This is a genomic window from Neobacillus cucumis (genome assembly GCF_023715505.1).
The window spans coordinates 1-52,275 of sequence record NZ_JAMBOH010000034.1 but is presented as its reverse complement, the minus strand read 5'-3'; the positions used below and the strand labels follow the sequence as shown (position 1 = coordinate 52,275).

Genomic DNA, 52,275 nt, shown 5'->3' with positions numbered 1-52,275 from the left:
AGATCCCTGAAAGATGATCAGGTTGATAGGTCAGAGGTGGAAGCATGGTGACATGTGGAGCTGACTGATACTAATCGATCGAGGACTTAACCAAAACGAAAAGCGAAGGCGACTGTTCAACTTCGACAGATGTTGGAGAGCCGACGCTGCAAATCCTGCTTTTAGATTTGTAGTGACGGATCGAAACAGCCGAGAAGTTAGGAGCCGCAGCTGGACAAGTAAGAAACGATTACCTGGTTTTTACGCAATTTCTTCTACATTATCTAGTTTTGAGAGAACGATCTCTCTAATTTTATAGTCTGGTAATTAAGGCGAGAAGGTCACACCCGTTCCCATACCGAACACGGAAGTTAAGCTTCTCAGCGCCGATGGTAGTTGGGACGCGAGTCCCTGTGAGAGTAGGACGTTGCCAGGCAATGTAAGGACAATCCTTTCAGATTGTCCTTTTTGCGTTTATAGCGAAAAAGATGAGTAAAAGGCAAAAAGTACGAAGTGTTTTAAAGAAAACAGATATAGACATACACCCATTTAGAGGAATTAACATAAGATAATACAGGAGCCGGCTGAAAAGATTATTCAAAAAATTGTATACAAATTTAATGTATCGGACAGAATGGATGTATGGAGGTGGAGGGGATTGAGTTCATTATTAGCACATAATCATTTTGAGGAAACGTGCGTTATTTGTGAAAATCTAAAACCAAAAGGTATACATCTATACACTTCTTTTATTTGTACAGATTGCGAAAATGATTTAATTCATACAGATACAAATGATCCAAGATATAAATATTTCCTTAAACAGCTAAAAAAGATTACTACACCTGAAATATTTTCATAATAAGTCCTTAAAGGGCTTTATTTTTTTGGTGAAAAATAGGAAACTAAATAAAGTGATCTTAAAAAATGTCGTTTAATAGGCAAGGAAGATATAAGATGAAAAATCAATTGGAAACACCTTTGTATAATGCCCTAAAGGGGCATTTAAGTAATAACCCTGTATCCTTTCATGTTCCCGGCCATAAGTACGGTGAAATAGCTGCATATAAACAAGATGAATTTTTTAAAGGAATACTTAAAATAGATGCAACAGAATTGACTGGTTTAGACGATCTCCATTCACCAGAAGGCCCTATCATGGAAGCAGAGGAACTGTTAACTAAGTTTTACAAAACAAAAAAAAGCTACTTTCTTGTGAATGGTTCTACTGTAGGGAATCTTGCTATGATCATGGCAGCTTGTGCGGAGAATTCAATAGTGCTCGTGCAGAGAAACTGCCATAAATCGGTGTTAAATGCACTAAAATTAGCAAAAGTAAGGCCAGTATTTCTTGAGCCAGAGGTAAATCAGGAATGGAAGGTAGCAGCAGGTATCAGCACCCAAACCGTCCAACAGGCCATTAACCAGTATCCTGATGCCAAAGCTATCATCTTAACTTACCCGAATTATTATGGGATGGTCTATGACTTAAAGGGAATCATTGATATGGCTCATCACCTTCATATTCCGGTATTGGTAGATGAGGCACATGGGCCTCATTTTATCATAGGTGAGCCTTTTCCGGCATCTGCACTACAATTAGGTGCGGATATAGTTGTTCACTCTGCACATAAGACCCTTCCAGCGATGACAATGGGTTCCTTTTTGCATGTAAATAGTAACCTGGTAGACTTGAAAAGGGTTGAAGAATATCTAGGGATATTTCAATCAAGCAGCCCGTCCTATCCAATTATGGCATCACTTGATATCTCCAGACATTACTTAGCTGCTTATGGAGAAGAGGATGTACACTTTCTTCTTTCTGAAATCCAATCCTTTAAAGAAGCTCTAGCTAGAATTGAAAGCATAAAAGTGTTAACATATCGAAATAAAGTTAGTGATCCTCTTAAGATCACTATACAATCTAAATCTAATCTAACAGGATTTGAATTACAAAAAAGATTTGAAGCGAATGGAATATATACGGAACTAGCAGATCCGTATAATGTCCTATTTATTTTGCCTCTTTTAAAAAAAGGGCAAGTCTACCGATTATCCGAGACTGCGGAGAAAATAAAAAGTTCGCTTTATGGTTTGCCGTTTAACGACACAATTGAAGAAATACAGACAGGTGTTGAAATGATTTCGGAGTTAGCCATCAGTTATAGTGAAATGGAAAAACTAAATGTAATGGTAGTCGAGATAGAGAGGGCATCAGGATTGGTTTGTGCAGATACGATCATACCCTATCCACCTGGGATTCCTTTGTTAATGAAGGGAGAAAGAATAACAAGTGGAAAGATCGGACAGCTTAATCGTTTACTACAAACAGGTGCAAGATTTCAAGGAGATGCCTCTCTATTTAAAGCAGGTTATCTAAAGACATTTTCTATAACGTAGGATTATACATACTGGAGGTTTTATTTTGAAGGAAAACGGAACTTTTATTACATTTGAAGGTCCGGATGGGGCTGGAAAGACAACTATTATAAATCTAATAGCCAAAGAGTTAGAGCACGCTTTGTTGACCAGGGAGCCGGGAGGTATTGAAATAGCTGAGCAAATTAGAAAAGTTATTTTAGATAAGGAAAATACCGCTATGGACCCTCGAACAGAAGCACTGTTATATGCCGCTGCAAGAAGGCAGCATTTAATTGAAAAGGTAAAGCCGGCATTACAAGATGGGAAAGTAGTTCTATGTGACAGATTTGTTGATAGTTCATTAGCATATCAGGGATATGCCCGTGGATTAGGAATGGATGAGGTTTATGCGATTAATCAATTTGCCATCGAGGACTTGAGCCCAGAGCTGACTATTTATTTTGATATTGAACCTGAATTAGGAATGAAGCGAATTAATAGAAATAAAGGAAGAGAAGTAAACCGCCTCGATTTAGAAAATCTCGATTTCCATCATAAAGTCAGAGAAGGATATCACCTGCTATTGAAGCGTTTCCCAGCTAGAATGGTTCGGATTGATGCGTCAGGTACCATTGATGAGGTCTATCAAAAAACTCTAAATATAATCAAAGCAAGATTAGCGGAGAAAAGCCTTTAGTATAAGGCTTTTTTATTTAGGTATCCCAGCAGATAACCTGTTATAATAAAATAAAGGAAAAAAAGAGGAGAGGGTGTTCCATATGAAAATGATCATAGCCGTCGTTCAAGATCAAGATAGCAATCGTTTATCTAAAGCGTTAGTAGATAATAATTTTAGAGCAACCAAACTAGCTAGTACAGGTGGTTTTTTGAAGTCGGGGAACACAACCTTTATGATAGGTACTGAAGATATCCGGGTAGACCGGGCTCTTCAAATTATTAAGGATAACTGCAAATCCAGGGATCAGCTGGTTGCCCCCGTTTCACCTATGGGAGGAAACGCTGACTCTTACGTTCCCTATCCAGTAGAGGTAGAGGTAGGCGGAGCCACCGTATTTGTATTACCAATCGAACAATACATGCATTTTTAAAAAGGATAAGAAGGTATAACTTTTGAATTTGAGAATTTTCTAGCTCTAGCGCCTAGCCCCTCGATGGTCTATAGCTTATCCAGTGGGCTGACCAAGGCTCTTGCGCTTTTCTAAATAGCTTTTATAGATAGTGAGTGATTAATTTGGTTAAAACATGGGATCAACTACTAGAGCTGCAGCCGACCGTGTTGAAAATGCTAAAAAACAGCTTGTTGAAAAATCGAGTGGCCCATGCGTACCTTTTTGAAGGCATGAGAGGGACGGGGAAAAAGGAAATAGCTCTATTACTGACGAAATCTTTATTTTGTGAACAGCTAGTAGAAGGATATAAACCTTGCGAGTCATGTAATAACTGCCTTCGAATCAATAATGGAAACCATCCTGATGTTCATATTGTCGAGCCGGAAGGGTTATCGATTAAAGTGGAGCAAATACGAAATTTGCAGGCAGAATTTTCAAAAAAAGGTGTGGAATCTCAAAATAAAGTATATGTAATTTCTCATGCTGATAAAATGAGCGTGAGTGCTTCTAACAGCTTACTAAAATTCCTCGAGGAACCTAATCCGGGCACGGTAGCTTTTCTTTTAACTGAGCAAGTCCAACAGCTGCTTCCGACGATTCTATCTAGATGCCAGGTATTGGTTTTTCAACCGTTAGCACCACAGATGATGATCAAACAATTAATAGAAAATGGAGTTCATCCAGCTAAGGCTCCATTACTAGCACAGTTAACGAATAATTTGGAAGAAGCTCTCAAATTAAATGTTGACGAATGGTTTGCACAAGCCCAAAAAATAGTGGTAAAATTATATGAGGTGTTAAAAAAGAATTCACTGGAGGCGATGGTTACACTTCAGGGAGATTGGTTTTTACACTTTAAAGAAAAAGAACAGATACAACGTGGTTTAGATCTTTTACTTCTAATCTTTAAAGATTTACTATATATACAATTGGATAGGCAGGAGCAGCTTGTTTTTATAGAGGAGAATGAGCGGTTAAGACAATATGCCCTGCAAACATCTGGACGGCGCTTATCGGATCAAATGTCAGCTATTCTTGATGCAAAAAGGAAGCTGCAGGCAAATATGAATCCTCAGCTGATGATGGAACAGCTTGTGTTAAAATTGCAGGAGGGATCTTCATTTGTATGATGTTGTAGGAGTACGCTTTAAAAAAGCGGGGAAAATCTATTATTTTGATCCGGGAGACCTCTTAATTGAAAAGGATGACTTTGTCATTGTCGAAACTGTCCGCGGTGTAGAGTATGGAAGGGCTGTGATTGCCCGCAAACAGGTTGAGGAACATGATGTTGTCCTACCGTTAAAAAAGGTGGTCAGAATTGCCGACCAAAAGGATCGAATGATTGTTGATGAAAACAAGCAGGCAGCTCAAGAAGCTTATGAGGTTTGTAATGAGAAAGTGAATGAACATCAGCTGGATATGAAACTAGTGGATGTGGAATATACTTTTGATCGAAACAAAGTAATCTTCTACTTTACAGCAGATGGAAGAGTCGATTTTCGGGAGCTTGTTAAAGATTTAGCAGCCATTTTTAGGACACGCATTGAGCTGCGACAAATTGGTGTCCGCGATGAGGCAAAAATGCTTGGCGGGATTGGACCATGCGGAAGAATGCTATGCTGTTCTACTTTTTTAGGCGACTTTGATCCTGTCTCCATTAAAATGGCAAAGGATCAAAATCTTTCATTGAATCCAACAAAAATTTCCGGGTTATGCGGAAGACTTATGTGCTGCTTGAAATATGAAAATGATGAATATGAGTCTGCTAAAGAAGCTTTGCCTGATTTAGGGGAAATCATTGAAACGCCACAAGGTAAGGGAAAAGTGGTTGGATTAAATATATTAGAGCGGGTACTTCAGGTTGAACTAAAGGAACAAGAACGGGTTCTGGAGTATACTTTGGATGAAATCATTAAAGAAGGTGCCTTTTCTATACAATCCACAGATTAAGAGGTGGAAGCCGTGGATAAAAAGGAAATTTTTGAATCAGTAAGTAATATGGAAACACAAATTGGCCATCTTTACCAGCAACTAGGGGAATTAAAGCAGCATTTAGCCGAGATACTAGAAGAAAATCATTATTTAAAGCTCGAAAACGAGCATTTAAGGCGCCGTTTAGATGTAACCACTGAAGAAGGAAAGAAAGAAACAGAACCGAAACAGGGTGCTGCAGCAGCTGCGGAAACCCCAAGTGGGAAACATTTTGATGTTGGTGAAGGTTATGATAATCTCGCAAGGCTTTATCAAGAGGGGTTTCATATATGTAATCTTCACTTCGGCAGCTTGCGTAAAGAAGGCGATTGTTTGTTTTGTCTTTCTTTTCTTAATAAGAAATAACCTTAAGAGGCTGATTGATGCAGCCTCTATTTTCATAGAAAAAAGGTTAAAAATTGACTTTGAACATTGTCCAGCCCCAGCATCCAGCGGCTAGTGTCCTTCGCGCATCTCCCTACGATAAGTCAACACGAAAAAGCTATCGTTCTTGGTGTTTCCTTTATCTCGGTCGATGCACTCCAGGCCATACGCCACTAACGGATGCTTGCGCTTTTCTTATATCATTATTAGTAAGGATGGATGGTTAGTGGTGACTTTAAAAGAAGATGAACGGCTTGATTATTTACTGGCTGAGAAGCTTCGAATTATTCAAAGCCCAACTGTATTTGCTTTTTCTCTTGATGCCGTTTTGCTGGCTCGATTTGTTTATGTTCCGATTCAGAAGGGGAATTTAATCGATCTCTGCAGTGGCAACGGGGTGATTCCTTTATTTTTAAGTGCACGGACAAAAGGGAATATTACAGGTGTGGAAATACAAGATCGATTATATGATATGGCTGTCCGAAGTATTGAGTACAATAAACTAGAAGGCCGCCTAAAAATGATCCATGGTGATATTAAAGAAATGCCTCAGCAGTTAGGGTATGGAAAATTTGATGTGGTTACCTGTAATCCCCCGTACTTTATAACTCCTTCAAAAGAAGAAATAAATCCTAATGAGCATTTAGCCATTGCCCGTCATGAAATTCTTTGTACGCTCGAAGATGCTATAAAAGCTTCAAGTCAGTTAGTCCGACAAGGCGGCAAGGTTGCTTTTGTCCATCGTCCTGGTCGTCTCATTGATATTATTACGTTAATGCGTCAGTACAGGCTTGAACCAAAGCGAATTCAGTTTGTCTATCCAAAAAAGGGGAAGGAAGCTAATATTCTTCTAGTAGAAGCGATAAAAGACGGCAATCCAGATTTGAAAATACTGCCGCCGTTAATTGTCTATAATGAAGATGATGAATACACACCTGAAATCAGAGGGATTTTATATGGAGAGTAACGGCCATTATTTCTATGTCCTAACGTGCAGCGATGGAAGTCTTTATGGCGGTTATACAAATGATCTTGACCGTCGAATCGAGCAGCATAACGAGGGCAAAGGAGCAAAATATACACGGGGAAGAGGACCGGTCAAATTGGTCTATTATCAAGTCTTTGCAAGTAAAGGGGAGGCCTTAAGGGCCGAATATCAGTTTAAGCAGTTAACAAGAAAGAAAAAGCTGGAGTATTTAATGAAAGAAGGTGAGTCGGATGTGGCAGCAAAAAAGCTTTGAAAATGAAACGGATAAGGGAATCCTTTATCTTGTTCCTACTCCAATAGGAAACCTTGAGGATATGACCTTTCGGGCTATTAGAATCCTGAAAGAAGCAGATTTGATTGCTGCTGAGGATACAAGAAATACAAAAAAATTGTGTAATTACTTTGAAATTGATACCCAGATTGTCAGCTATCATGAACATAATAAGGAAACTAGCGGGGGAAAGTTAATTGAAAAGGTCCAGCAAGGCTTGAAGGTTGCCCTAGTGAGCGATGCGGGCATGCCCGCTATTTCTGACCCTGGATATGAGCTTGTTCAGGCTGCGATCAGTGAAAAAGTAGCGGTAGTTCCGTTACCCGGGGCGAATGCAGCACTCACTTCATTAATTGCCTCAGGAATAACTTGTCAGCCCTTTTACTTTTATGGGTTTTTACATCGGAACAAGAAAGAGAAACGGGCTGAATTAGAGGTTTTGAGAAAACAAAAGGCTACCTTGATTTTTTATGAATCACCGCATCGTTTAAAAGAAACCTTAGCCATTATGATTGAGGTTCTTGGAAATCGAGAGATCGTGATTTGCCGGGAATTAACAAAGAAATATGAAGAGTTTATTCGAGGAACGTTAGAAGAAATCAACAGTTGGGCACAATCCAATGAAATCCGTGGAGAATTTTGTTTGATTATAGAAGGTACCGAAATTCAAGAAGAGGAAGAAGAAATAAGCTGGTGGCAAAATTTATCAGTGGAGGAGCATGTCAATTACTACATAACGGAGAAAAATATCTCTTCAAAAGATGCTATTAAGCAAACGGCTAAAGACCGAAGTTTAAACAAACGCGAGGTTTATCAGGCTTATCATATTGAAGAAAATTAAAAACTCCAGCACGGTTTCGTGCTGGAGCATTATTTTTTATAAGATAAGAAAGTATAAAAGTTTTTGACTTTGAGAATTGTCTAGCTCCAGCGCCTAGCCCCTCGATGGTCTACAGCCAATCCGTCCAAAAGGTTAAAAAGCAACCTTTCGGCCAGCTTGTCTTATGCTTGTCGGGGCTGATCAAGGCGCTTGCGCTTTTCTATTTTACAAGTTCAAAGTTCTTTTGAATTTCTTCTATTAATTGTTCTGCACCTTCACGGCTAAGAATTAATTTTCCGCCGGCTAGGGCCATGTTATCATCAGAAACTTCACCAGTTACTTGGCAAGTCATATTTGGTTTGTATTTTTTTAAGATAATGCGCTCATCGTCAACATAGATTTCAAGGGCATCCTTTTCTGCGATACCAAGTGTGCGTCTTAATTCAATTGGAATAACTACGCGGCCTAACTCATCAACTTTACGAACAATACCTGTAGATTTCATTTAATAATCTCCTCTCATAAACACTTAATTTATTTATCTATCTTCTATTTTAATTCGCCACAATTCGACAAATTTCTTATATTTTCATAATACCAGTACTTCCCATATCCGTCAATTATTTTATTTTAAAAAGTAAGGATGCAAATATTTCCATATTGAATTCGTTGTAATAACAAGGTTTGTAATTAAATTTAATCAATTTAGTACTTTAATAATACTATTGTGTTGAAAAGTCCATATGTCGTAGAAGCTGATTTTATTCGACAAAGTTCTACATATTCCTTTTCTCTCATATATTACGCTGATTTAGCCGCCTTTATGGGTGTAATAGGAAATAATTTTAAAAATCTGGAAGTCTAGCAATACGCTTTCTTGCACAAAAGTTTGTTTTTCGGTATATTTTGATGATAGAAGCGTTAAAAAGAGGCAATAATGGTTTAATGGGAGTTGCATTGTTTAGGAGGGAATATGATGGAGGAAAAATCAAAGACTTTTTATTTAACCACACCAATTTATTATCCAAGTGGGAATTTACATATTGGACATGCGTATACCACAGTTGCGGGTGATGCGATGGCTCGTTATAAGCGGATGCGCGGCTTTGATGTAATGTATCTAACAGGTACGGATGAACACGGACAAAAAATTCAGCGCAAAGCTGAGGAGAAGGGTGTAACACCACAACAATATGTTGATGAGATTGTCGGAGGTATTAAAGATCTCTGGAATAAATTAGATATTTCGTATGATGACTTTATTCGCACAACTGAAGATAGACATAAACAAGTTGTAGAAAAAATATTTGCCAAGCTTCTTGAGCAAGGAGACATTTATCTTGATCAATATGAGGGCTGGTATTGTACACCTTGTGAATCTTTTTACACGGACCGCCAGCTGGTAGATGGCAACTGTCCTGATTGCGGCCGGTCTGTTGAAAAGGTCAAAGAAGAATCATACTTTTTTAGAATGAGTAAGTATGTTGACAGGCTTTTGCAATATTACGAGGAAAATCCAGAGTTTATACAGCCGGAATCCCGTAAAAATGAAATGATTAATAACTTCATAAAGCCTGGACTTGAGGATTTAGCAGTATCAAGAACAACTTTTGATTGGGGAATTAAAGTCCCCGGAAATCCTAAACATGTCATCTACGTATGGATTGATGCGCTTTCCAATTATATTACCGCGCTTGGTTACGGAACAGAGGATGATACCAAATATAAAAATTATTGGCCTGCGGATGTTCATCTAGTTGGTAAGGAAATTGTCCGTTTCCACACGATTTATTGGCCAATCATGTTAATGGCCTTGGATTTACCACTGCCAAAGAAGGTATTTGCGCACGGCTGGTTGTTGATGAAAGACGGAAAAATGTCGAAATCAAAAGGCAATGTAGTGGATCCAGTTACCTTAATTGACCGCTATGGCCTAGATGCCCTTCGCTACTATTTATTACGGGAAGTACCTTTTGGGGCTGATGGTGTGTTTACACCAGAAGGATTTGTTGAAAGAATTAATTTTGACCTGGCTAATGACCTAGGCAATTTACTAAACCGGACAGTGGCGATGATTGAAAAGTATTTTGCCGGGGTGATTCCTGATTATGCTGGTTCAGTTGGTGAATTTGATGAATCGCTGCTCCAGGTAAATCGTGAAACAGTTGCAAAATACGAAGAGGCAATGGAAAAAATGGAATTCTCCGTGGCATTAACTTCCATCTGGCAATTAGTCAGTCGGACAAATAAGTACATTGATGAAACAAAACCATGGACATTGGCTAAAAATGAAGACCAAAAAGGAGAGCTTGCTAGTGTAATGGTTCACTTGGCAGAATCCTTACGCCGTATTGCGGTCCTATTAAAGCCATTTTTAACTCGCACGCCTAATGGGATTTTCACACAATTAGGCATTAAAGATGAGGAATTAAAAACATGGGAGAGTCTTGGAGGCTTTGGCAAGATTCCAAGTGGAGTTAAGGTACAAAAGGATGCTCCGTTATTCCCAAGATTGGATATTGCTGAGGAAGTAGAATTCATCAAAACAAAAATGCAAGGAAGCACACCGGTTATCGAAGAAAAGAAAGAAGAAGAAAAACCAGACGAGCTTGAGGAAATTTCCATCGAGGATTTCATGAAGGTGGATTTACGTGTTGCTGAGGTTATTCAAGCAGAGCCGGTAAAAAAGGCAGATAAACTGCTAAAGCTTCAATTAGATTTAGGTTATGAAAAGCGGCAAGTTGTATCGGGTATTGCCCAATATTATAAGCCTGAAGAGCTTGTTGGCCGGAAGGTAATTTGTATTACCAACTTAAAGCCTGTTAAACTTCGCGGTGAATTATCACAAGGAATGATTTTAGCAGGGTCACAAGATGGTCAGCTTTCAATCGCTACCGTCGATCAAACCTTGCCAAATGGGTCGAAGGTAAAATAATTATAGACAAAAGCGCCCAAATCGGGCGCTTTTTACTTAGAAAAATGTCACGATTTGCTTTAAAATGTTTCACGTGGAACATTTATCCTGTTAATTAGTTGTCTTTAGACAATGGAATACTAGAAACACAAAATAATGAGAAATAACAAGAAAAGAGGAGTATTGATTCGTATGTTATTCGACACACATGCACATTTAAATGACACGCAATATAATGAAGACCTAGAAGAGGTTATTGAACGGGCCCAAACGGAGGGAGTTTCCGAGATGGTCATCGTAGGATTTGACCGTCCGACCATTCAAAGGGCAATGGAATTAGTCGAACGCTATGACTTTATGTTTGCCTGCGTTGGCTGGCACCCAGTAGACGCAATCGACATGACAGATGAGGACTTAACATGGATCGAGGAATTGACCTCACATCCTAAAGTAGTTGCTATAGGTGAGATGGGCCTGGATTATCACTGGGACAAATCACCAAAGGATGTCCAGAAAGAAGTGTTTCGCAGGCAAATCCGCTTAGCAAAAAAGGTTAAATTGCCGATTGTTATCCATAACCGTGAAGCCACAGCCGATATCGTGGAAATATTAAAAGAAGAGAAAGCGGAAGAAGTAGGAGGCATTATGCATTGTTTTAGCGGCAGCCCTGAGGTTGCAAAGGAATGTGTAAATATGAATTTTTATATTTCTTTGGGCGGCCCCGTTACCTTTAAAAATGCAAAAAAACCAAAAGAGGTAGCAGCGGAAATTCCTCTTGAAAAGCTGTTAATTGAAACAGATTGCCCTTATTTAGCTCCTCATCCCTATCGGGGAAAACGGAATGAACCAGGATATGTGAAGCTAGTTGCTGAACAAATTGCCGAAATTAAGGGCTTGACATTTGAAGAAGTAGCAGAGGCTACGACACAAAATGCTAAGAAATTATTCGGCATAAAATGATAAGGGAATTTGTCGAAACGATAAGAAGCTTGTCCTAATTTTTTATGATAACAAAAAGTTCTACATGTCTCCTTTTCAACATAGGATGAACGTGTCGATAAGTTTTTCTTTGCAAAGCTTTTAAGGTTGTGCATAATTAGAACTACCTTAACAGGATTAGCAAGGATTGACAGCCGGCGTATGGTTCTCTATAATCTCTCCAAAGAAAAGGAGGCGTTTTTCATCGTATTCCAAAACATGAAAAACCTGTTTCCAGAGTCTTTGAGCGGGAGGTCATGGACCATCATATTTGCTAGTTTTGTAGTTTTGCTTACAACTCTTTCGATTTTCTTTTTTGAAGGCTCAAAGAATACTGTGGCAATGACACTCAATGGCAAACAGATGGTTGTGAACACACATGCAGATACCATCAAGGAATTATTAGATGAACTGGATGTAACCCTCTCTTCAAAAGACTACCTGTATCCAAAAGCAACTGCAAAGGTTAAGGATGACCTGAAGGTTGTGTGGAAGCGGGCGAACATGGTTCACATTGTCAAAGACAGCGAGAAGAAAACGATCTGGACTACGGCCGATACTGTGGCTGAGCTCCTAAAAGAGCAGAAGATTTTTTTAAAGGAACATGATTACATTTCAGCAAATCCACAAGCGGCAATTAAAAATAAGATGAATTTGAAGATTAATATGGCGTTTCATCTTACATATGTGGACGGCGGTAAGACGCAAAAGGTTTGGACCACTTCGACTACGGTCGCTGACTTTTTAACACAACAGGGCATTAAACTAAATGAATTAGACCGAGTTGAACCACCATTATCTGCAAATATACCAGAGAATGGTGTAGTAAACGTTATTCGAGTAGAAAAAGTCACCGATGTAGTGGAAGAACCCGTTCAATTTGCCGTGGTAACGAAAAAGGATAGTAATTTGCAAAAAGGGCAAGAAAAGGTCATTGCTCCTGGTAAGCATGGACGTGTTTCAAGGCAGTACGAAGTCATGCTTGAAAATGGTAAAGAAGTGTCTAGAAAATTGATTAACGAGCAGAATATCTTACAAAAACAGGATAAAATTGTGGCTGTCGGTACGAAGGATTTGGCGTTACAAGTTTCCCGCGGTGAGTCTCCGAAAGGCAAGGAGTTTTATGTGACAGCAACGGCGTATACTGCCTATTGTAATGGCTGCTCTGGCCGTACTGCTACGGGTCTTAATCTTCGTGCTAATCCAAATATGAGAGTAATTGCTGTTGATCCAAGTATTATTCCGCTTGGTTCAAAAGTGTATGTAGAAGGCTACGGATACGCTGTAGCTGCTGATACAGGCGGAGCCATTAAAGGGTATATTATTGATTTATTAATGCCGTCACATGCGGATGCATACCGCTGGGGACGTAAGAAGGTAAAGATTACAGTCCTAAACTGATTTTCGGAGATGCAGAGGGTTTCATTCCTCTGCATTTTGCTTTTTCCCTAAAATTCTTTATACTAACAACGAATACTAGCTTTTATTTTCTATCAGGGTGGATACTTCATTGTATGAAATCACTCAAAAATATAGACGAGGGACATTACAAAAATGTTTCAAATTTTTCATTATTAATTTTATTATTACGGAGGCTTTTATTCTTAACATGAAAATCAAAGAAATCATCGTCGTTGAGGGAAAAGACGATACAAGAACAATAAGACGAGCTGTTGATGCCGATACGATCGAAACAAACGGTTCGGCTGTCAACCAAACTACAATTGAAAAAATCAAACGTGCCCAATCAACACGAGGGGTGATTATATTTACCGATCCAGATTTTCCAGGTGAAAAAATCAGAAAAATGATTGCAGCGGCCGTTCCTGGCTGTAAACATGCCTTTTTGCCAAAAGAAAAAGCGATTGCCAAAGGCGGCAAGGGTCTTGGGGTAGAACATGCCAGCTTGGAGGATATAAGAGAAGCGTTAAAGGATGCACAAATCATGCACGAGGTGATATCGGAGGAAATTACCCAGGAGGATTTAATTATGGCCGGCCTAATCGGCGGTGAGGGCTCGAAGGAGCGAAGAATTTCGTTAGGCAAGCTGTTGAAAATTGGTTATACAAACGGAAAACAACTGCATAAGCGATTGATGATGTTCCGCATTAGCAAACAAGAATTTGCAGAAGCATTAAGCGTTATACGTCAGGAGGAACAGAATGAATAAGGATATTGCTACACCAGTCAGAACGAGAGCAATACTTGAAAAATACGGTTTTTCTTTTAAGAAAAGCCTTGGGCAGAACTTCCTAATTGATACAAATATATTAAAAAAGATAGTCAACTTTGCTGATTTAACGGAGAACTCAGGTGCCATTGAAATTGGCCCTGGGATTGGTGCGCTCACGGAACAGCTGGCACGTTCAAGTAAAAAGGTGATTGCATTTGAAATTGATCAACGATTGCTGCCTATTTTGCAGGATACATTATCACCCTATGAAAATGTCAGGGTTATACATAAGGACGTATTAGAAGCAGATGTTCGAATTGTGATGGAAGAGGAGTTTCAAGGGATTCATGATATTATGGTAGTGGCCAATCTGCCTTATTATGTTACGACTCCGATCATTATGAAGCTCCTTGAGGACCGCCTGCCGATCCGTGGGATTGTTTGTATGCTGCAAAAAGAGGTAGCAGACCGAATTTCTGCCAAGCCTGGCACAAAGGAATATGGTTCGCTCTCAATTGCCGTTCAATATTACACCGAAGCAGAGACCGTCATGATTGTGCCAAAAACGGTTTTTGTCCCGCAGCCTAATGTGGACTCTGCTGTGATTAGATTAATTAAACGTGAGAAGCCTGCAGTTGTGGTAAAGGATGAGGCCTTCTTTTTCCAGGTGACAAAGGCGAGCTTTGCTCAGCGAAGAAAAACATTATTAAATAATTTAACTAGTCAGCTGCCTGATGGGAAACAGAAGAAGGAAGAGATTCTTGCAGCTTTAAGTACAAGCGGAATCGATCCTGTTCGCCGAGGAGAAACACTTTTCTTAGAAGAATTTGGCCGGTTAGCTGATGAACTTTATTCATACTTTCATTAACATTTTATCCTCATGATGGATTCATGAGGATATTTTTTTTATCCCAACGAATACCTCCTCCTTATGTATCATTTTTCTTAAATTTTTAACAAGGACAACATTCCCTGCATAGCCTATGAGAGAACCCATAATTTAAAGTCCTAAGAGGGTCTTATTGGAGTGACGGCAGTGGATATAAAGGTAATGGATATTGTCGGAAGAAAATCGTATAACTGTGATCTCTTGTTCCGCGTTATCGATATTCAAAATATAAACAACCAGAAGGTAGCCATCCTCTATGGGGAGGATTTCCGCCTAGTAGCAGATGCACCATACACTGATTTGGTCATCCCTAATCAAGATGAACGGGTAAAGCTGCAGCAAGAATACAGAACACTTGAAGAACAGTCACTTAAATTATTTAGACAGGATGTTGATTTGATTAAACATCGTCGGGAATATGAAGCGACTGGCGGTTATGCGAAACCGAGCAATTATTTTCAAATTCCTGGAAAGGTTCTTCACTTGGACGGTGATCCCACATATTTAAAAAAATGCATGGCCGTATACGAAAAAATCGGTATCCCCGTGTTAGGGATACACTGCAATGAAAAAGAAATGCCGGAACGAATTGGCGGCTTAATGGACCAATATCGTCCAGATATCTTGGTTATTACAGGCCACGATGCCTATTCCAAAGCAAAGGGGAAGATGACTGATATTAATGCCTATCGCCATTCAAGGCATTTTGTCCAGGCAGTCAGAGAGGCCCGAAGAAAGGTTCCACATTTAGATCAACTCGTTATCTTTGCTGGTGCCTGCCAATCTCATTTTGAATCACTGATCCACGCAGGAGCAAACTATGCCAGTTCCCCAGCAAGAATTAATATTCACGCACTCGACCCCGTCTATATTGTGGCCAAAATTAGTTTTACTCCGTTTATGGAACGAATCAATGTATGGGATGTATTAAGAAATACCCTAACAGGTGATAAAGGACTCGGAGGGATTGAAACAAGAGGAGTATTACGGACTGGAATGCCTTATCGACCCATCACCGAGGAGGATGAATAAGCCTATTAGAAAGGTGGAGCTGAAGATACTTATTAATTGGCTCCCCTTTAATCTAATAGCGATTCATTTTTAAAAATGAATACATATTAAATAACTATTAAGGCAACGATAACATTGTTGAAAATTAGAAGAAAAAGTAGAACAAAAAATATTGACAATCATTTTGTTGGACTGATATAATTTATATTTTTGTTTGACAGAACCTATGTCAGTGTGTTATACTTTACACAGTGAGGTGGACCGAATGCCAAAAACCTTAGCCGATATTAAAAAGGCTCTTGACACGAATTTGGGAAAAAGATTATTGCTGAAAGCCAATGGTGGACGCAGGAAAACAATTGAACGTTCTGGAGTTCTAGCAGAAACTTACCCATCTGTTTTTGTTATTGAGTTAGATCAAGATGAAAATTCGTTCGAACGTGTTTCATACAGCTATGCGGATGTTTTAACGGAAACAGTTCAAATTACTTTCTATGATGATGCAGCAGGACATGTAGCTTTAAGCTAGTATATAAGCAATGGGTGGCAGTAAACGAAAGTTTACTGCTTTTTGCTGTATATAAATTCAAAAACCTTCATGAAAATGGATACTCTTTTACATACTAAGAATGCTGTGGTATGAAAGGGGTTGTTTAGATGGGCCGAAGAAAAGGGATTATGTCTCATCGCTTTAAAGAGGAGCTAGCAAAGGAACTTGGTTTTTATGATGTGGTTCAGAAAGAAGGCTGGGGCGGTATCCGAGCAAAGGATGCAGGGAATATGGTGAAGCGTGCCATTGAACTCGCGCAACAGCAGCTAGTCGATCAAAATCGCCAATCTTAACTAACACCACAGCTTGGTCAGTGCAAGGAATTTGTGCACTGGCCCTTTTTTTGTCCAAAAAGTGGCTTTTTTCGACGTAAAACGACTGATATAATAATAAAATTGGATAGATATCTCATATCTGACGTCTTACATTTATCTTTTTGTGGTAAAATAGGACAAAATGTGGATTTTTGGAATCGTATGCAGAAGCACCCCTTGGGTACTTATTGGACAAAACAAAAGTAGGTGACGTAGTGAAGCTTTTAGTCAAAGCACCGGCTAAAATAAATTTAGCATTAGATGTTTTACATAAACGCCCTGATGGCTATCATGAGGTTGAAATGATCATGACGACGATTGATTTGGCCGACCGGGTAGAACTATCCTTACTAGAAAAAGATAAAATACATATTCTTTCTCATAATCGCTATGTGCCGGATGATCAGCGTAATTTAGCTTATCAGGCGGCACAGTTGTTAAAGGATCGTTTTGATGTAAAGAAGGGTGTATTGATTTCGATCGAAAAAACAATTCCTGTAGCGGCCGGTTTAGCAGGAGGCAGCAGTGATGCTGCAGCAACCTTAAGGGGTTTAAATAAGCTCTGGGGTCTTGGCTTAAGTTTGGATGAACTAGCCACGCTCGGCAGCGAAATCGGCTCAGATGTTTCCTTTTGTGTCTACGGAGGCACAGCCCTGGCAAAAGGCCGAGGTGAAATCATTAAAGAACTTCCGCCGCCGCCAACATGTTGGGTTATTTTAGCCAAACCTTTTATTGGGGTTTCAACCGCCGAAGTTTATCGCCGGCTTGAACTGAATGGAACAAAACACCCGGATATCTATGAGATGATCCAGGCCATAAAGGAACATAACTACCAACGTGTTTGTGATAACGTCGGAAACGTGCTTGAAGGTGTGACTCTGAATTTACACCCGGAAGTGGCCCAAATTAAAGAGCAAATGAAGCGCTTTGGTGCGGATGCAGTGCTAATGAGCGGAAGCGGCCCAACCGTATTTGGAATTGTTCAGCATGATTCAAGAATGCATCGAATCTATAATGGATTAAGAGGTTTTTGCGACCAAGTTTTTGCAGTTCGAATGCTGGGAGAACGACATTCGCTTGATTAAAGGCGTACAATAATGGTATCCTTTAATTAAAACATTCGGATTCTGGGAGGGTAGATATGAAATTTCGTCGCAGTGAACGTTTGATTGATATGACAAATTATTTACTAGATCATCCTCGCCAGCTTGTTCCGCTCACCTTTTTTGCGGATCGATATGATTCAGCAAAGTCTTCGATTAGTGAAGATTTAGCGATCGTGAAGGAGACCTTTGAGCAACGAGGAATTGGAACTTTGCAAACAGTACCGGGAGCTGCCGGTGGTGTGAAATTTTTTGTAAAGGTAAGCCGGGAAAAAGCGGAACCTTTTGTAAATGAACTTTGTCAGTTAATTGCCAATCCCGAACGGCTATTACCTGGCGGTTATTTGTATTTAACTGATATTTTGGGGGACCCACAAATTGTTCAAAAGGCCGGACGAATTATCGCGTCTGCTTATGCTGACACTAAAATTGATGTGGTCATGACAGTAGCGACGAAGGGGATTCCTTTAGCATATGCAGTTGCAAGCCAATTAAATGTTCCGGTTGTGATTGTTCGCAGAGACAGTAAAGTGACAGAGGGACCAACGGTTAGTATTAATTATGTTTCAGGTTCTGCAAAAAGGATTCAAACAATGGTACTTTCTAAAAAAAGCATGAGACAAGATTCCCGTGTCCTCATTGTGGATGATTTTATGAAAGCAGGCGGAACGGTAATGGGAATGATCAGTATGCTTGAGGAATTTAATTCCCAGCTTGCTGGAATTGCTGTATTAGTCGAAGATGAGAAAATACAGGAACGGTTAGTGGATGAATATTTATCGCTGGTACAATTAGCAGATGTAGATGTAAAAGAAAAAAAGATTAGTGTACAAGCGGGGAATTATTTTAATATATGGAGGGGTTAACATGAAAGTAGTTCAAACCAATCAAGCACCGGCAGCAATTGGGCCGTATTCCCAAGGAATTGTTGTCAATAATTTATTTTACAGCTCTGGGCAAATCCCATTGACGGCTGAAGGGATTATGGTAACAGGTGATGTGAAGGAACAGACCCATCAAGTATTTAAGAACCTACAGGCTGTATTAGCTGAAGCAGGAGCATCGCTTGAAACGGTAGTGAAGGCAACTGTTTTTATTAAAAATATGGATGAATTTGCTGCAGTGAATGAAGTCTATGGTGAGTATTTTTCCAAACATAAACCGGCCCGTTCTTGTGTAGAGGTGGCCCGTTTACCAAAAGATGCACTAGTTGAAATCGAAGTTGTAGCGCTCGTGAAGTAATCCGAGTGCTTTTTTTTATTTAATCGTCCAGCGCCAGCACCCAGCCCCTCGATGGTCTACAGCTTATCCAGTTGCCGCTCCTTGGGACGCAAGTCCAGCAATCCCATGAAGAAGGCAAAAAACGCCTTCTTACAGGGTGCGTCTTGGCCTAGAGTCCCTGAACAGTCGCCTCTACATTTAGATCAATCCGTCCCAAAGGTTAAAAAGCCACCTTTCGGCCAGCTCGTCTTATGCTTGTTGGGGCTGACCAAGGCGCTTGCGCTTTTCTTATAATGCGAAAGGCTTATTTCACCGACTATTTTCTATGATTTACGTGTTGAAAACGTTTATTCCTACAAATGTTCACGATTTTGCCCTAACTTTTCAAAAAAAAATAAAAATTAAAGAAGGATAATACAATTAATTGTTGAATTTATTTAACTAGCATTTTATATAACCAAAAAGGGTGTGAGCACATGGAAGTAACTGACGTAAGATTACGCCGGGTTAATACGGATGGAAGAATGAGAGCGATTGCATCAATCACATTGGATAATGAATTTGTCGTTCATGACATCCGTGTTATTGACGGAAACAACGGTTTATTTGTAGCTATGCCAAGTAAACGTACTCCAGATGGAGAATTTCGTGACATTGCGCATCCAATCAATTCAGGAACACGTGGTAAAATCCAAGAAGCCGTCTTGGCAGAGTATCACCGATTAGGTGAATTGGAAGTAGAATTTGAAGAAGCCGGAGCTTCCTAAGGATTTTAACAACTAGGGCCTTTCTTCTGTGAAGGCTCTTTTTATTGTATTATACCCCCAGAAACAAACCCCTCCAATCATTTTCTATTCTAGTTTTCATTCTACATAATATGACAAAATTAGACACTTTCCCATCATTCCTTGAAAAGCGAGCTCATTTACGTTAATATTTTTAATGGATAAAAAGGTAAATTGGAGGATTGAACATGCCTAATCGTTATGCTGTGATTTTGGCTGCAGGGCAAGGAACGCGGATGAAATCTAAGCTTTATAAAGTTTTACACCCAGTGTGCGGTAAACCTATGGTACAACATGTAGTTGATCAAATAACAAAGCTTAATATTAAAGAAATGGTCACAATCATCGGCCACGGAGCTGAATTGGTTCAAGCGCAATTAGGTGATAGAAGTTTCTATGCATTACAAAAAGAACAGCTGGGCACTGCCCATGCGGTTATGCAAGCTCAAGAAAGCTTAGAGGGAAAAGAAGGTATAACGATCGTTGTTTGTGGTGATACCCCGTTAATTAAAGCCGAAACAATGGAGTCTCTATTTAAACACCATGAACAATTATCGGCAAAAGCAACCATCCTCACTGCTAAAATTGATAACCCAACAGGATACGGACGCATTATCCGCAATCAAGAGGGGCTGGTCGAAAAGATTGTCGAGCATAAAGATGCTACCGAAGAAGAGCGGGAAATTAATGAAATTAACACAGGTACCTATTGTTTTGACAACCGGGCATTGTTTGAGGCTTTAAAAAATGTTTCAAACGATAATGTACAAGGGGAATACTACTTACCAGATGTGATTGAGATTTTGAAGAAACAAGGTGAAGTAGTTACTGCCTATCAAACTGATGAATTTGAAGAAACCTTAGGTGTAAATGACCGAGTTGCCTTAGCAGAAGCGGAAAAGATTATGCGTTCAAGAATTAATGAATCCCATATGCGTAATGGGGTAACGATTATTGACCCTGCAAATACTTACATAGAAGCAGATGTCGAAATTGGGCAAGATACGGTTATCTATCCAGGAACCATCATTAAAGGTCAATCAAAAATAGGTACAGAATGTATAATAGGGCCAAACTCTGAAATTGATACATGTGAAATCGGGAATGAAACGGTTATTCGTCAATCAGCCGCTTTTAAAAGCTCCATTGGTTCTCATGTTAACATTGGGCCATTTGCACACATTCGTCCTGATTCCACCATCTTAGATGAAGTCAAAATTGGCAACTTTGTCGAGATTAAAAAGGCGGTCTTTGGAAAAGGAAGTAAAGCCTCACATCTAAGCTATATTGGGGATGCCGAGGTGGGCAGTGATGTAAACATTGGCTGCGGCTCCATAACAGTTAATTACGATGGAAAAAATAAATACTTAACAAAAATTGAAGATGGTGTCTTTATTGGCTGTAATTCTAATTTAGTTGCCCCAGTCACCATTAAAAAAGGCTCTTATGTTGCTGCGGGTTCGACGATCACAAAGAATGTGCCAGAAGAGGCTTTAGCGATTGCTCGTGCAAAACAAGTTAATAAAGAGGGTTACGTTCAGAAACTTAATCTTAAGAAATAAAGCTATTACAATTGGAGGGCAATCATGTCTAATCAGTATTTAGATCCGAATTTAAAAGTATTTAGTTTGAACTCAAATATGCCTTTGGCAAGAGAAATTGCAAAATTCATTGGCGTTGAGCTTGGAAAATGCTCTGTAACCAGATTTAGTGACGGTGAGATTCAAATCAATATTGAAGAAAGTATCCGCGGTTGTGATGTCTATGTTATTCAATCAACGAGCCAGCCTGTTAATGAGCATATCATGGAATTACTTATCATGATTGATGCCTTAAAGCGAGCTTCTGCAAAAACCATCAACATTGTTATGCCTTATTATGGCTATGCGCGTCAAGATCGTAAAGCACGTGCTCGTGAGCCAATCACAGCTAAATTAGTGGCGAACCTGCTTGAAACTGCTGGAGCAACCAGAGTAATCTGTCTGGACCTTCATGCGCCGCAAATTCAAGGCTTCTTTGAAATCCCAACTGACCATCTTATGGGTGTGCCGATTTTAGCAGAGTATTTTAAAAGCCGTCAATTCAATGGTGACGTGGTCATTGTTTCCCCAGACCATGGCGGTGTAACAAGAGCACGTAAATTGGCAGAGCGTTTAAAGGCTCCAATTGCTATTATCGATAAACGCCGTCCAAGACCAAATGTTGCAGAAGTTATGAATATAGTTGGTAACATTGAAGGTAAGATCGCGATCTTAATCGATGATATTATTGATACAGCAGGTACGATTACCCTTGCAGCTAATGCCTTAGTGGAAAATGGAGCACAAGAAGTATACGCCTGCTGTACACACCCTGTGTTGAGTGGTCCAGCAATTGACAGAATTCAAAATTCAAAAATAAAAGAATTAGTGATCACCAACTCGATTGAGCTTCCTGAAGAGAAAAATATGGATAAAATTATTCATCTCTCTGTTGCGCCATTACTTGGCGAAGCAATTATCCGCGTTCACGAAGAACAGTCAGTTTCGACATTATTTGATTAATAAAGAAATGTTTAGACCTTCCTATTTTAGGGCATTTTTATATAGACAGCCTTAAAAAATAGGAGGGTATCTAACATATGAGTACTGTTTTACAAGCAAAAGAACGGAAGGAACTCCGTCATTCGGCAACGAAACAACTCCGTAATAATGGAAATATCCCCGCAGTGGTATATGGAGCAAATGTTGAAAGTAAACCGGTATTTGTGAGTTCTGCAGATTTAACCAAAACCATCCGGACAGTCGGCAGGAACGGTGTCATTTCTCTTGATGTCGATGGCAATAAGTACGATGTCATTTTATCGGATTATCAAGAGGATTCGTTTAAAAAGGAAATCCTTCATGTTGATTTCTTAGCAGTAGACAAATCCTCCAAAATTAATGTGGAAGTCAGGCTTGCACTTGTTGGCGAAGCGATTGGCGTGAAAGATGGCGGTGTCTTGCAGCAATCTATCCACCAATTATCGATTACATCCACTCCGGATAATATCCCCCAGCAAATTGAAGTGGATATCAGCAACCTTCAAGTTGGCGAAACTATTCTAGTAGGGAATATCCCAACCGGCGGCGGCTTTACTATTAATCATGAGGATGAGGAAGTGGTTGCTTCCATCTTACCTCCAAGACAGGAAGAAGAAATTAACTCAGGTGAGCAGCAGCAGGAAGGTCATCCTGACAACGAAGAAGGCAGAGAAACTACTCCAGAATAGAAAAGCTAAAAGCATCCATTTAGCGAAGGACACTAGCTTCTAGGCAGTAATCAAAGTTTAAGAGTTCGAGACGTAACCTATTTAAGGTTACGTCTTTTAACGCATAATTAAGGAAATCATGTTATTATGGGAGAATGGCGATGTTCCGAAAAATTTTTAGAAGGATGACTAAACCGGAAGAGGTGGGAACACAGATGAAATTAATCGTAGGTTTAGGAAACCCTGGAAAACAATACGATCAAACTAGACATAATATTGGCTTTGAGGTAATCGACACGCTCTCTGATCAATTCTCTATTCCGTTAAATCAATCAAAATTTAAGGGCGTATATGGGATTGGCCTACATAACGGGGAAAAGGTGTTACTTTTAAAACCATTAACCTATATGAACTTATCAGGGGAATCGATCCGGGCGGTCATGGATTACTATCAAATAGAGTTAGAGGATTTATTAATCATTTATGATGACCTGGATCTGCCTGTTGGCAAAATAAGACTTCGCCAAAAAGGGAGTCCAGGAGGGCATAACGGAATTAAGTCTACTGTTGCCCATCTGGGGACGCAGGAGTTTAACCGGATTCGGATAGGAATTAACCGGCCAGCTCCAGGAATGAGCGTACCTGATTATGTCCTAGGACGTTTTCGCCAGGAGGAAAGACCTTTTACTGAGGAAGCGGTAAAAAGAAGCGCAGATGCATGTGCTGCTTGGCTAAAGAAGCCATTTCTACAGGTTATGAATGAATTTAATCAATAATTGTTCATGATACAAGTCTTTCATTCATACATTGAAGAAAAACAATGTTAACCCTCCACAAAGTAATCTTGTTGAATAACTTCCATTTATCAGGTTAATACTAGTAATGGAATCCTAGATTAGGGAGGGACAGGCGTGGCCATCCATTATTATTGCCGTCATTGTGGTACAAAACTTGGTTCTATTGAACAAACATCGATCCATGCAGAAACTCTAGGCCTTCATAAATTATCGGATCTGGAAAGACAGGAAATGGTCTCGTATGAACCATCTGGTGACATTCATATCAAAGCCATTTGCGAGGATTGTCAGGAAGCATTAGAGCGAAATCCAGATTACCATCAATATGATTTTCTTATTCATTAAAATAATGGGTAAAACAATCTACTTAGATAATAGTCTAGCTTAGCGGCTAGTGTGCGCCGCTAAAAAGGGCGGTTCCGCTATTCTAATCAGCTTTGGAAGCTCTCCAAAGCGTTTTTCTGTTTAAAAATTTACTAATATAAATATTGTATTAATATAATTATTTCTTAAGGAGGGAGGAGAAACCTTGAACGGTTTAAAATCACTATTTTTAAAGCAAGAAGATGTTCACTCCATCATTGCCGGGGTGGAAGAGGGATTAAAAGAACAACTGGTTGCAGGCCTATCCGGATCATCGCGGACCGTCCTAACTGCTTCTGTCTATGAAAAGATGAAAAGGCCGATCATGCTTGTCACCCATAATCTACTACAAGCCCAAAAACTCTATGATGATCTCGTCAATCTATTAAGTGAAAAAGAAGTCTTCCTTTTTCCAGCTAATGAATTAATAGCTGCCGAGCTAAGCATTGCAAGCCCGGAATTAAAAGCCCAGCGAATTGAGGCGTTAAACTATTGGAGCAGGCAAAGTAAAGGGGTATTAATTGTCCCAATTGCCGGATTAAAAAAGATTGTTCCTCCAAAAGCACTATGGAAACAATACCAGCTGTCGTTAAAACTAGGAGAAGATATTAATATAGATAAGATGTTAACGACCTTTGTTAAGATGGGTTACGTCCGGTCTGAGATGGTATCGACTCCTGGGGAATTTAGTGTACGGGGTGGCATTATTGATATTTACCCGCTTACCGAGGCAGACCCATTAAGGATAGAATTGTTTGATACTGAAATTGATTCGATCCGATATTTCTCCCTTGATGATCAGAGGTCAAAAGAAAAAGTGAAAGAAGTTTTAATTGGACCAGCTACGGAAGTCATCCTCGAAGCGGAGGATTATAGCCGAATGATCGGCAAGATTGAAGAAGGCTTGGCACTGTCTTTAAGAAAATTAAAAGATGATAAAGCAAAAATGCAGTTAAGCCAAAATATCAGTTATGAGCTCGAGCAGTTGAAAAATGGCCAAAAACCAGACCAAGTCTATAAATACTTATCATTAGCCTACGACAGGCCTAATAGTTTACTAGACTATCTGCCAAGCGATGGACTTGTATTTGTAGATGAAATTAGCAGAGTTCAAGAGATGAATGATTCCCTCGTAAAGGAAGAAGCTGAATGGTATACAGGTTTACTAGCAGAGGGGCAGATTATTCATGACCTGCATATTTCTCATGACCTGGGGGCTATGCTGCAAAGAAAGGAATTTCCGCTTCTCTATATGTCTTTATTTCTACGACATGTAGCCAATACAAGTCCACAAAATATTATCAATATTACGTGTAAACAAATGCAAAATTTCCATGGCCAGATGCATTTATTAAAAGCAGAAATCGACAGGTGGAAAAAAGGAAATTATTCTATCCTATTTTTAGGGCCGGATGAAGAAAGGGTAAAGAAATTAGAGCGGGTCTTAGAGGATTATGAAATAAATGCCAGCATCATGAAAGGTGATCAACAGCTCGTACCAGGTAAAGTTCAGATAATGCGGGGAAATCTTCATGCAGGATTTGAACTTTCCATTCAAAAAATTGCTGTCATCACTGAGGAAGAATTATTTAATAAGCGCGTCAAAAAATCAGCCAGCAGGCAAAAATTATCGAATGCCGAACGGATTAAGAGTTACTCTGAGTTGAAAATTGGTGATTATGTTGTTCATGTTAATCATGGGATCGGTAAATACTTGGGGATTGAAACGTTAGTTATAAATGGTATTCATAAAGATTACTTGCATATCCGCTATCAAGGTTCAGATAAACTGTACGTTCCAGTGGAGCAAATCGACCTTGTTCAAAAGTATGTAGGATCTGAAGGAAAAGAGCCGAAGGTATATAAGCTCGGCGGCAGCGATTGGAAGAAGGTCAAGAAGAAAGTTGAATCATCTGTACAAGATATTGCGGATGACCTCATTAAGCTGTATGCAGAGCGGGAAGCGGCGGTTGGGTATGCCTTTTCGCCTGATGGGGATATGCAACGTGAATTTGAAACTTCTTTTGCTTATCAAGAAACCGAAGACCAGCTGCGCTCGATCCATGAAATTAAAAAGGATATGGAAAGATCGCGTCCAATGGACCGCCTTTTATGTGGTGACGTTGGTTACGGTAAAACAGAAGTGGCCATCCGTGCGGCATTCAAATCGATTGCTGATGGAAAACAGGTAGCCTTCTTAGTTCCAACAACAATCTTAGCGCAGCAGCACTTTGAGACATTGAGAGAACGTTTTCAAGATTATCCGATTAATATTGGCTTATTAAGCCGGTTCCGAACAAAAAAACAGCAGACTGAAACGATTAAAGGATTAAAAGCAGGTACGGTTGATATTGTTGTAGGTACCCACCGCCTGCTATCAAAAGACATTATTTACCATGACTTAGGATTATTGATTGTCGATGAAGAACAGAGATTTGGTGTTACACATAAGGAAAAAATTAAGAAGTTAAAAACAAATGTCGACGTGTTAACCTTAACGGCAACACCAATTCCAAGGACACTTCATATGTCAATGCTTGGCGTACGGGACTTATCGGTCATCGAAACACCGCCGGAAAATCGTTTTCCTGTGCAAACATATGTTATGGAGTACAATGGTTCATTGGTAAGAGAAGCAATTGAACGTGAGCTTGCCAGGGACGGACAAGTATTCTTTTTATATAACCGGGTCGAAGATATTGAACGTAAGGCTGAAGAAATTTCCATGCTTGTTCCGGACGCCCGCGTAACCTGTGCACATGGGCAAATGACGGAAAATGAACTGGAATCTGTTATGATCGGTTTCTTAGCAGGGGAATTCGATGTGCTCGTGAGCACCACGATTATCGAAACGGGTGTTGATATCCCGAATGTAAATACCTTAATTGTGTTCGATGCAGATCGAATGGGACTTTCCACACTTTATCAGCTCCGCGGCCGGGTAGGCAGATCCAATCGTGTTGCTTATGCCTATTTTACGTACCGAAAAGATAAAGTCTTAACGGAGGTTGCAGAAAAGCGCCTTCAAGCGATTAAGGAATTTACGGAACTAGGGTCCGGATTTAAAATTGCCATGCGGGATTTATCGATTCGTGGAGCAGGGAATTTATTAGGTGCTCAACAGCACGGATTTATTGATTCGGTTGGATTTGATCTTTATTCACAAATGCTGAAGGAAGCCATTGAAGAGCGGAAGGGCGATCTTGGCGGTGAAGTGAAAAAATCTGTTGAAATTGATTTAGAAATTGATGCCTATATCCCTGATACCTATATTAAAGATGGACATCAGAAGATTGAAATGTACAAACGGTTTAGAGGGGCCGAGAGTCTTGAGGATATCGAAGAGCTTCAAGCAGAAATGCTCGACCGGTTTGGTGAATATCCGGAGGAAGTGGATTACCTCTTCCAAATTGCTGAAATTAAGGTTTACGCCTTGTTAAACGGTGTTGAGCAAATTAAACAAGTAAAACAAGAGGTCACCATTTTAGTTAATGAACAGGTTACCGGTGATATTGATGGAAGTAAGATTTTCCATATAGGAAACCAATTTGGCCGAAACATTATTCCTGGGATGGAAGGCTCAAAATTAAAAATCATCATTAAGACAAAAGAGTATGATACAGCTGGGTGGCTTCATATTGTCCGAGAAATGGTCAAGGGGGTATCATTGGCTAAAAAGGGTCAAGGCAATCCGGTAAACTAGTCATCAAGGGGACATTTCAGTTATCCTTTTAAGCCAGCTATTATTATCCATTTATGTGATATTTCGCTTAAATGTGAAAAAATATTATGTTTGTGAATAGAACTTTCCAGATGAAAGATACTAATTTCAAAGCTGGTGATGATTAACATCATTGCCAAGTTAGTAAAATCATCAGATGAAAGTGAGGCAACATTGGATGAAAGCAACTGGAATTGTTCGTCGAATCGATGATTTGGGTCGTGTTGTTATTCCTAAAGAAATACGCAGAACCTTGCGTATACGTGAAGGGGATCCGTTAGAGATTTTTGTGGATCGAGACGGAGAAGTCATTTTAAAAAAATATTCACCAATCAGCGAGTTAAGCGATTTTGCCAAAGAATATGCAGAAGCCCTATTTGATAGCCTCGGTAATCCGGTTTTAATTTGTGATAGAGATACCTATATTGCAGTCGCTGGCGGTTCCAAAAAGGATTATTTAAATAAGAACATCAGCGAATTAGTCGAAAAAACAATGGAAGAACGAAACTCCGTTCTACATACCCAGCAAGGTGAAATGGCGTTAATTGAAGGAAATAATGAAACTGTCTCATCGTACACCATTGGACCTATCATTGCAAACGGAGACCCCATTGGTGGCGTTATTATCTTTTCAAAAGAAGGAACCCTTGGTGAAGTAGAGCAAAAAGCAGTAGAAACAGCTGCTGGGTTCCTAGCTCGACAAATGGAGTCATAATAAGAAAAGCGGAAGAACCCGTTTAGCGCACGACAGGACAGGGGCCCGGTCCGACTGAGATAAAGGAAACACGAAGAGCGTAAGCAATTTGATGTCGACTTATCGTAGGGAGGATTGGGATGACCGCTACTCGCTGGGTGCTGTAGCTGAACAATTATCAAATAATAACGAAAAAGACAGCAGATGCTGTCTTTTTTATATGTCAGCTCCGGCGTCAAGCGACAAGGAACTTCGCTAAACGGCGCTTCCGCTTTTCTTTTATGCTATAATACCTTGGAGATTTTATAAGCAGGTGAAGAAATGCAAAAGTCCATCCATCAATCAAAAGCCGTCTTTAAAGGGGCGATTATTTTAACGATTGCGGCTATCGTAACCAAAATCTTAAGTGCCTTTTACCGGATTCCTTTTCAAAATATTGTCGGTGATGTCGGCTTTTACATATATCAGCAAGTGTACCCGTTCTATGGAATGGCCGTGGTTTTGTCGACCACTGGCTTTCCAGTTGTCATCTCTAAGCTTTATGCAGAGCAGAAGGAAAGAGGAGATGATGTACGTTCTCGTTTAATGCTGTTTGCCTCGTTTCTCTTTTTGCAAGCATTTGGATTCATCTGTTTTCTGATTCTTTATATAGGTGCAGATGGAATTGCCCGTTGGATGGATGATTCGCATTTAGCTATTTTATTAAGGGTGGTTGCAATTGTTTTTCTCACTTTTCCGATCAGTTCTTTATTAAGAGGGTATTATCAAGCGATCGGGGATATGGTCCCAACTGCCATATCACAAGTTGGGGAACAATCAATCCGCGTGCTGACGATCATCTTTTTGTCTTCTCTTTTTATGGCAAAAGGTTATTCGTTGTATTTAGTCGGAGGAGGGGCGATGTTTGGTTCCATCACCGGAAGTATTATATCCGCGAACATTCTGTTTATGTTCTTAAGGATTCGTAAAGAATGGAAAATAATCATGCCTGTTAGAGGGATGTTTCAAAACTATAAAAAGGAAGTTGGAGCTATTTGGCGAGCACTCTTTTTCCAAGGATTGATGATTTGTTTAAGTGGAATGCTGATGATCTTCACCCAAATGGCAGACTCTTTAAACCTTTATTCTCTGCTTGTTGAAAATGGAATGGAAGCAGAACTAGCCAAAGGGATAAAAGGGATTTTTGACCGTGGCCAGCCCTTAATCCAATTAGGGACCGTTGCTGCCACATCCATGTCACTAACCCTTGTCCCGTTGATCACTAGGGCACGATTAGCATCTAATCCAGTGGAATTGTATAAACACACCCAATTAGCATTAAAGGTTAGTATTGTAGTTGGTGTTGGGGCGTCTGCAGGCCTCTGGTCCATTATCGAGCCTACAAATATTATGCTGTTTGAGAATCGATCAGGTTCCTCTGTCTTGGGTCTCCTTAGTTTTATCATTTTCTTTACATCGATCATCTCAACGGTTATTGCCATTATGCAGGGAATGGGAAAAGTGTTGTTTCCAGCCTTTGCCGTCATGATTGTTTTCCCGTTGAAATATCTATTAAATATTATCCTTATTCCGTTATTAGGAATCATGGGGGCTGCAGTTTCTTCGCTTGTTTCACTAGCAATCGTTACACTAGTCTTAATGATCGGATTTAGAAAAATGTCCGGAGGGCCAATATTAGTAAATCGATTTTTAAAAACAGTTCTAGCAGCCACGCTGAGTATGGTGTTACTTTTAAAGGGCTATTTATACATAACAAATTATTTCTTTGCTTCTTTTGGAATGGAGCGGCTAGGGGCCGCTTTACAGGCAATAAGCGCTGTAGTATGTGGAGGCCTCCTGTTTTTATCAATTATTATCCGCGGCCGAGTTTTTCGCGAGGAGGAATTGGCTTTATTTCCGCTAGGCAGCAAACTTATTCATTTAATAGGAAGAAAGGAAAGGGGTTAACATGGGTAAAAAAATTGAGGTACTCGGACTGGGTGCAGGTGACTTAGAACAGCTGCCTGTCGGGGTATATAAGAAGTTATTGAAGGCAAACCATCTTTTCTTACGGACTAAAGAGCATTCTGTTGTATCAGAGTTAGAAAAAGAGGGATTGACCTATATCTCGTTTGACAATGTCTATGAAAAACATGATCAGTTTGACGACGTCTATGAGGAAATCGCCCGAACCCTATTAGACGAGTCGCAAACCGGGACCGTCATTTATGCCGTTCCAGGTCATCCCCTTGTGGCGGAGCGGACAGTTCAACTTCTTTTAGAATATGGGCCAAGAGAAGGGGTTGCCATTTCTATTGGAGGAGGACAAAGCTTTTTGGATGCCATCTTTGCAGCATTAAAAATTGATCCGGTTGAAGGGTTTCAGCTGCTCGATGGCACAGCACTGTTTGCCAGCCAGCTTCAGCTGGAACAGCATATGTTTATAAGTCAGGTATACGATCAATTTGTTGCCTCGGAGGTTAAACTTACTCTAATGGAGAAGCTGCCTGATGATTACGAGGTTTATATTGTAACGGCTGCCGGCAGCAGTCAGGAGTCAATTGAAAAAGTAGCTTTGTACGAGCTGGACCGAAACGTTTCGATTAACAATTTAACCTCCGTTTATGTTCCGCCTGTTAAGGACGAACAAATCCTATTGAAAAATTTTGCGAAGCTTCGTGAGATTATTGCGATTTTACGAGGGCCAAATGGCTGCCCATGGGATAAGGAACAAACTCATGAGTCTTTAAAAAGGTACTTAATTGAAGAAACGTATGAAGTAATTGAGGCAATTAATAGCGATGATATTGACCATTTGGTTGAAGAACTGGGGGATGTACTGCTTCAGGTCATGCTCCATGCCCAAATTGGAGAAGATGATGGGTATTTTTCCATCGATGATATTATCGAGGCGCTATCAGAAAAAATGATTCGCAGGCATCCGCATGTATTTGGTCATACGAAGGCAGATAATGCAGAACAAGTGATTCGGAACTGGCAGGAAATCAAGCAGAAGGAAAAAGGAGAACAGCCACCTGCTTCTTTGTTAGAAGGTGTTTCAACAGCACAGCCCAACCTGCTGCGAGCCTATGAACTGCAAAAGAAGGCGGCAAAGGTTGGTTTTGATTGGCAGGAGATTACCCCGGCGATCGCGAAAGTGAAAGAAGAGCTGGATGAATTTGTGAATGAGCTTGATGGAACAGAGGAAGGACTTATCCTTGCTAAAAAAGAATTTGGCGACCTGCTGTTTGCCTTTGTGAATGTAGCGAGATTTTTAAAAATTCATCCAGAGGAAGCCTTGTTTGAAACAAATGAAAAGTTCATTCGCAGGTTTCAGTATGTTGAAAAAAAGGTAAAGAATAGTGGGCGATCATTTGAAGAGCATACACTGGAACAGCTCGACCTATATTGGGACGAAGCGAAGCAAAAGGGATTATAGAAAAAGGGGGAAGTGCAAATGCGTTTAGATAAGTTTTTAAAGGTTTCAAGAATTATTAAAAGAAGGACGCTGGCAAAGGAAGTCTCCGATCAAGGCAGAATCGAAATCAATGGAAAAGAGGCAAAGGCTAGTTCCACAGTTAAGGCAGGCGATGAGTTAACGATTCGCTTCGGACAACGGAAAATTACCGCCCGAATCGATCGAATCCAGGAAACATCACGTAAGGAAGAAGCCGCCGAAATGTATACCATTTTAAAAGAAGAGAAGCTGGGCTCTCCCGACCCTTTTTAAAAGATTGTGAAGGTATCAAGAAGCAAGCTCCCCTAGGGGCTCGGGGTCATAAGCTTATCTCCACATTTAGGTCAATCCGTTAAGAAGGCAAAAGCGCAGCCTTCTCGCCGGCTCGTCTAATGCCTGTCGCCCCCGTTCAAGGCGCTTCCGCTTTTCTTAGTAAGATTGTTCTAATTAAGATTCCCCTCACATAAAAATGTACAAAAGGGTTGTACAAATGATTGTGAGGGATGAAGGATGAGCCAATACTATGATAATAATCCACAAAAGAGCAGTGTTCCAGATCATGATGTGATTATGAGGGGAAGAAAGCTGCTCGATATTACTGGAGTTAAACAAGTAGAAAGCTTTGATAATGAGGAATTCTTATTAGAAACCGTAATGGGCTTTTTAGCCATCAAAGGACAAAACCTGCAAATGAAAAACCTTGATGTCGAAAAAGGAATTGTCTCCATTAAAGGAAAGATTTTTGACTTAGTTTATCTTGATGAACAGCATGGGGAGAAAGCTAAAGGGTTCTTTAGCAAGTTATTCAAATGACCCTTTCAACGCAATTTCTTACCATGCTTTCCATGATTGGCATGGGATCGTTGTTCGGCGCCATGTTTGATACGTATCAACGGTTTTTAAATCGTCCAAAACAAAAAGCTTGGATTGTCTTCATAAATGATATCTTATTTTGGGTTATTCAAGCTTTAATTATTTTCTACACCTTATTCATAGTAAATAGCGGAGAATTGCGGTTTTATATCTTTATTGCACTTCTTTGCGGATTCGCCGCATACCAGGCCTTGTTTAAAGGTATTTACCTTCGTCTCTTAGAGCTTTTAATCCAGTCCGTTATCGCCATTTATAATTTTATAAGAAAAATGATACAACTCCTGATTTATAAGCCAATTGTTGGTCTTATTCAACTAGTGATTATAATTATACTCGCACTCGGCAGGGGACTATTAACCCTTGTCAAATTTGTTTATAAGGTTTTACTATTTATTCTGAAAACCATCATGTTTCCATTGCAAAAAATAGTGTTATTATTTTGGAAACTTTTGCCGAAAAGTCTTAAAAATACCGTCGAGAAGTTATATAATAAAACGGCAGGAAATTTAAAGAGAATAATGAATTATATTAATAAATGGCGAGATAAATGGAAAAGGAAAAAAGAGTAAGGAGGTTTTTGGGAATGGGTGCGGAAACAAAACGAAATGTATCAACAATTCAGACAACCTATGTGGAGCAGCAACAATATGCCGAGATTGCCTCAAGCCGAAAAAGAAAATTAGTGCGAAGACGGTTATCGGTGTTTTTTGTTTTTGCTAGCTTGCTAACCTATTTGATGATTTCAAATCACATTTCCCAAACAGCTAAACTCGAGACGAAACTGGCGCAAAAGAAAAAGCTTGATCACCAGCTTGCAGATATGAAAAAGCAGGAATCCATTCTTAAAGAGGATATTATTAAGTTAAATGATGATGATTATATCGGAAAGTTAGCGAGGAAAGAGTACTTCTTCTCAGAAAAGAATGAAGTAATTTTTAATATTCCTGAAGACAATAAAGAAAATTGACCCAGCTGTGCGAGTTATTGACACTGATTTTTTAGTTTCTGTATAATATATAGAAATATTGATTTAACATTTTAAGGAGGAACATTCTTTTTATGTCAATTGAAGTAGGCAGCAAGTTACAAGGAAAGGTAACAGGGATAACAAATTTCGGAGCGTTTGTGGAGCTGCCGGGTGGATCAACAGGACTTGTACACATCAGTGAGGTTGCTGACAATTACGTAAAAGATATTAACGATCATTTAAAGGTTGGCGATCAGGTTGAAGTAAAAGTCATAAATGTTGAGAATAATGGAAAGATTGGTTTGTCGATTAAAAAGGCAAAGGATCGACCAGAGCCGGAAAAAAAGCAATATTCACAATCGCAACGCCCTCGTCAAAACCGTTCAAACGATCGTAATAACAATAAAGGGGAAACCTTTGAGTCTAAAATGGCCAAATTCCTAAAAGATAGTGAGGATCGTTTAACTTCCTTAAAGCGCAACACGGAATCCAAGCGTGGAGGAAGAGGAGCTAGACGGGGTTAACTTGCTGCATGCTTAATGGAATCAGGCAGGTTTCACTTTAACATACAAAGACAGGTCAACAGCGGCTTGTCTTATTTTTATTGTCTTCAGAATTGTCCAGCTACTGCGACCAGCGGCTAGTGTATTAGCCCTCTCCTCCTTGCGATAAGTCAACATCGAATCGCTTATCGCTCTTCGTGTTTCCTTTATCTCATACGGAGCGGATCCAAACCATACGCCGCTAAACGGTCGCTTCCGCTTTTCTTTGTGACAGGCACCATGTGAAGAATTCACATGGTGCCTGTCACCTTTTCTACTTTAAACGACATAAATATATTATTTGAATGATTATAGTGAAAACCGTCGAACGATTATTTGAACTTGTTCACTATTTTGACAAACTTTTAAATCTATTAATTTTATAATTGTTTCCAACGATGAAAGAACAAGGGAGTGTGATTTATGGAAAAGACTAACGTAAGTTTCATAGAACCAGTCGGAGAAGTCAACCTTCATTCACCTAAATGGGATATAGGAAAAGGGATACGGAAATTTCAATTGATGCTTGAATCCTTTTTTATAAAAAAAGGTTATTTATTAATATTAATAGGATTCTTACTTGGACGGGCCTTGATCTTAGCGAAGTTAACACCATTTTGCCTGCCATTCTTCGCATCAGTCTATTTAATTAAAAGAGATCGGGCACCGCTTGCTCTGATCGGGCTGATCGTCGGGGCTGCCACAATTTCTTTAGGGAATGCCGCCTTTACCTTTGCTGTGACAGTTCTATTTTTAACCATCTATCGAATTAGTGAAAAGTGGCTGACGAATGAAGTTCGATCCCTGCCATTTTTTGTCGCAATTATCCTAGGGCTGGGGAAATTGATAGAGTCGTTTATTCTATCAAGACAATTAACCCTCTATGATTTAATGATGGCTGGGGTTCAGTCCACTCTTGCTTTTATCCTGACACTTATTTTTCTGCAAAGTATTCCATTACTCACTTTAAATAAACGAAGACAGCTGTTAAAAACGGAAGAGATAGTTTGTTTAATTATCATGCTTGCCTCAATCTTGTCAGGGACGATCGGCTGGAAGGTATATGATATGTCGGTTGAACATATCATGTCGAGATATCTGGTATTGGTCTTTTCATTTATTGCCGGGGCAACAGTGGGTTCCACGGTTGGGGTAGTGACCGGGCTGATTTTTAGTCTTGCAAGTGTATCGAGCTTCTATCATATGAGTCTACTAGCGTTTTCAGGGGTGCTTGGCGGCCTGCTAAAAGAAGGGAAAAAAATCGGAGTTTCCATCGGTTTATTTATTGCCACCCTGCTGATTGGCATGTATGGGGAGGGCGAGGGCTCCATCTTACAAACAGTATTGGAGACTTTATCGGCTATTTTCTTATTCCTCTTAACTCCGCAGGTATTTACTTCAAGGCTAGCAAAATATATACCGGGTACACCGGAACACACGGCAGAGCAGCAAAAATACATGCGCAAAATGCGCGATGTTACCGCACAAAGAGTGTCCCAATTTTCAGGTGTCTTTCATGCTCTATCCAAAAGCTTCTCTCAAATGGAAGTCATGCAGGAAGAAGAAGAAAATGACCGCGAAATGGATTATTTCATGAGCAATGTGACGGAACGAACCTGTCAAACTTGCTTTAAAAAGGAGCAATGCTGGGCAAAGAATTTTAATACAACCTATGCGGCGATGGAAGAGATTATTCATGAAATGGACCAAAATGACGGTAATGTGCCGCCAAGACTAGCAAGGGAATGGGATAAACTTTGTTCTCGCCCCAAAAAGGTATACGAAACGATCGGGCAGCAGTTAACCTTCTATCAAGCTAATTTAAAACTAAAGAAGCAGGTGCGGGAAAGCCGTAAGCTGGTGGCAGAACAATTGTTAGGTGTATCTGAGGTCATGGATAACTTTGCAAAGGAAATTCAGCGTGAAAGAGAGAATCATCATAAACAAGAAGAACAAATTATGGAGGCAATTCAGGATTTTGGTATTCAGATTGAACAGGTTGAAATTTATAGCCTCGAACAAGGTAATGTCGATATTGAGATGACAGTACCGTTTGGAAACAGTCACGGAGAGTGTGAAAAGTTAATTGCACCGATGCTGTCAGATATTCTTGGGGAAACCATTATCGTGAACAAGGAAGAATATGGAGGCTTCCCTGAGGAATTATGTAATGTAAACTTCCGATCATCGAAGGCTTATACGGTAGATACAGGTGTGGCCCATGCAGCGAAAGACGGCGGCTTAGTATCGGGCGACAGCTATTCAACGATTGAGCTTGGATTGGGTAAATTCGCCATCGCTATTAGTGACGGTATGGGAAATGGAGAAAGAGCTCATTATGAAAGTAAAGAAACATTGCAGCTCTTACAAAAGATATTACAATCAGGAATAGAAGAAAAGGTCGCGATAAAATCCGTTAACAGCATCCTATCACTTCGGACTACAGATGAAATTTTTTCTACATTAGATTTAGCAATGATTGACTTGAAAAATGCGTCTGCCAAGTTTCTTAAAATTGGCTCGACACCAAGTTTTATAAAAAGAGGAAATAAAGTCATTAAGATTCAGGCAAGTAATTTACCAATGGGCATCCTTCAGGAATTTGAGGTGGATGTTGTCAGTGAACAATTAAAAGCTGGAGATCTGCTAATTATGATGAGTGATGGAGTATTTGAAGGACCAAAGCATGTAGAAAATTATGATTTGTGGATGAAACGAAAGGTACAAGAACTTGAGACCGATGATCCGCAAGAGGTGGCAGATCTAATAATGGAAGAGGTTATTCGCTCCAGATCTGGTTTGATTGATGATGATATGACTGTGACTGTAGCAAAAATTAAACATAATACACCGAAGTGGGCGTCGATTCCTCTTCATAAAGTAAAACGCCATGCCTAACCAATTAATTTATCTACTCCTTCAGTTAAATATGTATAAATCAACCTAATCCCGTCGAAAATGGTAGCAATACTGAAAGTGGAGGGAGAAGGTTATGTACACAGGGAAGATTCGGCAAATTTTACTGATTACAGATGGATGCTCTAATCATGGGGAAGACCCGATAGCGATGTCAGCTCTTGCTAATGAACAAGGAATTACTGTGAATGTCATTGGTGTCATGGAGCAGGATGTGATTGATGAAAAGGGAATTACCGAAATTGAAGGGATCGCCATGTCAGGCGGTGGAGTCAGTCAGATTGTTTATGCCGAAAGGCTTTCGCAAACGGTGCAGATGGTTACCCGTAAAGCAATGAATCAAACCATTCAAGGTGTAGTCAACCGTCAGCTTCAGGAAATATTGGGAGGTTCACAAACGATGGAGGATCTCCCGCCTGAAAAACGCGGTGAGGTGATGGAGGTTGTCGATGAATTGGGGGAAACTGTCGAATTAGAGGTGTTGATTCTTGTCGATACTAGCGCAAGTATGAAACACAAGCTTCCTACAGTAAAAGAGGCGCTCCTTGACCTTTCTCTAAGCTTGAATGCAAGGACTGGAGATAATCTGTTTTCTGTGTATGTATTTCCCGGGAAAAAGAATGATGTCGAAAAATTGCTTGATTGGACACCAAAGTTACAAGTATTGACAAGTGTTTTTTCCCAGCTGTCAACCGGGGGCATCACGCCAACGGGGCCGGCTTTAAGGACTGCCTTATCTGCTTTTACAGAAAAAAAACAATCATTAAGGAGCCTGCTGTCTCGTGATGATGAATCATACTTTGAAGAATCAATGTAAGGTAAGCCCCGGGACCATTATTACAGGAAAGTGGCATTTGCGAGAATATACAATTATTAAGGAACTAGGATTTGGTGCAAATGGGGTGGTTTACCTAGCCAAGTATAAAGGCACTCATGTTGCTTTAAAAATGAGTGATAATGGTATGTCAATCACTTCAGAGGTTAATGTTTTAAAATCCTTTGCAAAGGTCCAGGGACATTCCCTCGGACCTTGTTTGCTTGATGTCGATGATTGGCAGTGGAATAACAGCAGGATTTCTTTTTATGTGATGGAGTATATTCAGGGGCCAGATTTTCTATCCTTTTTACAAACGAAAGGACCCTCTTGGACAAGTGTATTATTTTTGCAGCTGCTGAAGGATTTAGAACAGCTTCATCAAAACAGCTGGGTCTTTGGAGATTTAAAACCTGAAAATTTAATTGTAACCGGCCCGCCTCCAAAAATCAGATGTATAGATGTGGGCGGTACGACCATTAAGGGCCGGGCCATTAAAGAATTTACTGAGTTTTATGACCGCGGCTATTGGGGATTAGGCTCCCGAAAGGCTGAGCCATCCTATGATTTATTTGCCGTTGCGATGATCATGATTAATACAGCTTATCCAAAGAGATTTACGAAATCAACGGGCGGGCTCCCACAGCTAAAGGATGCTATTCGGCAAAAACAAGAGTTAATAAAATTTGAACCTGTTATCTTAAAGGCACTCCAAGGAAAATATAGTCAAGCTAATCAAATGCGGGAAGATTTATTAGATTTAATGGTCGAAAAAAATAATTTTGCTGCTCCTTCAAAACCACGAGTAAATAAGCAAAAAACTGCCCAGAGTAAGCAAGCTGGGGTAAAAGATACTCAATCCGTCCCACTTTCAAGACAGAGCTACAGGCGGAAAAGGAAAAAAAGCGGCCTAATGGAATATTTATTTATCGCAATCGTTCTAGGTGTCTTATATGCTTGGTATACTTTTAATAATTTACCGTAATAAAATGAAACCAATTTTACTTTCATCCGTATAGATAGAAAACCTAATTTTCATTACATTAATTTTTGATAGTTCATAATCAAAAGTGGTAAGCTAAAATGAAAAGCGGAAGCGCACATTTAGCGGCGTATGGATTGGATCCACTCCGAAAGAGATAAAGAAAAAACCGAAAAGCGGAAGCGTGATATGCGGCTTCCAAATTTGCTAAGAAAGTGTGCAATTTATATGTTCGAATCTAAAGTTGAGTCCTTTTTGCAGCGCCATTCCTTTTCCTTGGACAACAAACGGATTGTAGTGGGAGTCTCGGGTGGACCCGATTCTTTAGCACTTCTTCACTACTTATTAAAGGAACGAGAAAAAAGAAATCTGTTTTTGGTAGTCGCTCACGTGGATCATATGTTCCGTGGAGAAGAATCCTTCCTGGATGCCATGTTTGTAAAAGACTTTTGCGCAAAGTACAACATCCCTTTTGAAATGGTTCAAGTTAATGTAACCAAAATCATGAAAGAGACAGGAAAGAGTTCGCAAATTGCAGGAAGAGAAGTAAGATATGAGTTTTATCATACAATAATGAAACAGTACCAATCCTCGTATTTAGCATTAGGACATCATGGTGATGACCAAATAGAGACTATGTTGATGCGGCTTACAAGAGGGAGCAGCGGAAAAGCCAGAGCGGGTATTCCATTCTCACGTCCGTTTTATGAAGGATATATTTTTCGCCCCTTCTTATGTTTAACGAAAGTGGAACTTCAACACTATTGTGACAGACATAAGCTTATTCCAAGGGTAGACCCAAGCAATGCGAAGGGTATTTATAGCAGGAATCGTTATCGTAAAGAGGTTCTGCCTTTTCTTAAAGCAGAAAACAGCCATGTACATGAACATTTTCAGCGTTTTAGCGAAGAGCTGCAAAGTGATGAGGAGTTTTTACTGGAATTGACAGTTGAACGATTGAATACCGTATTGACAAAAAGAGAAGAAGACAAAATGACTATTGACATAAATCATTTTCTTGAAATGCCTTTACCTTTACAAAGGAGAGGGATTCAACTAATATTAAACTATCTTTACAAGGAAAAACCTGCATCTCTTTCTGCGATACATATCGATCAAGTATTTTCCTTAATACACCATCACGAGCCTTCAGGAACACTTGATCTTCCGTATGGTTTAAAGGTTATTCGCTCTTATTTTCAACTTTCATTCCAATATGGGCAAATAAAGGCTGAACCCTATTATTTTGAAATCAATGAACCTGGTACGATCATGCTTCCTAATGGAGGGAGTATAATTATCGATTATATAACCGGGGGAATACCTGATGCGTCATGGAATAGTGCCATATTTAATGCAGCCTCGCTTCGATTTCCTTTGATTATACGCAACAGAAAAAAAGGTGACCGGATGACATTAAAGGGTATACAAGGGTCAAAAAAGTTAAAGGATATTTTTATTGATCAAAAAGTTCCACGGCAGGACCGCGAGGTGTGGCCGGTCATTACAGACAGAGAGGGATTAATTATTTGGCTTCCAAATATAAAAAGGTCTTCTTTTGAAGGTGTTGATCCAACTGCAGAACAGCATATTAAACTAACATACAATACGTAATGATCTTCTAGGGGGCACATTTTATGATGAAAGATGATATTGAAAAAGTATTAGTTTCAGAAGAAGAAATTCAAGAGAAGATTAAGGAATTAGCAGCAAAATTAACGGAAGAGTATCATGATCGTTTCCCACTTGCAATTGGTGTTTTAAAAGGTGCAATGCCATTTATGTCAGACCTATTAAAGCACATGGATTGCTACCTTGAAATGGATTTTATGGATGTTTCCAGCTATGGTACAGCCCTTGTATCTTCCGGAGAGGTTAAAATTTTAAAGGATTTAGATACTTCTGTGGAAGGAAGGGACATATTAATTATAGAGGATATTATTGATAGTGGTTTAACACTTAGCTATTTAGTCGATTTGTTCCGTTATCGTAAAGCGAAATCGATTAAAATTGTTACTTTGCTTGATAAGCCAACAGGAAGAAAAAGTGACATACAAGCAGATTATGCAGGCTTTATTGTTCCGGATGAATTTGTTGTTGGATATGGTTTAGATTATATTGAAAAGTACCGAAATCTTCCTTACATTGGTGTTTTAAAACCGGAAGTTTATAGTAATAAGTAATAAGAAATAAACGTGTTAGACTGGTTTGTGACAGTCCTAAATTCTGAGAGTAATTCCTTGAATTAGCAAGATTTTCTATGATACTATTTAATTTAGTTTTTATCCGCGGGAGGAGGTAAGAGATGAATCGGATTTTCCGTAATACCATCTTTTATTTATTAATATTTTTAGTCATTATTGGTGTAGTTAGTTTCTTTAATGGAAGCAGTGAGCCAACAGATAAAATCTCATATGATAAATTTGTAACGCAACTAGAAAGTGGTAAAGTTAAATCATTTTCCATGCAGCCTGAACGAGGTGTCTATGAGGTTCAGGGTGTATTAGAATCCGGTAATAAGAAGTTTATTACCTATATTCCTAATAGTGAAAAGATTCTCGACCGTATTGATAAGGCGGATTCAAAAGTGGAAGTTATGCCGGCTAAGGAAACAAGCGGCTGGGTTACTTTCTTTACTTCCATTATTCCGTTCGTGATCATTTTTATTTTATTTTTCTTTTTGTTAAACCAAGCTCAAGGCGGCGGAAGCCGTGTCATGAACTTTGGCAAATCTAAGGCAAAACTTTATAACGACGATAAGAAAAAGGTTCGTTTTAGAGATGTTGCTGGTGCAGATGAAGAAAAAGCAGAATTAGTCGAAGTGGTTGAGTTTTTAAAGGACCCGCGTAAATTTGCTGAACTTGGTGCGCGTATTCCCAAAGGAGTACTACTTGTAGGACCTCCTGGTACTGGTAAAACATTGCTTGCCCGTGCTACAGCTGGTGAAGCTGGTGTACCGTTCTTCTCTATCAGTGGTTCTGATTTCGTTGAAATGTTTGTCGGTGTTGGTGCATCCCGTGTTCGAGATTTATTTGAAAATGCGAAGAAAAATGCTCCTTGTATTATTTTTATTGATGAAATTGACGCGGTTGGACGTCAACGTGGTGCTGGTCTTGGCGGTGGTCACGATGAGCGTGAGCAAACCTTGAATCAATTGCTGGTTGAAATGGATGGATTTGGTGCAAATGAAGGCATTATCATTATTGCGGCAACCAACCGTGCAGATATTCTCGACCCTGCTTTATTACGACCAGGACGCTTTGACCGTCAGATTACCGTTGACCGTCCAGATGTTGTGGGACGTGAGGCAGTTTTAAAAGTACACGCTCGTAATAAACCATTAGATGAATCTGTTAATTTAAAAAATATTGCAATGCGAACACCTGGTTTTTCTGGTGCTGATTTGGAAAATTTACTGAATGAAGCAGCATTAGTTGCTGCCCGCAGCAGTAAGAAGAAAATTGACATGGAAGATATTGATGAAGCGACTGACCGCGTTATTGCGGGTCCTGCAAAGAAAAGCAGGGTTATATCAGAAAAAGAACGAAAAATTGTTGCTTTCCATGAGGGCGGCCATACAGTCATTGGTTTAGTACTCGATGAAGCGGATATGGTTCACAAAGTTACCATCGTCCCACGTGGGCAAGCTGGCGGATATGCCGTTATGCTTCCTAGAGAAGACCGTTACTTTATGACTAAGCCGGAATTGCTTGATAAGATTGTTGGTTTGTTAGGCGGCCGTGTCGCGGAGGAAATCGTCTTTGGTGAAGTAAGTACTGGTGCACATAATGACTTCCAACGTGCAACTGGTATTGCTCGTAAAATGGTTACCGAATATGGTATGAGTGATAAGCTCGGACCGCTGCAATTCGGTCAAGCATCAGGTGGTCAGGTTTTCTTGGGCCGTGACATTCATAATGAACAAAACTATTCCGATGCAATTGCCTATGAGATTGATCTTGAAATTCAAAGTATAATTAAAGAGTGTTATGAAAGAGCTAGAAAAATTCTTACTGAGAACCGTGATAAGCTTAATCTTATTGCTACCACTCTTCTCGAAGTAGAAACGCTTGTTGCTGAACAAATCAAATATTTGGTTGAGCATGGTCACATGCCAGATCCATCTGAACACTTAGAATCTGTGAGGATTGGACCCAAAAAAACAGATGATGTGAAGGTAACCATCAATACCAAAAAAGATGAGGCAGTAAAAGAGGAAAAATCCTTTTTAGATACCCCATCTGACGAAATCGATAATAAATAATTTAGGAAAGAGTGCTTCAGTGAAGCGCTCTTTTTTTCACGCATAAACTATTTATGATATGATGTTGCTTATGAGGAAAAGAATAAAAATAAAGCGAGTGATAGAATTGATTTTCGTATTTGATGTGGGAAATACCAATATAGTCTTAGGTGTTTATGATGGAGAAGAACTTAAGTATCATTGGCGTGTTGAAACGAACCGCAACCGTACCGAAGATGAATTTGGAATGAATATAAAGGCCTTATTTGACTTTTCGGGTCTTACGTTTTCTGATATTGATGGCATAATTATTTCTTCCGTTGTGCCGCCAATCATGCTTGCCTTAGAAAGAATGTGTCAAAAGTACTTTCATATAAAGCCTCTTGTCGTCGGACCTGGCATTAAAACAGGACTCAATATTAAATACGAAAATCCAAGAGAAGTCGGTGCCGACCGAATTGTGAATGCTGTAGCCGCTATTCATGAATATGGAAGCCCGCTTATCATAGTGGATTTTGGTACAGCGACCACGTATTGTTATGTGAATGAGGAGCGTCAATATATGGGTGGTGCAATTGCACCTGGAATTGGCATTTCAACGGAGGCCCTTTATTCTAGAGCAGCAAAATTACCACGGATTGAAATTGCTAGACCAGAAGGGGTAATTGGAAAGAATACCGTGTCGGCTATGCAGGCTGGGATTGTTTATGGCTATGTTGGACAAGTGGAGGGGATTGTGAAAAGGATGATGGACCAAAGTCCGAAAAAGCCTACAGTAATAGCAACAGGAGGACTTGCGGGTTTAATTTCACAAGAATCAACTATTATTGATATAATCGATCCTTTTTTAACTTTAAAGGGTCTTTCACTTATCTATAAACGAAACATAGGATAACCTAATGTTATTCAGTAAGAAGGGAGTTATACTTTTGAAGGATTATCTTGTAAAGGCACTAGCCTATGATGGAAATATACGTGCATATGCAGTCCGCACTACTGATACAATTAGTGAAGCACAACGCCGTCATCAAACTTGGCGCACAGCGTCTGCTGCGCTTGGCCGCACGATGACCGCAGCGGTCATGATGGGGGCAATGCTCAAAGGTGAGGATAAACTTACAGTAAAAATTAATGGCAACGGTCCACTAGGTCCAATTGTTGTCGATAGCAATGCTAAGGGTGAGGTACGCGGATATGTGACCAATCCAGAGGTTGATTTTGAATCAAATGAGCATGGTAAGCTTGACGTCCGCCGTGCGGTCGGGACCGAGGGTATGTTAGCTGTTGTAAAGGATATCGGACTACGTGACTTTTTTTCTGGACAAGTACCGCTTGTATCAGGAGAACTGGGCGAGGACTTTACCTATTACTTTGCCACCTCAGAACAAGTACCTTCCTCTGTGGGAGTTGGTGTTTTAGTAAACCCCGATGACTCGATTTTAGCTGCAGGAGGGTTTATTTTTCAATTAATGCCAGGGACGCCTGATGCACTTATTTCTCAATTAGAAGAACGGTTAAAGACAATTGAACCAATTTCTAAATTAGTTGAGCGAGGACTTACTCCAGAGCAAATCCTTGCAGAATTGTTCGGAAAAGAGAATCTGAAGATTTTAGAAACAATGCCGGTCCGTTTTGAATGTAATTGCTCCAAAGAGCGTTTTGCCAATGCGATTATTGGCTTAGGCACGGCTGAGATCACCGCGATGATTGAAGAAGACGGACAGGCAGAGGCCCACTGTCACTTCTGTAATGAAAAATATCAATATTCTAAGGAAGAGCTAGAAGCTTTAAGAGAAGAAGCAAAATAGTCATTCGTTAGTCAAAAATGTCCAGTGCAAGCGCCGGCGGTTAGTATACATCGCTAAAAAGCGCTTGCGCTTTTCAGAAGAAGTAAGAAAGAAGAAAAATCTTAGAGAATTGTCCAGCCCAAGCGGCTAGTGTTCTTCGCACTCCGCCCTACGATAAGTCAACATCGAATTTCAGTGGGAAAAGCTATAAGTATGATGAGGTCAAAGACCAAATCCGCCGGCAAATTGCTCTTGAGAAAATGAATACCCCAGCCTCAGCCTCTATCCTTTGGAAGGAAGCTAAGGTCAATTGGTTTTATGGGGATAAACCCCCTAATTAAAGACACAGTTGTAATTCTGTGTTTTTTTGTTTTATAAGGGAATAATAATATAAGGCTGCATTACAGGGGGGCTAGGATAAACGACTTATAATTAGTACAAATTTACTAATCATATTTTCAATTTATTTGAAATTTTTCAATCAAAACAATTGACAAAGTTGCTTAATAACTGGTAAATTTAATAATATAATCCCAATAAAAATACTCGGAATAGAGGTGCTCTAATGGTTCGTGTTGCAAATTCAGTGGCTGAGTTAGTCGGCCAAACACCAATTGTTAAATTAAACAGATTAGTAGATGAAAATAGTGCAGATGTTTATTTAAAGCTTGAGTACTTTAACCCAGGCAGCAGTGTTAAGGACCGTATCGGTCTTGCAATGATTGAAGCTGCAGAAGAGCAAGGTTTAATTAAACCAGGTGATACAATTATTGAACCAACTAGTGGTAATACAGGTATTGGACTGGCGATGATTGCTGCAGCAAAAGGTTATAAAGCTATCTTCGTTATGCCTGAGACGATGAGCTTAGAAAGAAGAAACCTTCTTCGTGCTTATGGTGCAGAGCTTGTTTTAACTCCTGGGCCAGCAGGGATGAAAGGTGCTATTGCTAAAGCAGAAGAGCTAGTAAAGGAACACGGTTATTTCTTACCACAACAATTTAAAAACCAAGCAAACCCTGAAGTACATAGAAGAACTACAGGTAGAGAAATTGTTGAACAAATGGATCAACTAGACGCTTTTGTATCCGGAATCGGAACAGGCGGTACTATTACAGGTGCTGGAAGTGTCATTCGTGAAAAATTCCCAGAAGCGAAAATTATTGCGGTTGAACCGAAAGATTCACCAGTGCTATCAGGCGGAAACCCTGGACCGCACAAACTTCAAGGACTTGGTGCAGGCTTTATACCAGATACTTTAAATACAAACATCTATGATGAAGTTATTCAAATCAGTACTGAAGAAGCATTCGAAGCATCTCGCCGTGCTGCTAGAGAAGAAGGTATTCTAGGTGGTATTTCTTCTGGTGCAGCGATTTCTGCAGCCCTAAAGGTAGCGAAAGAACTAGGTAAAGGTAAAAAGGTACTTGCGATTATTCCTGATAACGGAGAGCGTTATTTAAGTACACCACTTTACCAATATGATGCTGAATAAAAAAGATTGGAGGCGTTGGCGAGATTTTGCCGAAGCCTCTTTTTTTTGTTGAAAATATGATAAAATGTGAAAAAACAGGCTAGGGGGATATGGAATGAGAACAACTCAAGAACAAATCAAGTGTGGGCCATATACCTTGGATTATTCCAAAAAGACCATTGTAATGGGAATCTTAAATGTGACCCCTGATTCCTTCTCAGATGGAGGGGAATATAATCAAATCGAACGCGCGGTTGAACATGCAAGGGAAATGGTGACAAATGGTGCGGATATTATTGATATTGGTGGTGAATCCACTAGGCCGGGTTATACTGTTATTTCCGATGAGGAAGAAATTGAACGGGTTGTCCCAGTCATAAAAGCCATTTCGGAACAGGTTCCAATCCCAATATCGATTGACACCTATAAAGCGGAGGTCGCCAAGCAGGCAATTGAGGCGGGGGCACACATCATTAATGATATATGGGGAGCTAAAGCTGACGAAAAGATGGCAAAGGTAGCTGCCGACTACAATGTTCCTATCATCCTAATGCACAATCGTCATGAACGGAACTACAACTCATTTTTGAGAGATGTCTTAAATGACCTATTTGAAAGTATTGCAATTGTAAAAAACGCCGGGGTAAGAGATGAAAATATTATCCTCGATCCTGGTATTGGTTTTGCACGTGACTATCAGGAAAACTTGCTAACCATGCAAAACTTAGAAAAGTTTGTAATGCTAGGCTATCCTATTCTTTTAGGAACATCAAGAAAGTCAATGATTGGACAAGCATTAAATCTGCCCGTTGGTGAAAGAATGGAAGGGACAGGAGCGACCGTTTGTTATGGCATCCAAAAAGGCTGTCAAATGATCCGGGTTCACGACGTAAAAGAAATGAGCAGAATGGCTAGAATGATGGATATATTGATGGGGAAGGATGCTGTCATTGGATAAAATATATGTAAATATGATGGAGTTTTATGGTTATCATGGCGTGTTTCCTGAGGAGAATCGATTAGGCCAGCGATTTATTGTGGATTTATCTGTATCCATTGATTTAAAGAAGGCCGGGGAATCAGATGAACTTAAGTTCTCCGTAAATTACGGCGAATTGTATCAAGTTTGTAAGGAAGTGGTTGAGGGGAAACCCTATAAGCTGCTTGAAGCGGTTGCTGAAGAAATTGCTGCAAGTGTCATAAGAGCGTTTCCGCTTGTACTGGATGTTACCGTTAAGGTCATTAAACCAGACCCACCAATACCTGGGCATTACAAATCAGTTGGCGTAGAAATTACGAGGAGAAGATAATAGTGGAAAATACAGCATTTATTGCCCTTGGATCAAATATTGGAAACCGTTATGATAATATAGTTAATGCTATTAATCGGTTAAAGAGTTGTCCTAAAATCCAATTGGTAAATTTATCATCTGTGTACGAAACAGACCCTGTTGGATATGAGGACCAAGATCTATTCTTGAACATGGTAATCAAGGTACGAACAAATCTAAGTGCGATGGAATTATTAGATACATGTTTAAAAATCGAATTAGAACTTGGGAGAAAAAGGGAAATAAAGTGGGGTCCGCGGACGTTAGACCTTGACATCTTAACCTTTAACCAAGAAAATATTGAATCAGAGAAACTTAATATACCGCACCCAAGAATGTTAGAGCGGGCGTTTGTTTTAGTCCCATTAGTAGAAATTGATCAAGACCTTAGATTAACTGGGGTGGATAAACCTCTTAACATACTACTGAATGAACTACCAGATAAAGAAGGAGTCCGAATATGGAAGCGGAAAAATGGGGAAGACGTATTCGTGCCTATCGGAAGCTAAAGGGTTATACACAAGAAGGCTTTTCGAGGGAACTAGGTGTATCAGTATCTATTTTAGGTGAAATTGAAAGAGGAAATCGCCTGCCTGCAGAAGATTTACTTGAGAAAATTACTCATTCCTTAAAGATTAGTATAGAAGACTTAAAACCAAAAGAATAGAGAAGAGGAGGTTACCGAATGTTAAAAATAGGTGATATTGAAATAAAAAATCCTGTTGTATTAGCACCAATGGCAGGTGTATGTAATTCAGCCTTCCGTTTAACTGTTAAAGAGTTTGGGGCAGGTTTAGTTTGTGCTGAGATGGTCAGTGACAAAGGGATTGTTTTTAAAAATGAAAAGACCATGAATATGCTTTATATTGATGAGCGTGAAAAACCGCTCAGCCTGCAAATTTTTGGCGGTGAAAAAGAAACACTTGTAGAAGCGGCTAAATTTGTTGATAAAAACACGAATGCCGACATCATTGATATCAATATGGGCTGCCCTGTTCCGAAGATTACAAAGTGTGATGCCGGAGCAAGATGGCTATTAGACCCTAATAAAATTTATGAAATGGTTTCGGCTGTTGTGGATGCGGTAGAGAAGCCTGTGACTGTAAAAATGCGAATGGGCTGGGATGATGAGCATATTTTTGCTGTGAAAAATGCTCAAATGGTTGAACGAGCAGGCGGAAAGGCTGTGGCGCTTCACGGTCGTACTCGTGTGCAAATGTATGAAGGAAAAGCAAATTGGGATATTATTCGTGAAGTAAAACAGTCTGTTAACATCCCAGTCATTGGTAACGGGGACGTGCAAACGCCTCAGGATGCGAAAAGAATGCTTGAAGAAACAGGTGTTGATGGGGTAATGATCGGCAGAGCCGCACTAGGAAACCCTTGGATGATTTACCGTACCGTTCAGTATTTAGAAACTGGTAAACTCTTAGGTGAGCCGTCTGTGAGAGAAAAAATCGACGTATGTATCCTTCACTTAGATCGATTAATTGCCTTAAAAAATGAAAATATTGCTGTTCGTGAAATGCGTAAGCATACGGCATGGTATTTAAAAGGCGTCCGCGGTAATGCAAGGGTGCGTAATGCAATTAACGAATGCAATACGAGAGAAGACTTAGTTACCTTATTAAATGGTTTAGTAGCAGATGTAGAAGAAATGGAAAAAAGTGAGTTAATTGTAGGTTAATTTGACAGTAGTCGCCCTATTTTCTATAATATCTTTGTTTACTGATTAGAGCTGCCAGTAGCGTTACTGGCAGTTTTTATGCATTTACGAACTTTTTTGATGTCTGAATTGCCATGTTTGTGTAAAATAATATAGTATGCAAAAAAAGTGGAAGGGCTTAGACCAACTGATTGACCTATTAGAGTAGCGTTTTGCCAGAGGTGTAAGTGCTAAAGCTAGACAAGTTAATTGGCCAGTATTCTTTGAGCTTTACATAAAATAGAAAGTTATGGAGTTGAAGTAATTATGAGTCAGGAAGAATTAAACGACCAATTTTTGGTCAGACGCGAAAAAATGAATTCAATGCGAGAAAACGGATTAGATCCATTTGGCAAGCGTTTTGATCGTTCTCACAGTACAAAGGAATTAATTGAACAATACACTGATTTAGAAAAAGAAGAAATTGAGGCTAAAAATGTTTCTGTTACACTTGCCGGACGGATCATGACAAAGCGCGGTAAAGGTAAGGCTGGATTTGCCAATATACAAGACTTAACAGGACAAATTCAAGTCTATGTGCGTCAAGATGCTGTTGGTGAAGAGTCATATAAGGTATTTGATTCAGCTGACCTTGGGGATATCATTGGGGTAACAGGCACCCTTTTCAAAACAAAAGTAGGTGAATTGTCTGTAAAAGTAAAGAACTTTGTGTTCCTTACGAAGGCACTTCGTCCGCTTCCTGATAAGTTCCATGGTTTAAAGGACGTAGAGCAGCGTTACCGTCAACGTTATTTAGATTTAATCATGAGTCAGGAAAGTAAGGAAACTTTTATTACTAGAAGCCGAATCATCCAATCGATGCGCCGTTATCTAGATGACCATGGTTATTTAGAGGTTGAAACACCGATGATGCATGCGATAGCGGGTGGTGCTTCCGCACGGCCATTTATTACACATCACAATGCTCTTGATATGCCGTTATTTATGAGGATTGCTATTGAACTTCACCTTAAGAGATTGATTGTTGGTGGACTCGAAAAGGTATATGAAATTGGACGTGTTTTCAGAAATGAGGGTGTTTCTACTCGTCATAACCCTGAATTTACAATGATTGAACTTTACGAGGCTTATGCAGATTACCGGGATATTATGAGTCTTACTGAGAACCTAATTGCACATATCGCTCAAGAGGTTTTAGGAACAACCACTGTTCAATACGGAGACTATGAAGTAGATCTTAAACCTGAATGGAAAAGACTTCACATGGTTGATGCCATAAAAGAATATACGGGAGTCGATTTCTGGAAAGAGATGAGTGTTGAAGAAGCTCGTGCGCTTGCTAAAGAACACAATATTGAAATAACAGAACATATGCTCTATGGGCATATTGTTAATGAGTTTTTTGAGCAGCGAGTTGAGGAAAAATTAATTCAGCCTACTTTCATTTACGGACATCCTGTTGAGATTTCGCCACTTGCGAAGAAAAATGAAGAGGATCCACGGTTCACTGATCGTTTTGAGTTGTTTATTGTTGCTCGCGAACACGCAAATGCCTTTACTGAACTTAATGACCCGATTGATCAAAGAGAGCGTTTTGAGGCACAATTAAAAGAACGTGAGCAAGGGAATGATGAAGCCCATCAAATGGACGAGGACTTTGTCGAGGCATTAGAATATGGTATGCCGCCAACAGGTGGATTAGGAATTGGCATCGACCGCTTAGTTATGCTGTTGACCAATTCACCATCCATTCGAGATGTACTATTATTTCCGTTAATGCGTCATAAATAAAGGTTTAAAAGCGCCAGAGCCATCTGGCGCTTTTTTCTTGAAAGAAAAGAAAGTATAAAAGTTTTTGACTTTGAGAATTGTCTAGCTCCAGCGCCTAGCCCCTCGATGGTCATAAGCTTATCCAGTTGCGGCTCCTTGGGACGCAAGTCTAGCCATCCCCTGAAGAAGGGCAAAAACGCCTTCTTGCAGGGGCCGTCTTACCTAGAGTCCCAGGACAGTCGCCTCCACCTTTAGGTCAATCCGTCCAAAAGGTTAAAAAGCAACCTTTCGGCCGTCTCGTCTTATGACTGTCGGGGTTGACCAAGGCACTTGCGCTTTTCTTACGAGATTAGAGTAGATAGAATATTTTTACTTTAAAAAAAGGTATTGCATCCAATGATTAATGGTGGTATATTATTATCTGTTGCTGCAAGACAGTAACACGAAAGAAAAAAAGTTAGTAAAAAGTTGTTGACATTACGTTAATAACTTGGTAAGATAATAAAGTCGCCTTTGAGCGATAAAGTAATTGCTCTTTGAAAACTAAACAAACAAGAACGTCAACAAACAATAATATTAGTTTCTACTATAGAAACTAAGCCAACGTAACTTTTATGAGCTAATCAACTTTCATGGAGAGTTTGATCCTGGCTCAGGACGAACGCTGGCGGCGTGCCTAATACATGCAAGTCGAGCGAATCAATAGGAGCTTGCTCCTGTTGGTTAGCGGCGGACGGGTGAGTAACACGTGGGCAACCTGCCTGTAAGACTGGGATAACACCGGGAAACCGGTGCTAATACCGGATAATCCTTTTCCTCTCATGAGGAAAA

General features: G+C 39.8%; 52 protein-coding genes and 3 rRNA genes. 54 read left to right on the top strand and 1 reads right to left on the bottom strand.

Annotated elements, in window-relative coordinates; all coding sequences use genetic code 11:
- From M3226_RS27445 to rsmI, 12 genes are all read left to right on the top strand, one after another.
- Window positions 1–94: ribosomal RNA gene (locus M3226_RS27445) — 23S ribosomal RNA — on the top strand; the annotation flags it as partial.
- Between the two features lie 204 nt (window positions 95–298).
- Window positions 299–415 (top strand): 5S ribosomal RNA (gene rrf, locus M3226_RS27440).
- A 198-nt stretch (window positions 416–613) separates the two neighbouring features.
- Window positions 614–841, top strand: a complete 228-nt coding sequence (locus M3226_RS27435) for a sigma factor G inhibitor Gin (protein ID WP_251572120.1) — start codon at window positions 614–616, stop codon at window positions 839–841.
- A gap of 95 nt (window positions 842–936) precedes the next feature.
- The gene (locus tag M3226_RS27430) at window positions 937–2,379 is read left to right on the top strand and encodes an aminotransferase class I/II-fold pyridoxal phosphate-dependent enzyme (protein WP_251572118.1); all 1,443 of its coding nucleotides are present in this window, start codon (window positions 937–939) and stop codon (window positions 2,377–2,379) included.
- Between the two features lie 25 nt (window positions 2,380–2,404).
- Window positions 2,405–3,037, top strand: coding sequence for a dTMP kinase (gene tmk, locus M3226_RS27425; protein ID WP_251572116.1), 633 nt, complete (start codon window positions 2,405–2,407; stop codon window positions 3,035–3,037).
- An 82-nt stretch (window positions 3,038–3,119) separates the two neighbouring features.
- The gene (locus M3226_RS27420) at window positions 3,120–3,449 is read left to right on the top strand and encodes a cyclic-di-AMP receptor (RefSeq protein WP_098530279.1); all 330 of its coding nucleotides are present in this window, start codon (window positions 3,120–3,122) and stop codon (window positions 3,447–3,449) included.
- A 143-nt stretch (window positions 3,450–3,592) separates the two neighbouring features.
- Window positions 3,593–4,600, top strand: coding sequence for a DNA polymerase III subunit delta' (gene holB / locus M3226_RS27415; RefSeq protein WP_251572114.1), 1,008 nt, complete (start codon window positions 3,593–3,595; stop codon window positions 4,598–4,600).
- Window positions 4,593–5,420: a PSP1 domain-containing protein gene (locus tag M3226_RS27410; RefSeq protein WP_251572112.1), complete on the top strand. Its 828-nt coding sequence runs from the start codon at window positions 4,593–4,595 to the stop codon at window positions 5,418–5,420. The genes holB and M3226_RS27410 overlap by 8 nt, the downstream gene beginning before the upstream one ends.
- Window positions 5,421–5,432: 12 nt before the next feature.
- Window positions 5,433–5,807 carry a DNA replication initiation control protein YabA gene (gene yabA, locus M3226_RS27405; RefSeq protein ID WP_251572110.1) on the top strand — a complete coding sequence of 125 codons (375 nt, stop codon included), beginning with the start codon at window positions 5,433–5,435 and terminating at the stop codon, window positions 5,805–5,807.
- Between the two features lie 244 nt (window positions 5,808–6,051).
- The gene (locus M3226_RS27400) at window positions 6,052–6,792 is read left to right on the top strand and encodes a tRNA1(Val) (adenine(37)-N6)-methyltransferase (RefSeq protein ID WP_251572108.1); all 741 of its coding nucleotides are present in this window, start codon (window positions 6,052–6,054) and stop codon (window positions 6,790–6,792) included.
- Complete coding sequence (locus tag M3226_RS27395) at window positions 6,782–7,066, top strand: GIY-YIG nuclease family protein (RefSeq protein ID WP_251572106.1); 285 nt, start codon at window positions 6,782–6,784, stop codon at window positions 7,064–7,066. Before M3226_RS27400 ends, M3226_RS27395 begins: the two co-directional genes overlap by 11 nt.
- Window positions 7,044–7,925, top strand: a complete 882-nt coding sequence (gene rsmI / locus M3226_RS27390) for a 16S rRNA (cytidine(1402)-2'-O)-methyltransferase (protein ID WP_251572104.1) — start codon at window positions 7,044–7,046, stop codon at window positions 7,923–7,925. The genes M3226_RS27395 and rsmI overlap by 23 nt, the downstream gene beginning before the upstream one ends.
- A 199-nt stretch (window positions 7,926–8,124) precedes the next feature.
- Here the strand turns inward: rsmI and M3226_RS27385 are convergent, their stop codons facing one another.
- Complete coding sequence (locus M3226_RS27385) at window positions 8,125–8,409, bottom strand: AbrB/MazE/SpoVT family DNA-binding domain-containing protein (protein WP_098530272.1); 285 nt, start codon at window positions 8,407–8,409, stop codon at window positions 8,125–8,127.
- 471 nt (window positions 8,410–8,880) lie between these two features.
- Here M3226_RS27385 and metG point away from each other — a divergent pair, with 471 nt between their 5' ends.
- The 42 genes from metG to M3226_RS27175 all read left to right on the top strand — a co-directional run.
- The gene (gene metG / locus M3226_RS27380; RefSeq protein WP_251572131.1) at window positions 8,881–10,839 is read left to right on the top strand and encodes a methionine--tRNA ligase; all 1,959 of its coding nucleotides are present in this window, start codon (window positions 8,881–8,883) and stop codon (window positions 10,837–10,839) included.
- A gap of 171 nt (window positions 10,840–11,010) precedes the next feature.
- Complete coding sequence (locus M3226_RS27375; protein ID WP_251572102.1) at window positions 11,011–11,778, top strand: TatD family hydrolase; 768 nt, start codon at window positions 11,011–11,013, stop codon at window positions 11,776–11,778.
- Window positions 11,779–12,015: 237 nt separating this feature from the next.
- Complete coding sequence (locus M3226_RS27370) at window positions 12,016–13,197, top strand: G5 and 3D domain-containing protein (protein WP_251572129.1); 1,182 nt, start codon at window positions 12,016–12,018, stop codon at window positions 13,195–13,197.
- 208 nt (window positions 13,198–13,405) lie between these two features.
- A complete protein-coding gene (rnmV, locus tag M3226_RS27365) occupies window positions 13,406–13,966 on the top strand; it encodes a ribonuclease M5 (protein WP_251572100.1) in 561 nt (186 codons plus the stop codon).
- Complete coding sequence (gene rsmA, locus M3226_RS27360) at window positions 13,959–14,837, top strand: 16S rRNA (adenine(1518)-N(6)/adenine(1519)-N(6))-dimethyltransferase RsmA (RefSeq protein ID WP_251572099.1); 879 nt, start codon at window positions 13,959–13,961, stop codon at window positions 14,835–14,837. Before rnmV ends, rsmA begins: the two co-directional genes overlap by 8 nt.
- Window positions 14,838–15,005: 168 nt before the next feature.
- The gene (yabG, locus tag M3226_RS27355) at window positions 15,006–15,890 is read left to right on the top strand and encodes a sporulation peptidase YabG (RefSeq protein ID WP_251572097.1); all 885 of its coding nucleotides are present in this window, start codon (window positions 15,006–15,008) and stop codon (window positions 15,888–15,890) included.
- 244 nt (window positions 15,891–16,134) lie between these two features.
- Window positions 16,135–16,398: a biofilm formation stimulator Veg gene (veg, locus tag M3226_RS27350; RefSeq protein ID WP_007084178.1), complete on the top strand. Its 264-nt coding sequence runs from the start codon at window positions 16,135–16,137 to the stop codon at window positions 16,396–16,398.
- 128 nt (window positions 16,399–16,526) lie between these two features.
- Window positions 16,527–16,712: a small, acid-soluble spore protein, alpha/beta type gene (locus tag M3226_RS27345; protein ID WP_251572095.1), complete on the top strand. Its 186-nt coding sequence runs from the start codon at window positions 16,527–16,529 to the stop codon at window positions 16,710–16,712.
- Window positions 16,713–16,948: 236 nt separating this feature from the next.
- Window positions 16,949–17,818, top strand: a complete 870-nt coding sequence (gene ispE, locus M3226_RS27340) for a 4-(cytidine 5'-diphospho)-2-C-methyl-D-erythritol kinase (RefSeq protein ID WP_251572093.1) — start codon at window positions 16,949–16,951, stop codon at window positions 17,816–17,818.
- Between the two features lie 56 nt (window positions 17,819–17,874).
- Window positions 17,875–18,702 (top strand): pur operon repressor, encoded by an 828-nt coding sequence (gene purR, locus M3226_RS27335; RefSeq protein ID WP_098530265.1) that lies wholly within the window; start codon window positions 17,875–17,877, stop codon window positions 18,700–18,702.
- A gap of 1 nt (window position 18,703) precedes the next feature.
- Window positions 18,704–19,078, top strand: coding sequence for a 2-iminobutanoate/2-iminopropanoate deaminase (ridA, locus tag M3226_RS27330; RefSeq protein ID WP_251572091.1), 375 nt, complete (start codon window positions 18,704–18,706; stop codon window positions 19,076–19,078).
- Between the two features lie 455 nt (window positions 19,079–19,533).
- Window positions 19,534–19,824 carry a septation regulator SpoVG gene (gene spoVG / locus M3226_RS27325; protein WP_003347151.1) on the top strand — a complete coding sequence of 97 codons (291 nt, stop codon included), beginning with the start codon at window positions 19,534–19,536 and terminating at the stop codon, window positions 19,822–19,824.
- A gap of 206 nt (window positions 19,825–20,030) precedes the next feature.
- Window positions 20,031–21,404 (top strand): bifunctional UDP-N-acetylglucosamine diphosphorylase/glucosamine-1-phosphate N-acetyltransferase GlmU, encoded by a 1,374-nt coding sequence (gene glmU, locus M3226_RS27320; RefSeq protein ID WP_251572089.1) that lies wholly within the window; start codon window positions 20,031–20,033, stop codon window positions 21,402–21,404.
- 24 nt (window positions 21,405–21,428) lie between these two features.
- Window positions 21,429–22,385, top strand: coding sequence for a ribose-phosphate diphosphokinase (locus tag M3226_RS27315; RefSeq protein ID WP_251572087.1), 957 nt, complete (start codon window positions 21,429–21,431; stop codon window positions 22,383–22,385).
- A 77-nt stretch (window positions 22,386–22,462) separates the two neighbouring features.
- Window positions 22,463–23,092, top strand: coding sequence for a 50S ribosomal protein L25/general stress protein Ctc (locus M3226_RS27310; RefSeq protein ID WP_251572085.1), 630 nt, complete (start codon window positions 22,463–22,465; stop codon window positions 23,090–23,092).
- A 194-nt stretch (window positions 23,093–23,286) separates the two neighbouring features.
- Entirely contained in the window at window positions 23,287–23,847 is a 561-nt protein-coding gene (pth, locus tag M3226_RS27305; RefSeq protein WP_251572083.1) for an aminoacyl-tRNA hydrolase, read from the top strand.
- A 135-nt stretch (window positions 23,848–23,982) separates the two neighbouring features.
- Window positions 23,983–24,213, top strand: coding sequence for an anti-sigma-F factor Fin family protein (locus M3226_RS27300; RefSeq protein WP_251572080.1), 231 nt, complete (start codon window positions 23,983–23,985; stop codon window positions 24,211–24,213).
- A 184-nt stretch (window positions 24,214–24,397) separates the two neighbouring features.
- Complete coding sequence (gene mfd, locus M3226_RS27295; RefSeq protein WP_251572078.1) at window positions 24,398–27,934, top strand: transcription-repair coupling factor; 3,537 nt, start codon at window positions 24,398–24,400, stop codon at window positions 27,932–27,934.
- A gap of 196 nt (window positions 27,935–28,130) precedes the next feature.
- The gene (spoVT, locus tag M3226_RS27290) at window positions 28,131–28,667 is read left to right on the top strand and encodes a stage V sporulation protein T (RefSeq protein ID WP_098530257.1); all 537 of its coding nucleotides are present in this window, start codon (window positions 28,131–28,133) and stop codon (window positions 28,665–28,667) included.
- Between the two features lie 300 nt (window positions 28,668–28,967).
- Window positions 28,968–30,593: a putative polysaccharide biosynthesis protein gene (locus tag M3226_RS27285; protein ID WP_251572074.1), complete on the top strand. Its 1,626-nt coding sequence runs from the start codon at window positions 28,968–28,970 to the stop codon at window positions 30,591–30,593.
- A 1-nt stretch (window position 30,594) separates the two neighbouring features.
- A complete protein-coding gene (gene mazG, locus M3226_RS27280) occupies window positions 30,595–32,064 on the top strand; it encodes a nucleoside triphosphate pyrophosphohydrolase (protein ID WP_251572072.1) in 1,470 nt (489 codons plus the stop codon).
- 18 nt (window positions 32,065–32,082) lie between these two features.
- The gene (locus tag M3226_RS27275) at window positions 32,083–32,355 is read left to right on the top strand and encodes an RNA-binding S4 domain-containing protein (RefSeq protein WP_251572070.1); all 273 of its coding nucleotides are present in this window, start codon (window positions 32,083–32,085) and stop codon (window positions 32,353–32,355) included.
- Between the two features lie 237 nt (window positions 32,356–32,592).
- Window positions 32,593–32,895 (top strand): sporulation protein YabP, encoded by a 303-nt coding sequence (gene yabP, locus M3226_RS27270; protein WP_098530253.1) that lies wholly within the window; start codon window positions 32,593–32,595, stop codon window positions 32,893–32,895.
- Complete coding sequence (yabQ, locus tag M3226_RS27265; RefSeq protein WP_251572068.1) at window positions 32,892–33,524, top strand: spore cortex biosynthesis protein YabQ; 633 nt, start codon at window positions 32,892–32,894, stop codon at window positions 33,522–33,524. Before yabP ends, yabQ begins: the two co-directional genes overlap by 4 nt.
- A 14-nt stretch (window positions 33,525–33,538) precedes the next feature.
- A complete protein-coding gene (locus M3226_RS27260) occupies window positions 33,539–33,922 on the top strand; it encodes an FtsB family cell division protein (protein WP_251572066.1) in 384 nt (127 codons plus the stop codon).
- A gap of 92 nt (window positions 33,923–34,014) precedes the next feature.
- Complete coding sequence (locus M3226_RS27255) at window positions 34,015–34,446, top strand: S1 domain-containing RNA-binding protein (RefSeq protein ID WP_251572064.1); 432 nt, start codon at window positions 34,015–34,017, stop codon at window positions 34,444–34,446.
- Between the two features lie 441 nt (window positions 34,447–34,887).
- Complete coding sequence (gene spoIIE, locus M3226_RS27250) at window positions 34,888–37,362, top strand: stage II sporulation protein E (RefSeq protein ID WP_251572062.1); 2,475 nt, start codon at window positions 34,888–34,890, stop codon at window positions 37,360–37,362.
- A 94-nt stretch (window positions 37,363–37,456) separates the two neighbouring features.
- Window positions 37,457–38,197, top strand: coding sequence for a vWA domain-containing protein (locus M3226_RS27245; RefSeq protein WP_251572060.1), 741 nt, complete (start codon window positions 37,457–37,459; stop codon window positions 38,195–38,197).
- Entirely contained in the window at window positions 38,166–39,179 is a 1,014-nt protein-coding gene (locus tag M3226_RS27240) for a protein kinase domain-containing protein (RefSeq protein WP_251572127.1), read from the top strand. The genes M3226_RS27245 and M3226_RS27240 overlap by 32 nt, the downstream gene beginning before the upstream one ends.
- 225 nt (window positions 39,180–39,404) lie before the next feature.
- Window positions 39,405–40,790, top strand: coding sequence for a tRNA lysidine(34) synthetase TilS (tilS, locus tag M3226_RS27235; RefSeq protein WP_251572058.1), 1,386 nt, complete (start codon window positions 39,405–39,407; stop codon window positions 40,788–40,790).
- Window positions 40,791–40,813: 23 nt separating this feature from the next.
- Complete coding sequence (hpt, locus tag M3226_RS27230) at window positions 40,814–41,359, top strand: hypoxanthine phosphoribosyltransferase (protein ID WP_445165005.1); 546 nt, start codon at window positions 40,814–40,816, stop codon at window positions 41,357–41,359.
- Window positions 41,360–41,481: 122 nt separating this feature from the next.
- Window positions 41,482–43,440: an ATP-dependent zinc metalloprotease FtsH gene (gene ftsH, locus M3226_RS27225; protein WP_251572056.1), complete on the top strand. Its 1,959-nt coding sequence runs from the start codon at window positions 41,482–41,484 to the stop codon at window positions 43,438–43,440.
- A gap of 106 nt (window positions 43,441–43,546) precedes the next feature.
- Window positions 43,547–44,314, top strand: a complete 768-nt coding sequence (locus tag M3226_RS27220; protein WP_251572123.1) for a type III pantothenate kinase — start codon at window positions 43,547–43,549, stop codon at window positions 44,312–44,314.
- 34 nt (window positions 44,315–44,348) lie between these two features.
- On the top strand, window positions 44,349–45,227 hold the full coding sequence (gene hslO / locus M3226_RS27215; protein ID WP_285858021.1) for an Hsp33 family molecular chaperone HslO: 879 nt from the start codon (window positions 44,349–44,351) through the stop codon (window positions 45,225–45,227).
- A gap of 544 nt (window positions 45,228–45,771) precedes the next feature.
- Entirely contained in the window at window positions 45,772–46,698 is a 927-nt protein-coding gene (gene cysK, locus M3226_RS27210; protein ID WP_251572052.1) for a cysteine synthase A, read from the top strand.
- 94 nt (window positions 46,699–46,792) lie between these two features.
- On the top strand, window positions 46,793–47,635 hold the full coding sequence (gene folP / locus M3226_RS27205) for a dihydropteroate synthase (RefSeq protein ID WP_251572050.1): 843 nt from the start codon (window positions 46,793–46,795) through the stop codon (window positions 47,633–47,635).
- Entirely contained in the window at window positions 47,628–47,987 is a 360-nt protein-coding gene (folB, locus tag M3226_RS27200; protein ID WP_251572048.1) for a dihydroneopterin aldolase, read from the top strand. Before folP ends, folB begins: the two co-directional genes overlap by 8 nt.
- Before the next feature lie 2 nt (window positions 47,988–47,989).
- A complete protein-coding gene (gene folK, locus M3226_RS27195; RefSeq protein WP_251572046.1) occupies window positions 47,990–48,517 on the top strand; it encodes a 2-amino-4-hydroxy-6-hydroxymethyldihydropteridine diphosphokinase in 528 nt (175 codons plus the stop codon).
- Complete coding sequence (locus tag M3226_RS27190; RefSeq protein ID WP_098530237.1) at window positions 48,469–48,675, top strand: helix-turn-helix domain-containing protein; 207 nt, start codon at window positions 48,469–48,471, stop codon at window positions 48,673–48,675. The genes folK and M3226_RS27190 overlap by 49 nt, the downstream gene beginning before the upstream one ends.
- Window positions 48,676–48,693: 18 nt before the next feature.
- The gene (gene dusB, locus M3226_RS27185; protein ID WP_251572043.1) at window positions 48,694–49,695 is read left to right on the top strand and encodes a tRNA dihydrouridine synthase DusB; all 1,002 of its coding nucleotides are present in this window, start codon (window positions 48,694–48,696) and stop codon (window positions 49,693–49,695) included.
- A gap of 285 nt (window positions 49,696–49,980) precedes the next feature.
- A complete protein-coding gene (lysS, locus tag M3226_RS27180) occupies window positions 49,981–51,465 on the top strand; it encodes a lysine--tRNA ligase (protein WP_251572041.1) in 1,485 nt (494 codons plus the stop codon).
- A gap of 608 nt (window positions 51,466–52,073) precedes the next feature.
- A 16S ribosomal RNA gene (locus M3226_RS27175) occupies window positions 52,074–52,275 on the top strand; the annotation flags it as partial.

What these genes read in the sequence shown, in the direction of transcription:
- M3226_RS27435 (WP_251572120.1), top strand. Translation starts at nt 614, where the DNA reads ATGGATGTATGGAGGTGGAGGGGATTGAGTTCATTATTAGCACATAAT.
- M3226_RS27430 (WP_251572118.1), top strand. Translation starts at nt 937, where the DNA reads ATGAAAAATCAATTGGAAACACCTTTGTATAATGCCCTAAAGGGGCAT.
- M3226_RS27420 (WP_098530279.1), top strand. Translation starts at nt 3,120, where the DNA reads ATGAAAATGATCATAGCCGTCGTTCAAGATCAAGATAGCAATCGTTTA.
- M3226_RS27395 (WP_251572106.1), top strand. Translation starts at nt 6,782, where the DNA reads ATGGAGAGTAACGGCCATTATTTCTATGTCCTAACGTGCAGCGATGGA.
- rsmI (WP_251572104.1), top strand. Translation starts at nt 7,044, where the DNA reads ATGTGGCAGCAAAAAAGCTTTGAAAATGAAACGGATAAGGGAATCCTT.
- M3226_RS27385 (WP_098530272.1), bottom strand. Translation starts at nt 8,409, where the DNA reads ATGAAATCTACAGGTATTGTTCGTAAAGTTGATGAGTTAGGCCGCGTA.
- metG (WP_251572131.1), top strand. Translation starts at nt 8,881, where the DNA reads ATGGAGGAAAAATCAAAGACTTTTTATTTAACCACACCAATTTATTAT.
- M3226_RS27375 (WP_251572102.1), top strand. Translation starts at nt 11,011, where the DNA reads ATGTTATTCGACACACATGCACATTTAAATGACACGCAATATAATGAA.
- M3226_RS27370 (WP_251572129.1), top strand. Translation starts at nt 12,016, where the DNA reads ATGAAAAACCTGTTTCCAGAGTCTTTGAGCGGGAGGTCATGGACCATC.
- rnmV (WP_251572100.1), top strand. Translation starts at nt 13,406, where the DNA reads ATGAAAATCAAAGAAATCATCGTCGTTGAGGGAAAAGACGATACAAGA.
- rsmA (WP_251572099.1), top strand. Translation starts at nt 13,959, where the DNA reads ATGAATAAGGATATTGCTACACCAGTCAGAACGAGAGCAATACTTGAA.
- veg (WP_007084178.1), top strand. Translation starts at nt 16,135, where the DNA reads ATGCCAAAAACCTTAGCCGATATTAAAAAGGCTCTTGACACGAATTTG.
- M3226_RS27345 (WP_251572095.1), top strand. Translation starts at nt 16,527, where the DNA reads ATGGGCCGAAGAAAAGGGATTATGTCTCATCGCTTTAAAGAGGAGCTA.
- purR (WP_098530265.1), top strand. Translation starts at nt 17,875, where the DNA reads ATGAAATTTCGTCGCAGTGAACGTTTGATTGATATGACAAATTATTTA.
- ridA (WP_251572091.1), top strand. Translation starts at nt 18,704, where the DNA reads ATGAAAGTAGTTCAAACCAATCAAGCACCGGCAGCAATTGGGCCGTAT.
- spoVG (WP_003347151.1), top strand. Translation starts at nt 19,534, where the DNA reads ATGGAAGTAACTGACGTAAGATTACGCCGGGTTAATACGGATGGAAGA.
- glmU (WP_251572089.1), top strand. Translation starts at nt 20,031, where the DNA reads ATGCCTAATCGTTATGCTGTGATTTTGGCTGCAGGGCAAGGAACGCGG.
- M3226_RS27315 (WP_251572087.1), top strand. Translation starts at nt 21,429, where the DNA reads ATGTCTAATCAGTATTTAGATCCGAATTTAAAAGTATTTAGTTTGAAC.
- M3226_RS27310 (WP_251572085.1), top strand. Translation starts at nt 22,463, where the DNA reads ATGAGTACTGTTTTACAAGCAAAAGAACGGAAGGAACTCCGTCATTCG.
- pth (WP_251572083.1), top strand. Translation starts at nt 23,287, where the DNA reads ATGAAATTAATCGTAGGTTTAGGAAACCCTGGAAAACAATACGATCAA.
- spoVT (WP_098530257.1), top strand. Translation starts at nt 28,131, where the DNA reads ATGAAAGCAACTGGAATTGTTCGTCGAATCGATGATTTGGGTCGTGTT.
- M3226_RS27285 (WP_251572074.1), top strand. Translation starts at nt 28,968, where the DNA reads ATGCAAAAGTCCATCCATCAATCAAAAGCCGTCTTTAAAGGGGCGATT.
- mazG (WP_251572072.1), top strand. Translation starts at nt 30,595, where the DNA reads ATGGGTAAAAAAATTGAGGTACTCGGACTGGGTGCAGGTGACTTAGAA.
- M3226_RS27275 (WP_251572070.1), top strand. Translation starts at nt 32,083, where the DNA reads ATGCGTTTAGATAAGTTTTTAAAGGTTTCAAGAATTATTAAAAGAAGG.
- yabP (WP_098530253.1), top strand. Translation starts at nt 32,593, where the DNA reads ATGAGCCAATACTATGATAATAATCCACAAAAGAGCAGTGTTCCAGAT.
- yabQ (WP_251572068.1), top strand. Translation starts at nt 32,892, where the DNA reads ATGACCCTTTCAACGCAATTTCTTACCATGCTTTCCATGATTGGCATG.
- M3226_RS27260 (WP_251572066.1), top strand. Translation starts at nt 33,539, where the DNA reads ATGGGTGCGGAAACAAAACGAAATGTATCAACAATTCAGACAACCTAT.
- M3226_RS27255 (WP_251572064.1), top strand. Translation starts at nt 34,015, where the DNA reads ATGTCAATTGAAGTAGGCAGCAAGTTACAAGGAAAGGTAACAGGGATA.
- spoIIE (WP_251572062.1), top strand. Translation starts at nt 34,888, where the DNA reads ATGGAAAAGACTAACGTAAGTTTCATAGAACCAGTCGGAGAAGTCAAC.
- M3226_RS27245 (WP_251572060.1), top strand. Translation starts at nt 37,457, where the DNA reads ATGTACACAGGGAAGATTCGGCAAATTTTACTGATTACAGATGGATGC.
- M3226_RS27240 (WP_251572127.1), top strand. Translation starts at nt 38,166, where the DNA reads ATGATGAATCATACTTTGAAGAATCAATGTAAGGTAAGCCCCGGGACC.
- tilS (WP_251572058.1), top strand. Translation starts at nt 39,405, where the DNA reads ATGTTCGAATCTAAAGTTGAGTCCTTTTTGCAGCGCCATTCCTTTTCC.
- hpt (WP_445165005.1), top strand. Translation starts at nt 40,814, where the DNA reads ATGATGAAAGATGATATTGAAAAAGTATTAGTTTCAGAAGAAGAAATT.
- ftsH (WP_251572056.1), top strand. Translation starts at nt 41,482, where the DNA reads ATGAATCGGATTTTCCGTAATACCATCTTTTATTTATTAATATTTTTA.
- cysK (WP_251572052.1), top strand. Translation starts at nt 45,772, where the DNA reads ATGGTTCGTGTTGCAAATTCAGTGGCTGAGTTAGTCGGCCAAACACCA.
- folP (WP_251572050.1), top strand. Translation starts at nt 46,793, where the DNA reads ATGAGAACAACTCAAGAACAAATCAAGTGTGGGCCATATACCTTGGAT.
- M3226_RS27190 (WP_098530237.1), top strand. Translation starts at nt 48,469, where the DNA reads ATGGAAGCGGAAAAATGGGGAAGACGTATTCGTGCCTATCGGAAGCTA.
- dusB (WP_251572043.1), top strand. Translation starts at nt 48,694, where the DNA reads ATGTTAAAAATAGGTGATATTGAAATAAAAAATCCTGTTGTATTAGCA.
- lysS (WP_251572041.1), top strand. Translation starts at nt 49,981, where the DNA reads ATGAGTCAGGAAGAATTAAACGACCAATTTTTGGTCAGACGCGAAAAA.